The 57,671-nt window shown below is 63.7% G+C and carries 51 protein-coding genes and 1 pseudogene (1 of these 52 running past the window's edge); 33 read left to right on the top strand and 19 right to left on the bottom strand.

What is annotated here, in order from left to right:
- From A5650_RS02150 to A5650_RS02110, 9 genes are all read left to right on the top strand, one after another.
- On the top strand, nucleotides 1-106 hold the 3' end of the coding sequence (locus A5650_RS02150) for a glycosyltransferase family 2 protein (protein WP_067285800.1). Its footprint begins 905 nt before the window's first position; only the last 106 of its 1,011 coding nucleotides appear in the window; the start codon falls outside the window, past its left edge; the stop codon is at nucleotides 104-106.
- An 88-nt stretch (nucleotides 107-194) separates the two neighbouring features.
- On the top strand, nucleotides 195-1,250 hold the full coding sequence (locus A5650_RS02145) for an endonuclease/exonuclease/phosphatase family protein (protein ID WP_082950565.1): 1,056 nt from the start codon (nucleotides 195-197) through the stop codon (nucleotides 1,248-1,250).
- A 124-nt stretch (nucleotides 1,251-1,374) separates the two neighbouring features.
- Nucleotides 1,375-3,567: a hypothetical protein gene (locus tag A5650_RS02140; protein ID WP_156743974.1), complete on the top strand. Its 2,193-nt coding sequence runs from the start codon at nucleotides 1,375-1,377 to the stop codon at nucleotides 3,565-3,567.
- Between the two features lie 32 nt (nucleotides 3,568-3,599).
- Nucleotides 3,600-4,586: a glycosyltransferase family 2 protein gene (locus tag A5650_RS02135; protein ID WP_067285844.1), complete on the top strand. Its 987-nt coding sequence runs from the start codon at nucleotides 3,600-3,602 to the stop codon at nucleotides 4,584-4,586.
- Nucleotides 4,587-4,621: 35 nt separating this feature from the next.
- Complete coding sequence (locus tag A5650_RS02130; protein ID WP_067285842.1) at nucleotides 4,622-5,701, top strand: glycosyltransferase family 4 protein; 1,080 nt, start codon at nucleotides 4,622-4,624, stop codon at nucleotides 5,699-5,701.
- 5 nt (nucleotides 5,702-5,706) lie between these two features.
- Nucleotides 5,707-6,945: a glycosyltransferase family 4 protein gene (locus A5650_RS02125; RefSeq protein ID WP_231992478.1), complete on the top strand. Its 1,239-nt coding sequence runs from the start codon at nucleotides 5,707-5,709 to the stop codon at nucleotides 6,943-6,945.
- Nucleotides 6,942-8,306 (top strand): lipopolysaccharide biosynthesis protein, encoded by a 1,365-nt coding sequence (locus tag A5650_RS02120; RefSeq protein WP_156743973.1) that lies wholly within the window; start codon nucleotides 6,942-6,944, stop codon nucleotides 8,304-8,306. Before A5650_RS02125 ends, A5650_RS02120 begins: the two co-directional genes overlap by 4 nt.
- Nucleotides 8,307-8,422: 116 nt before the next feature.
- Complete coding sequence (locus tag A5650_RS02115; protein WP_231992474.1) at nucleotides 8,423-9,127, top strand: glycoside hydrolase family 16 protein; 705 nt, start codon at nucleotides 8,423-8,425, stop codon at nucleotides 9,125-9,127.
- A gap of 72 nt (nucleotides 9,128-9,199) precedes the next feature.
- Nucleotides 9,200-11,212 carry a hypothetical protein gene (locus A5650_RS02110; protein ID WP_067285788.1) on the top strand — a complete coding sequence of 671 codons (2,013 nt, stop codon included), beginning with the start codon at nucleotides 9,200-9,202 and terminating at the stop codon, nucleotides 11,210-11,212.
- Between the two features lie 62 nt (nucleotides 11,213-11,274).
- Here the strand turns inward: A5650_RS02110 and A5650_RS26265 are convergent, their stop codons facing one another.
- The 5 genes from A5650_RS26265 to A5650_RS02090 all read right to left on the bottom strand — a co-directional run bounded on the left by A5650_RS26265 (nucleotide 11,275) and on the right by A5650_RS02090 (nucleotide 19,781).
- Nucleotides 11,275-11,928 (bottom strand): chemotaxis protein CheB, encoded by a 654-nt coding sequence (locus A5650_RS26265; RefSeq protein ID WP_082950563.1) that lies wholly within the window; start codon nucleotides 11,926-11,928, stop codon nucleotides 11,275-11,277.
- Nucleotides 11,915-12,784 (bottom strand): CheR family methyltransferase, encoded by an 870-nt coding sequence (locus A5650_RS02105; RefSeq protein ID WP_067285786.1) that lies wholly within the window; start codon nucleotides 12,782-12,784, stop codon nucleotides 11,915-11,917. The genes A5650_RS26265 and A5650_RS02105 overlap by 14 nt, the downstream gene beginning before the upstream one ends.
- Nucleotides 12,781-16,344: a response regulator gene (locus A5650_RS02100; protein ID WP_067285784.1), complete on the bottom strand. Its 3,564-nt coding sequence runs from the start codon at nucleotides 16,342-16,344 to the stop codon at nucleotides 12,781-12,783. Before A5650_RS02100 ends, A5650_RS02105 begins: the two co-directional genes overlap by 4 nt.
- A gap of 6 nt (nucleotides 16,345-16,350) precedes the next feature.
- Nucleotides 16,351-18,915, bottom strand: coding sequence for a two-component system response regulator (locus A5650_RS02095; protein ID WP_231992473.1), 2,565 nt, complete (start codon nucleotides 18,913-18,915; stop codon nucleotides 16,351-16,353).
- 311 nt (nucleotides 18,916-19,226) lie between these two features.
- Nucleotides 19,227-19,781: a TetR/AcrR family transcriptional regulator gene (locus A5650_RS02090; protein WP_067285779.1), complete on the bottom strand. Its 555-nt coding sequence runs from the start codon at nucleotides 19,779-19,781 to the stop codon at nucleotides 19,227-19,229.
- Between the two features lie 192 nt (nucleotides 19,782-19,973).
- Here A5650_RS02090 and A5650_RS02085 point away from each other — a divergent pair, with 192 nt between their 5' ends.
- From A5650_RS02085 to A5650_RS02055, 7 genes are read left to right on the top strand one after another with little or no spacing between them, the layout of a single operon-like run.
- Nucleotides 19,974-21,188 carry a cytochrome P450 gene (locus A5650_RS02085; protein ID WP_067285840.1) on the top strand — a complete coding sequence of 405 codons (1,215 nt, stop codon included), beginning with the start codon at nucleotides 19,974-19,976 and terminating at the stop codon, nucleotides 21,186-21,188.
- A gap of 43 nt (nucleotides 21,189-21,231) precedes the next feature.
- Nucleotides 21,232-22,431, top strand: a complete 1,200-nt coding sequence (locus A5650_RS02080; RefSeq protein ID WP_502687037.1) for an MCE family protein — start codon at nucleotides 21,232-21,234, stop codon at nucleotides 22,429-22,431.
- Entirely contained in the window at nucleotides 22,431-23,462 is a 1,032-nt protein-coding gene (locus A5650_RS02075) for an MCE family protein (RefSeq protein WP_067285777.1), read from the top strand. Before A5650_RS02080 ends, A5650_RS02075 begins: the two co-directional genes overlap by 1 nt.
- The gene (locus tag A5650_RS02070) at nucleotides 23,452-24,522 is read left to right on the top strand and encodes an MCE family protein (RefSeq protein WP_067285775.1); all 1,071 of its coding nucleotides are present in this window, start codon (nucleotides 23,452-23,454) and stop codon (nucleotides 24,520-24,522) included. The genes A5650_RS02075 and A5650_RS02070 overlap by 11 nt, the downstream gene beginning before the upstream one ends.
- Nucleotides 24,519-25,850 (top strand): MCE family protein, encoded by a 1,332-nt coding sequence (locus A5650_RS02065; RefSeq protein ID WP_067285773.1) that lies wholly within the window; start codon nucleotides 24,519-24,521, stop codon nucleotides 25,848-25,850. The genes A5650_RS02070 and A5650_RS02065 overlap by 4 nt, the downstream gene beginning before the upstream one ends.
- A complete protein-coding gene (locus A5650_RS02060) occupies nucleotides 25,847-27,037 on the top strand; it encodes an MCE family protein (protein ID WP_067285771.1) in 1,191 nt (396 codons plus the stop codon). The genes A5650_RS02065 and A5650_RS02060 overlap by 4 nt, the downstream gene beginning before the upstream one ends.
- Nucleotides 27,037-28,758: an MCE family protein gene (locus A5650_RS02055; protein WP_067285768.1), complete on the top strand. Its 1,722-nt coding sequence runs from the start codon at nucleotides 27,037-27,039 to the stop codon at nucleotides 28,756-28,758. The genes A5650_RS02060 and A5650_RS02055 overlap by 1 nt, the downstream gene beginning before the upstream one ends.
- A gap of 16 nt (nucleotides 28,759-28,774) precedes the next feature.
- On the opposite strand, the gene A5650_RS02050 is transcribed toward A5650_RS02055, so the two are convergent.
- The 6 genes from A5650_RS02050 to A5650_RS02025 all read right to left on the bottom strand — a co-directional run bounded on the left by A5650_RS02050 (nucleotide 28,775) and on the right by A5650_RS02025 (nucleotide 34,080).
- Complete coding sequence (locus tag A5650_RS02050; protein WP_067285767.1) at nucleotides 28,775-29,185, bottom strand: nuclear transport factor 2 family protein; 411 nt, start codon at nucleotides 29,183-29,185, stop codon at nucleotides 28,775-28,777.
- A 31-nt stretch (nucleotides 29,186-29,216) separates the two neighbouring features.
- Nucleotides 29,217-30,392, bottom strand: a complete 1,176-nt coding sequence (locus tag A5650_RS02045) for a thiolase family protein (protein ID WP_067285766.1) — start codon at nucleotides 30,390-30,392, stop codon at nucleotides 29,217-29,219.
- Complete coding sequence (locus A5650_RS02040) at nucleotides 30,392-30,814, bottom strand: Zn-ribbon domain-containing OB-fold protein (protein ID WP_067082202.1); 423 nt, start codon at nucleotides 30,812-30,814, stop codon at nucleotides 30,392-30,394. The genes A5650_RS02045 and A5650_RS02040 overlap by 1 nt, the downstream gene beginning before the upstream one ends.
- Nucleotides 30,811-32,193, bottom strand: coding sequence for an aromatic ring-hydroxylating oxygenase subunit alpha (locus A5650_RS02035; RefSeq protein ID WP_067285837.1), 1,383 nt, complete (start codon nucleotides 32,191-32,193; stop codon nucleotides 30,811-30,813). The genes A5650_RS02040 and A5650_RS02035 overlap by 4 nt, the downstream gene beginning before the upstream one ends.
- 16 nt (nucleotides 32,194-32,209) lie before the next feature.
- Nucleotides 32,210-33,115 carry an SDR family NAD(P)-dependent oxidoreductase gene (locus A5650_RS02030; RefSeq protein WP_067285764.1) on the bottom strand — a complete coding sequence of 302 codons (906 nt, stop codon included), beginning with the start codon at nucleotides 33,113-33,115 and terminating at the stop codon, nucleotides 32,210-32,212.
- A 68-nt stretch (nucleotides 33,116-33,183) separates the two neighbouring features.
- Nucleotides 33,184-34,080 carry an enoyl-CoA hydratase/isomerase family protein gene (locus A5650_RS02025; RefSeq protein ID WP_067285833.1) on the bottom strand — a complete coding sequence of 299 codons (897 nt, stop codon included), beginning with the start codon at nucleotides 34,078-34,080 and terminating at the stop codon, nucleotides 33,184-33,186.
- A gap of 87 nt (nucleotides 34,081-34,167) precedes the next feature.
- Between A5650_RS02025 and A5650_RS02020 the strand changes: the two genes are divergently transcribed.
- The 4 genes from A5650_RS02020 to A5650_RS02005 are packed head-to-tail and all read left to right on the top strand — an operon-like array spanning nucleotide 34,168 to nucleotide 38,172.
- On the top strand, nucleotides 34,168-34,584 hold the full coding sequence (locus A5650_RS02020; RefSeq protein ID WP_067285762.1) for an SRPBCC family protein: 417 nt from the start codon (nucleotides 34,168-34,170) through the stop codon (nucleotides 34,582-34,584).
- A gap of 39 nt (nucleotides 34,585-34,623) precedes the next feature.
- Nucleotides 34,624-35,943, top strand: coding sequence for an amidohydrolase family protein (locus A5650_RS02015; protein ID WP_067285760.1), 1,320 nt, complete (start codon nucleotides 34,624-34,626; stop codon nucleotides 35,941-35,943).
- On the top strand, nucleotides 35,940-37,133 hold the full coding sequence (locus A5650_RS02010) for an acyl-CoA dehydrogenase family protein (RefSeq protein WP_067285756.1): 1,194 nt from the start codon (nucleotides 35,940-35,942) through the stop codon (nucleotides 37,131-37,133). The genes A5650_RS02015 and A5650_RS02010 overlap by 4 nt, the downstream gene beginning before the upstream one ends.
- Nucleotides 37,123-38,172 (top strand): acyl-CoA dehydrogenase family protein, encoded by a 1,050-nt coding sequence (locus A5650_RS02005; protein WP_067285755.1) that lies wholly within the window; start codon nucleotides 37,123-37,125, stop codon nucleotides 38,170-38,172. Before A5650_RS02010 ends, A5650_RS02005 begins: the two co-directional genes overlap by 11 nt.
- 3 nt (nucleotides 38,173-38,175) lie before the next feature.
- On the opposite strand, the gene A5650_RS02000 is transcribed toward A5650_RS02005, so the two are convergent.
- Nucleotides 38,176-39,390: a cytochrome P450 gene (locus tag A5650_RS02000; RefSeq protein WP_067285753.1), complete on the bottom strand. Its 1,215-nt coding sequence runs from the start codon at nucleotides 39,388-39,390 to the stop codon at nucleotides 38,176-38,178.
- A gap of 131 nt (nucleotides 39,391-39,521) precedes the next feature.
- On the opposite strand from A5650_RS02000, the gene A5650_RS01995 reads away from it, so the two are divergent.
- The 3 genes from A5650_RS01995 to A5650_RS01985 are packed head-to-tail and all read left to right on the top strand — an operon-like array spanning nucleotide 39,522 to nucleotide 42,942.
- Nucleotides 39,522-41,591 carry a CoA transferase gene (locus A5650_RS01995; RefSeq protein ID WP_231992471.1) on the top strand — a complete coding sequence of 690 codons (2,070 nt, stop codon included), beginning with the start codon at nucleotides 39,522-39,524 and terminating at the stop codon, nucleotides 41,589-41,591.
- A 29-nt stretch (nucleotides 41,592-41,620) separates the two neighbouring features.
- The gene (locus A5650_RS01990; protein WP_231992470.1) at nucleotides 41,621-41,827 is read left to right on the top strand and encodes a hypothetical protein; all 207 of its coding nucleotides are present in this window, start codon (nucleotides 41,621-41,623) and stop codon (nucleotides 41,825-41,827) included.
- Nucleotides 41,824-42,942, top strand: coding sequence for a thiolase family protein (locus A5650_RS01985; RefSeq protein ID WP_067285747.1), 1,119 nt, complete (start codon nucleotides 41,824-41,826; stop codon nucleotides 42,940-42,942). Before A5650_RS01990 ends, A5650_RS01985 begins: the two co-directional genes overlap by 4 nt.
- A gap of 3 nt (nucleotides 42,943-42,945) precedes the next feature.
- On the opposite strand, the gene A5650_RS01980 is transcribed toward A5650_RS01985, so the two are convergent.
- Complete coding sequence (locus A5650_RS01980; RefSeq protein WP_231992468.1) at nucleotides 42,946-44,178, bottom strand: CaiB/BaiF CoA transferase family protein; 1,233 nt, start codon at nucleotides 44,176-44,178, stop codon at nucleotides 42,946-42,948.
- A gap of 79 nt (nucleotides 44,179-44,257) precedes the next feature.
- On the opposite strand from A5650_RS01980, the gene A5650_RS01975 reads away from it, so the two are divergent.
- From A5650_RS01975 to A5650_RS01960, 4 genes are read left to right on the top strand one after another with little or no spacing between them, the layout of a single operon-like run.
- A complete protein-coding gene (locus A5650_RS01975) occupies nucleotides 44,258-45,481 on the top strand; it encodes a CaiB/BaiF CoA transferase family protein (RefSeq protein WP_067285745.1) in 1,224 nt (407 codons plus the stop codon).
- The gene (locus A5650_RS01970; protein ID WP_353615180.1) at nucleotides 45,457-46,701 is read left to right on the top strand and encodes a CoA transferase; all 1,245 of its coding nucleotides are present in this window, start codon (nucleotides 45,457-45,459) and stop codon (nucleotides 46,699-46,701) included. Before A5650_RS01975 ends, A5650_RS01970 begins: the two co-directional genes overlap by 25 nt.
- Entirely contained in the window at nucleotides 46,698-47,153 is a 456-nt protein-coding gene (locus A5650_RS01965) for a VOC family protein (protein WP_067082168.1), read from the top strand. The genes A5650_RS01970 and A5650_RS01965 overlap by 4 nt, the downstream gene beginning before the upstream one ends.
- A 3-nt stretch (nucleotides 47,154-47,156) precedes the next feature.
- A complete protein-coding gene (locus A5650_RS01960; RefSeq protein WP_067285737.1) occupies nucleotides 47,157-48,353 on the top strand; it encodes a cytochrome P450 in 1,197 nt (398 codons plus the stop codon).
- Here the strand turns inward: A5650_RS01960 and A5650_RS01955 are convergent.
- The gene (locus tag A5650_RS01955) at nucleotides 48,346-49,146 is read right to left on the bottom strand and encodes an SDR family NAD(P)-dependent oxidoreductase (protein ID WP_067285736.1); all 801 of its coding nucleotides are present in this window, start codon (nucleotides 49,144-49,146) and stop codon (nucleotides 48,346-48,348) included. The genes A5650_RS01960 and A5650_RS01955 overlap by 8 nt on opposite strands.
- A 78-nt stretch (nucleotides 49,147-49,224) precedes the next feature.
- Between A5650_RS01955 and A5650_RS01950 the strand changes: the two are divergent.
- The 3 genes and pseudogenes from A5650_RS01950 to A5650_RS01940 form a co-directional block, all read left to right on the top strand.
- Nucleotides 49,225-49,305: pseudogene (locus A5650_RS01950) on the top strand (ferredoxin); the annotation flags it as partial.
- A 15-nt stretch (nucleotides 49,306-49,320) separates the two neighbouring features.
- A complete protein-coding gene (locus A5650_RS01945; RefSeq protein WP_067285735.1) occupies nucleotides 49,321-50,355 on the top strand; it encodes an acyl-CoA dehydrogenase family protein in 1,035 nt (344 codons plus the stop codon).
- A 3-nt stretch (nucleotides 50,356-50,358) separates the two neighbouring features.
- Nucleotides 50,359-51,501 carry an acyl-CoA dehydrogenase family protein gene (locus A5650_RS01940; protein ID WP_067082156.1) on the top strand — a complete coding sequence of 381 codons (1,143 nt, stop codon included), beginning with the start codon at nucleotides 50,359-50,361 and terminating at the stop codon, nucleotides 51,499-51,501.
- Here the strand turns inward: A5650_RS01940 and A5650_RS01935 are convergent.
- The gene (locus A5650_RS01935) at nucleotides 51,484-51,678 is read right to left on the bottom strand and encodes a hypothetical protein (protein ID WP_067082288.1); all 195 of its coding nucleotides are present in this window, start codon (nucleotides 51,676-51,678) and stop codon (nucleotides 51,484-51,486) included. The two genes, A5650_RS01940 and A5650_RS01935, sit on opposite strands and share 18 nt — an antisense overlap.
- 114 nt (nucleotides 51,679-51,792) lie before the next feature.
- Between A5650_RS01935 and A5650_RS01930 the strand changes: the two genes are divergently transcribed.
- Nucleotides 51,793-53,088 carry an amidohydrolase family protein gene (locus A5650_RS01930; protein ID WP_067285734.1) on the top strand — a complete coding sequence of 432 codons (1,296 nt, stop codon included), beginning with the start codon at nucleotides 51,793-51,795 and terminating at the stop codon, nucleotides 53,086-53,088.
- Nucleotides 53,089-53,097: 9 nt separating this feature from the next.
- Here the strand turns inward: A5650_RS01930 and A5650_RS01925 are convergent, their stop codons facing one another.
- The 3 genes from A5650_RS01925 to A5650_RS01915 are packed head-to-tail and all read right to left on the bottom strand — an operon-like array spanning nucleotide 53,098 to nucleotide 55,324.
- Nucleotides 53,098-54,036 (bottom strand): SMP-30/gluconolactonase/LRE family protein, encoded by a 939-nt coding sequence (locus A5650_RS01925; protein WP_231967323.1) that lies wholly within the window; start codon nucleotides 54,034-54,036, stop codon nucleotides 53,098-53,100.
- Nucleotides 54,018-54,539 (bottom strand): nuclear transport factor 2 family protein, encoded by a 522-nt coding sequence (locus A5650_RS01920; RefSeq protein ID WP_067285733.1) that lies wholly within the window; start codon nucleotides 54,537-54,539, stop codon nucleotides 54,018-54,020. The genes A5650_RS01925 and A5650_RS01920 overlap by 19 nt, the downstream gene beginning before the upstream one ends.
- On the bottom strand, nucleotides 54,536-55,324 hold the full coding sequence (locus tag A5650_RS01915) for an SDR family NAD(P)-dependent oxidoreductase (protein WP_067285729.1): 789 nt from the start codon (nucleotides 55,322-55,324) through the stop codon (nucleotides 54,536-54,538). The genes A5650_RS01920 and A5650_RS01915 overlap by 4 nt, the downstream gene beginning before the upstream one ends.
- 80 nt (nucleotides 55,325-55,404) lie before the next feature.
- On the opposite strand from A5650_RS01915, the gene A5650_RS01910 reads away from it, so the two are divergent.
- Together A5650_RS01910 and A5650_RS01905 are read left to right on the top strand one after the other, a co-directional pair.
- Nucleotides 55,405-56,757 (top strand): phosphotransferase, encoded by a 1,353-nt coding sequence (locus tag A5650_RS01910; protein WP_067285727.1) that lies wholly within the window; start codon nucleotides 55,405-55,407, stop codon nucleotides 56,755-56,757.
- Between the two features lie 56 nt (nucleotides 56,758-56,813).
- Complete coding sequence (locus tag A5650_RS01905; RefSeq protein ID WP_067285726.1) at nucleotides 56,814-57,107, top strand: hypothetical protein; 294 nt, start codon at nucleotides 56,814-56,816, stop codon at nucleotides 57,105-57,107.
- On the opposite strand, the gene A5650_RS01900 is transcribed toward A5650_RS01905, so the two are convergent.
- Nucleotides 57,094-57,671, bottom strand: a 578-nt coding sequence (locus tag A5650_RS01900) for a cytochrome P450 (protein WP_156743971.1), incomplete at its 5' end; no start/stop codon positions are given. The two genes, A5650_RS01905 and A5650_RS01900, sit on opposite strands and share 14 nt — an antisense overlap.

Genomic DNA, 57,671 nt, shown 5'->3' with positions numbered 1-57,671 from the left:
CAAACGCCGCCATGTGGGCAATGTGCCCGGCCCGGCACGCCCAGGGTGGATGAGAGACGAGATGCCACTGGATATTCGTCGCGTCAAGCGTCTGGACACCGTCTAACGTGCCGCCAATAGGCAACATCATCAGGCGAATTTGCTCTAGAACCGGCGAAGCGTCCGGGCAATCGTAGTGTGGGCGAGGAAACCTCATGTTCGCGCACGTCAACCCCACCCCCGAGATATCCAGTGACCGACAGTCGAGGACTGTCTCTACCGACAACCGCCGAGGGCAAGCAGCTCGGACTCACCGCTATCGCACTGCGCTGTACCTTGTTGCCTGGTTCGCCTTCCTGATCGCGGCTGTTGCGCTCGCTGCGCGGTTCATACCGGTGACCAACCACGCCCTCCTTGCCCTTGCGGCCTCGTCGCCGTATCTGATGGTCGGCGCTGGCGTGTCAGCGATCATCTTGGTGCTCATGCGCCGGTGGTGGTCGGCTTCGGCCGCCTTGATTCTGACAGCGGCCGCGGTGTTCGTGGAGCTGCCGATGTTCGTCGGATCTGAAGGGGCACAGGAAAATACGGTGCCTGTTCGTGTCCTTACAGCGAATCTTCGTGAAGGAACCGCGGACCCCGAAGCTTTGCTGGCCGTCGCTCGCGATCAAGCCGACCTCTTCGTCGTCGTGGAACTCACCCCGGAACTTGCAAGCCGCCTGACGCAGGAAGGTCTCGACTCAAGATTCCCGTATCGGGTGCTCGACGCGCAGCCCTATGCGGCGGGCGTGGCGATCTGGAGTCGCTATCCGATCGTGCGATCAAGTCGGATCCGCGGATATCAGCTGGGCGTCGCCAGTGCAGCGATACGTGCACCCCAAGTGTCCGACGAAGTCGTTGTGTTGGCTGCCCACCTTTCGGGACCCTGGCCACAGCCGATCGACGGTTGGCGCCAAGACATCGCCGAGTTCCCGGATACCTTGAAAGACATAGCTGCCGACGCCGGTAAGGGAGCCGCCATTGTCGCCGGAGATTTCAACGCCTCCATGGACATGCAACCCTTCCGCCGGCTCCTGGAGAACGGCTTCCGCGATGCGGCCGCGCAATCCGGCGCCGGATTCACTCCAACCTATCCAGCCGACAGCGCAGCACCCCCACTCATCGGGATCGACCGCATCCTGACATTCAACAGCTCCGCCAGCGATGTGCAGACTGTCCGGATACCGGGTTCCGACCATCTCGGGCTTTGGGCGATTGTCCACATTCCGCGTTAGTGCCCGCCACGCGCAGTTGGCGCGAAGTCGGCCTGTCCACCTCGTCATCTGGCAGTTGGCGGCGCTAGCCGGCCAGGTCGCTGCCGTAAGCTTCGCGCGACGGGGTCAGGGTGGTCTGGCGGAGTTGCTGTCAGACATCAGCCTTGCCGTGGCGTTCGGCAGCGCACTCTGGTATCTGACCTCTCCGCAATTGAGTCGAGCCATGCGGAACACCGCGGTGGTGTGTCTGGGCTTGACCCCGACGCTGATGTGGCGGGCCACCAACCCTCTGCTGTTCACGGGATTCGACGAGCAACTCCACATGCGCACGCTGGGCGACATCATCTCGTCCCACCGTCTCTTCCAGCCCAATCCGTTGCTGGAAGTGAGTCCGCGATACCCGGGCCTGGAAGCGGTGACTGTGCTGGTGCACCAACTCGGCGTTCCAACGATGGCTGCCGCCGTCGTCGTCATACTCACCGCCCGATTGGTCCTGGTCACTGTGCTCTGCGACGCCGTCGAGCAGATAACCGGGAGTGCCCGCGCCGGAGGTCTGGCCGTTGCGGTGTATGCCGTATCGCCCCAGTTCGTATTCTTCAATTCGCAATTCGCTTATCAGACACTGGCTTTGCCACTGGCGCTGGCGTCGGTCAGCCTCATCGCGCGTGCCCGCAAGGCCGACGATCCGCTCCCCTTCTTCGGCGGTGCCACCGTCTGCCTTCTGGGCATGGCGATAACACACCATGTGACGAGTTTCCTCACCGCCGCTTTTCTTCTGGCGTGGGCCGTGGCAGAGAAGGGACACGCGCGATGGCGGATCGCCTACGGCGCGTTGACCGCCATCGCCGCGACATTGGCGTGGGCGTTAGTGCAGCGGTCGCTGCTGACGGACTATTTCGGCCCCATCATCGATGACGTGGCCGCGCAGTTCCGCGGCGGTGCGCGACGCGGCGCTTTCAAGGACTCGGCGGGCACTGAATCAGCACCGTTGGACAAATTCCTGTTGCTCTACTACGCCGCGGCGCTGTCATTGACCGTGGCCGCGCTGACACTCCTGGCTCTGCGATGGTGGAGGCGCCGTGACGGTCGCCTCGAGCAGTCGGGCCCGCACTTCTTTCTTTTGATGCTGACGGTGTGCATCCCCCTCGCGTTGGCCGCTCGCGTCGTGCCCAAGGGTGGTGAACTCTTCGACCGGTCCAGCAGTTTCCTTTTCCTCCCGTTCTGTATTGTGTTGGCCGACTACGCCGTCCACTTGTGGTGGCGCAGGGATGAGGACCTCGACGAAGACGTCTCACCTCAAGAGTGGCGCGCGACGCCGGCGGTCAGAGTCCTTGCAGTCGTGTTTGGGGCAGGGATATTTCTTGGTGGGTACGTTCTGGGCAGCGGGCCGAACTGGGCTCGACTCCCCGGTCCTTACATGGCCGCGGCCGACACCCGATCCATGGACGCCGAAACCCTCGCAGCCGTCAAGTGGGCGCGCGGGGCGCTGCCGGCGGGCAGCCGAATCGGGGCCGACCGGGTCAGCTCCACTCTGCTTGCCTCACAAGCCGGACTCTGGCCGGTGATGAAAGGAGCGTCCTACGTCGACGTACCCGCGTTGTACGTCGCCACCGGTTGGAATCAGGCGGAGACAGACATGGCCAGCAGCATGGCAGTCAGATATTTGTACGTCGACCAACGACTCGCCGCCGAGTTGCCCCCTTACGGCGAGTACTTCTTCAAAGGTGAAACCGGGATGGGAGAACAGCTCACCGACGCACAGCTCACAAAATTCGACGGAGTACCCGGAATCGAACTGGTTTACCAGCACGGCCCGGTGTCGATCTATGACCTGAAAGGGCTCGGTATCCCCGAACAGAGGAACGGGTGGTATGAATCAACGCCATTCATCAGCGTCGCGGACCAACTGGCAGTCGGCCTGATATGCGGCCTCTTCATTGCCTTGATAATGCGCAGCAGGATCTGGCCTCGGGTAAGAGACAGCGCGACGATGTTGCGGCGCGTGTGGGGACCTGCGCTCACAGCCGCGACCGTGCTCGCGGCGGCAGGCCTGGTATCGGTCACCATGCTGCTTTTGCAAGTCTGGCTGACTCCGTTGACTGTCGTATCAGCTTCGCTGGCTGTCTTACTTCCCCACTTCGCCTTCGCAGCCTTCAGCCGACGCAGCGTCAGCAAAGTGCCTTCACGACAGGTCCGCACCGCCGCTCTCCTCGCGGTCCCACTGGCCTTGATCGTTTCACTGGCGGTGCTCAATGCTGCCAACGAGACGGTGACCAAGGTCGGGCAGATATTGGAAGATCCGACCGCCACCCATGTCCCATCTAGTTCAAGTCGCTGACATTCGGCTCAATTGACGTGGAGTATTCGACCATGCAGACCAAGCCCACGCCGCACGAAGACCGCGACGGCGCCGGTCTGCCTACATGCGCGGTGATCATCTGCGCATACACCTGGGATCGTTGGGACGACACTTTGCGAGCCGTCGCCTCGGTGCAAGCTCAGCAACCACCTCCGCACGAACTGATCCTCGTTGTGGATCACAATCCAGATTTACAAGCCCGGTTTACCGAGCAACTCCCCACCGTCCGCGTCGTGGCCAACCACAATGAACGAGGTGTCTCCGGCGCCCGCAATACCGGTGTCGAACTCACCGACTCAGACGTCGTTGTCTTTCTCGACGACGATGCCGCCGCGAAACCCGGCTGGCTCGCCGGGCTGGCAAAAAACTACACCGACCCCCGCGTGATTGGCGTCGGTGGCCGCATCGATCCTGGATGGACCTCCGGCCGGCCACGCTGGTGGCCGGCGGAATTCGACTGGGTGGTCGGATGCACCTACATTGGCCACCCTGAAGGACGCCTCCGCAATCTCATCGGTGCCAACTCCTCGTTTCGACGCGAACTGTTCGCCAATGGCGGATTCGTCTCCGGAATCGGTCGAAGCGCCGGCATATCACTTCCGGTGGGATGCGAGGAGACCGAGTTCTGCATTCGTGCCGCGAACGCGAGGCCCACCGGCTTCTATCTGTACGACGACACCGCCGCGGTGATTCACCGCGTTCCGCCCCAACGACAGACGTTCGCTTACTTCCGCAGCCGATGCTGGGCTGAAGGATTGTCCAAGGCATTGGTGACCAAGAGCGTCGGGGTGGAAAGGGGCTTGTCCGCCGAGTGGAGTTACTCGACGGTGACGCTGCCCCTTGGTGCGCTTCGCGGCATATCGCGGGCTATCCGCGGCGACCTTGCCGGACTGCTAACAGCATTGGTGATCGTGGTCGGACTCGGCTACACCACGGTCGCTTTCGCGGTCGCTTCGGTCACCGCACGAGTGCGCCGGTTGCGAGAAGGCACGCGGTGAACGGTCTCGGACACGGAGGTGCGCTACGGGTCGCCATGGTTTCTGCCCAGGCCGTGCCGATCATGGGTGGTATCGAAACGCACGTACACGAAGTTTCGCGACGGTTGGCCGCCTCCGGTGTGGACGTGACAGTTCTGACCACCGACAGATCGGGTGAGCTCGCTCGCACCGAAGCCTTGTCCGGATACCGAGTTCGACGGTGGCCGGCCTATCCACGCGGACGCGACTACTACATTTCACCGGGACTGGCTCGCTATCTAGCTGGCGCACAACGCAATTACGATGTTGTGCACGTGCAAGGCGTCCACACTTTCGTACCGCCGGCTGCTCTGGCAGCGGCGCGACGAGCACGGATACCTTCCGTATTGACCTTCCACACCGGCGGCCATTCCTCTGGCGTCCGACATAGGTTGCGCTCGTTGCAGTGGAAGCTGCTCGGTCCGCCGCTGCGGACGGCGACGGCGTTGGTCGCCGTTTGTGAGTTCGAGCGACGGTTGTTCGCCCAGACTCTCGGTGTGCCCGAGTCGAGCATTCGGCTGATCAGGAACGGCTGCGAACCGCTGCCCGTCGACTACAGCGCGCCCAGCCTTGGGGGTAACCCGTTGGTGATATCGGTCGGACGGCTCGAGGAGTACAAGGGCCACCACCGCATCCTGCAGGCCATGCCGGAAATCTTGAATCAGGCGCCTGGTGCGAAGCTCGCGCTGATCGGCAGCGGTCCGTTCGAGCTGGCTTTGCGTGATATGGCCCGCGACCTGGGCGTCGCCGATCGGGTGCTGATCCGGGGTTATCCGCCAGGTGAGCGCGCCGGCCTGGGCAAGGTTGTGTCCGACGCCGACGTCGTTTGTCTGCTCAGCGAGTATGAAGCTCATCCCGTGGCAGTGATGGAGGCGATCGGTACTGGAGGCAAGGCTCTGGTCGCCGACACCTCGGGCCTGACCGAACTGGGCCGAGCGGGGCTGGTGACCACGATCCCCCTCGACGCCTCGCCGCAAGAAGTCGCGGCCATGGTTCTCAAATTGGCGGCAGAACCTCGGAACGCGCCCGCGCAACTGCCGACGTGGGACGACTGCGCCGAGGAACTGCACTCGCTATATCGCGAGGTGGTGCGGTGAAAGTCATGCACTTGGCACAGTTCTTGCCGCCGTATGTGGGCGGCGAGGAGCGCCACGTCTGGAATCTGGCTCGTGAGATGGCGGCGCGCTCACATGACGTCACGCTCCTAGGCTTCGCGACGAACGAGAATCCACCTGGCGCGAGCGTGGCCGAAGGCGTTCGCGTGGTGCGCGTGCGCTCTGCGGCGTCTCGACTCCCGTTTCTCTACAGCGATCCGTCGCGGCCGCACGCACTGCCGCTGCCGGACCCCGCTGTCAGTAGGGCAATTCGGCACGAACTTGCCGGAGGCGGGTTCGACGTAGTTCATGCCCACAATTGGATCGTCAACTCTGCGGTGGGGCCCGCGGCTGCTACTGGCGTGCCGTTGGTTATGACGCTTCACGACTACAGCCACATCTGTGCCACCAAGCGCTTGATGGAGCAGGAGGTGACGAGGTGCCCCGGTCCGTCCCCGAGGCGCTGCCTGTCGTGTTCGATGACGCATTACGGGTCGGCGAACGGAGTTGTTACGCTGGCCGCCAATGTGTGGGCGGGGCGGCGCCGAGCCAAACGCATCACCGACGCCGCAGCGGTCAGCAGTGCTGTCGCTCATGCTGTTCAAGTTCCTGAGAACGAATGGCTGCACAGCGCACGCATCCGACCGCGGGTGATACCGAACTTCATTCCCGATGACATTGTCCTCGACGAGATCCCTGGGACTCGGCCCGATGCACCGTTGTTGTTCGTCGGCGATCTGAGCCGCGACAAAGGCGTGCAGGTACTGCTGGACGCATATCGGCGTCTGGATGCTCCCCCGCAGTTGGTGCTCGCCGGACGAAACCCGACACCAGACGCCTGGGACTTCCCTCCGGGGTCGGGCTGGGCGGGCGAGCTGTTGCATCACCAAGTGGTGGAGTTGTTCAGATCGGCCCGTGCAGTGGTCGTCCCTTCGGTGTGGGCAGACCCGTGCCCGACCGTCGTCCTCGAGGCGATGGCGGCTGGCCGGCCCGTGATCGCGACCGCATCGGGCGGCATTACGGACATGGTTGTCGATGGCCGCACCGGTCTTCTCGTTTCGCCGGGCGACGTTTCTGCACTGGTCAAGGCAATCACGTTCGTGTTGAACAACCCCGAGGCCGCGCGCACGTTCGGAGTTGCGGGCCGGGACCGCGCGCGCGAGTTCACGGTCGGCGCCGTGGTGGCGCGCATCGAGCAGATGTACGCCGACGCGATCCGAGACCGCGAAGTGACGGCCTGCGGATGACCACCGCAAGCGCCTCCGGAGGCGGTCACCAGCGTGATAACCTCCCCACTTCGGGCCGAGACAAACTTCGCTTTCTACTCCGCAATGCCGGCGCACTGGTCTCGACGTCTTTAGTCACTTCGGGCCTCGGATTCGTGTATTGGGCGGTCGCCGCCCGGGTCTTCCCCGCATCTGATGTCGGTGAGTCCTCAACCGCGATCTCCGCGATGAACCTCATCGCACCGTTCACCGTGCTCGGTTTCGGCACCCTGCTGATGATCCAGCTCCCCGCTATGCGCGAGGGCCGCGCGGCGTTGGTGTCGACCGCATCAATCGCCAGCGCTCTGGTGGGCAGTGTCGTGGCCTTGGCGTGCGCTTTTTTGCTGCCCAATAGTTTTATCGGGCTGCCCGGCATCGGTCACGACGTCGCCATCACCATATTGTTCACGGCTGCCGTGGCGACCCAAGGTGTCGGATTGTTACTCGACCAGGCGCTGCTGAGTCTCATCGGTGGTGGGATGCAGCTGGGCCGCAACGCGATTCAAGCCACTGTCAAGCTGGCGCTCCTGGTTGCACTGGCCCTGGCACTATCCCGTTACGGCTCGCTCACAATTTTCGCCAGCTGGTTCATGGCCAACGTCATTTCCATCGCCGTGGTGACCGGTCTTCTTATGCGCCGATACAAGGTGTCGGTCCGCCGGATGTTTCCGAGCATTTCGGTATTGCAGGGACTGCATCTCGAAGCCGCCAAACACCACATGCTCAACATTGCGCTCTTTGTGCCCTATTTCGCGATGCCGATCGTCGCCAATGTGATTTTGGGCTCCGAACAAGCCGGGTACCTCTATGCCACGTGGTCGGTGGCGGGGTTCGTCTTCTTTCTTCCCTTCTCGCTGGCGACAGCGCTGTTCGCATCAGGCGCGCGTGATTCGAGCACGTTTGTCACGGAGTTCCGGTCCACCCTGCGTTATTCGCTGATCCTCTGCGCGGCCGCAAATGTCGTCGTCGTAGCTCTCGGCGGTGTGGTGCTACACATCTTCGGTTCGGCGTATGCCGCAAACGGTCGCGTCGCGCTCATCGTGATGTGCTTAGCCGGGCTCGGTCTCATCGTCAAGGACCACCATGTGGCCGTGGCGCGAGTCACCGACCGAGTCGGCCGCGAAGCGATCGTGATCGGTGTGCTCAGTATCGGCGAGGTGATCGGCGCGGCGATCGGCGCCGCACGAGGCGGGCTCACGGGGCTCAGCATCGGTTGGCTCGTGGCGGTCGCAATCGAGGTTCTAGTCTGCGGGCCGTTGGTGTGGCGGACCTACCGTGGCCGCTTGAAGGTGATGGCTCGCACAAAGGTCGACGACCATGATGCGACCGCGGAGACCGGCTAGTGAGGCGTATTCTGACCAGATTGTCACGGCTACTACTGGCGCTTGTCGCAGCGATACCCCTTTCGATGTGCTGCAGTGTCGCCGACTCCACGCCTCGATCACCCTTAGCGTCCGAGTTGATAGTCGACGAGTTCTCCGGACCCGCCGGCTCCGCCCCTGACCCCAATCTGTGGGCGTACGACGTCGGCCCCTCACCCGAAAAGGGATGGGAGCGCGGCAGTCTTCAGACGTACACCGATTCGGTCGACAACGTCCGACTCGATGGGCAAGGGCATCTGGTCATCGAAGCCCGCAAGTCCGGCAGCAAGTACACGTCGGGACGGATCGTCACCAGGGGGAAACTGGATTTCCAATACGGAACCATCAACGCACGCATCAAATTTCCTTCCGGGCAGGGGATTTGGCCAGCGTTTTGGATGCTCGGATCGGACATCGATAAGGTCGGCTGGCCCCAGTGCGGTGAGATTGACATCATGGAGATCGTCAATACCGGCAAGACATACAACGTACGGTTGCATGGGCCGCCAGCTCCGGATACCGAGGTCGGCCCCAGCGGTTCGATCGCCGATCTCACAGAAGATTTCCACATCTACTGGGTTACTCGGGAGAAAGATCGCGTGACGATCGGCGTTGACGAAGGCACGCTGTGGTCCTTCACTCCTTCGTCCTTGCCGCCCGGGGCGCCGTGGGTGTTCAACAATCCGATGCATGTTTTGCTGAATATCGCCGTGGGCGGAGACTGGCCCGGTCCGCCGGACGATTCGACGCGCTTTCCGGCGACGATGCTTGTTGACTGGATTCGCTTCGATCCGGCGACCTGATAGGGCAGCCACGGAAGTATGTCGCTCGGGATTTCGTCGATGCTAAACGACTCGTTTGCTTACCATCCAGAGATGAAATCGCACCTGCCCCGCGTCGCGGGAGCACTTGCTGTGGTCATCGCAATGCTCATGTTGACGGCTCCGTGCGTGGCGGCTCAGCCGGACGATCCAGAAGAGAGAGGCGGTGCGCTCGTTGATTCTCCGACTCTGCAATTGTCCGATCTCGGTTCGTCGAACACGATTACGTTCAATGTGAACCGAGACGTCAGCAGCAGCGGAGTGGGATTCCCGGTTCCGCAGGGTTTGGCTCCGGTGGCGTTGAACGCGACCATCGAACTCCCGACCAACCTTCGTGTTGGCAACCTTTCGGTCACGCAAGGTGACCGGACCATCAGCCGCTTGGCGTTGCCCACGAATGATCAGGCGCAAATGGTCATCCCCCTTGCCGGCGCGCAGGTCTTCAACAACTGGGTCGAATTCACGCTGACCATGACTGCGCTTCCGCTCGAGGGTTACTGCTGGGATCCCTTGGCACCGATACGACTGGTGAACAGTTCGGTCACGTTCGCCGGAATGGAGTCGATCCCGCCAACCGTTGCGGCGTTTCTCCCGCCTGTGCTCAGCAGGCTGACCATTGCGGTGCCGACGCCGCCGTCGCAACCGGAGTCGAACGCCGCCGTTCAACTGGCCGCCGCCACGGCAGTGCGGTACAGCGGGCAGAACCCCGACGTTGTTATCGTCCCCCTCCCGGAAGGCGCCATCACGCTGCCGAATCCCTCCGTTCCGCTGGAGCGTCAAGTAATCATCAAAGAGGGTCCAGATAAAGGCGTTTCGCTACAGCGCGGCGCAGGCGTGGGCGCTCTGCTCATCTCAGGACAGGGCGACGAACTCACCAACCAGACACGCCTGCTTTCGGATGATTCGCTGCAATATGCTCTCAGCTCCAAAGCGGTAGCCGGACCCTTGGCCACCGAGCAAGAGTTGTTCCGCGACGCAACCACACTCGAAGAGTTGGAGCCTTCCGGCCTCAGTTCGGAGGCGATGTGGCCGCAGGTGGAAATCGAGTTGGATCAGAGCCGCTTTGGTCACTCTCTGAAGGGGATCCGGTTGCACCTGATTGGATCGCACACCCCCCTTCCCAGCGATTTCGGCGGTGAAGTGCTCGCGACGGTCGGTGGGGAGACCGTAGGCCGATGGCCGGTCGAAGCCAACGGCACAATCGACCATTCGGTCAGCATTCCCGACAAGCTGCTGAAGCGTTCCACCAGCCTTCAAATCACGGTGCACACCACCGGTGATCCCGGACGTTGCGGCGACTATCTTCCGATGACACTCAAGATGGACGGCAACACCGAGATCCAGGCTGTTACCGCTGACCCGCCCGTGCCACCGGGGTTTCAATCGCTACCCCAGGCGCTGATGCCACGCATCCAATTCGGCATCGGCGACGACCTGTTTGGTGACACCACGCGGGCTGCAGCGGTCGCCGTGGGTCTGCAGAAGATGAGCGGGGTACCGCTCATCACAACGGTAACTACCCTGAAGCAAGCGATCGACAGCAACGAAGCCGCGGTTTTGATCTCCTCCGAGGGCTGGACCGACGAAACGGTCGCGCTGCCCTTCGATGCGGATCAAGGAAACATCACCGTCCAGGGTGTCGATGCCAAGAACAGCTCGGTCACGGTAACGCTCGACCCGGAGGTACGCTTCGGCTCGCTGCAGACCGTTTTCGACGGCAAGCGCTCGCTCTTGATCGCAACTTCCAATGCGGCGCCCGCCCAACTCGACGAAGTGCTCCGATGGCTGTCTAGCGAGCGTGGACGGTGGTCGGGATTGAACGGCCGAGCGGTCATCTCCGTTCCTGGCAGTGAACCGGTTACCGTTCCTAATCCGCCGACCGACATCTGGGCGCCGGAGTCGTCGAACACCGATCCCGAGGCCGGGTGGCTGTGGTGGGTCGTTGGAGGCGTGGCGGTCCTTGCCGCTGCCGGTGCGTTAATGATCCTGTTGAAAACACGCCGATCCGTGATCCGAAGTTCGCCGGACCTCCAAGGCGGTTCCCGTGATGCGCAATACCCCGACTGACCCTCGTATAGGGCGAGCTGCAAACCCCAGTGACCAGTAGATCAACCAGCCGCGGTCGCAAATTATGTCTGTGTGCGAGCAGACGCGAGGTGCCCGGACCCTCGGACTTCCGAGAGCCACCTTCCGATGCCGGCCGGATCTGCGACATGGTCTGGCTCAACCCTGCGCATCGCCGCCTTGACTGCCGTGGGCGCCTCGCAGCTGACGGGATCTTGCAGCACGACTTGCCCTCCGGCCGCTTGGACCACCTCACAACCACGGGCGCCGTCGTCGTTCGCACATGAAAGCAGTACCGCTGTTATCGAATTGACGAGTAGTGCTGCACTCGAGAAAGCTACATCAATCGACGGGCGCGAGTAGGCGACCGGGCTATCCAATGTCAGGTGTGCGCGCACCCCCGGCGTGATCTCGTATTGTTCAACGGGAGTCTGCGGGTGGCTCGACGGGCTTCGGTCGTTGCCCAGCAGAAGGTGGTAACCGGGCGGTGCCACGGTAACTGCAGCCAATGGGCAGAGCCATGGACTGGTGCTCGGCTCATGAATCGGGATGGCGGTGTATCCCCTGAGGACTCGGGTCAGCCCCGAGTATTGAGGCGCGCGATGCAACACCACGCAGAACACGCTGTCAGGGCGAATTTCGAATGTCGCGAAGATGCCCTTCAAAGCTTTGATGCCGCCTGCACTGCCGCCGATAACTATGACGTCAGGGCCGGGCATGCTGATTTTGGTTCCTTACGTAGACCCCGAGACGACGGTCCGTCGGGGTGAACAGTCGCTTGCCCTCAACCGTGAGGCTTTCGCGCGGGCCGATGACCAGACCGCCGAAGGGCGCCAGGCTCTCCCAGAAGACGCCTTCGACCCGGCGCTGGAGAGTGTCCTCGAAGTAGATGAAGACGTTTCTGCACATGATTAGGTGAAATTCACCAAATGTGCTGTCCGTGGCGAGATTGTGCGAGAAAAATTCAAGTCGCGATCTCAGATGTGGGCTGAAAATGCACCGGTTGTACTTGGCGATGTACCAGTCGGAAAACGGTCTCTCTCCTCCGCTGGCCTGGTAGTTGCGGGTAGCGCCAGCCATGGCATCCGCCGGATAGATCGCCGTGGAGGCGACGCGCAGCGACTCGCTGTCAATATCGGTGGCGTAAATGGTCGTCCGATCTAACAAACCAGCCTCATCCAAGAGGATCGCAATAGAGTACGCCTCTTCTCCCGTCGCACAACCTGCCACCCAGATCCGGATACGCGGATAGGTTGCCAGTCTGGGTAACAAGTCCGTCCGAATCTTTCTGAAGACCAACGGATCTCGGAACATCTCGGTGACATTCACCGTCATCGCGGACAGAAAGGCAGCTAACAATTCCGGATCGCGCAGGACCCGGCCCTGGGCCTCGGAGATGGTGCCTAGCGAGCGTCGTTCGACGAACGCTACCAGCCTCCTGTTTCTCGAAGCGTCACTGTAGTGGCGAAAGTCGTAGCCGAGGTGCTCGAACACCGTGTAGAAGAACGCCTCCGCCTCGATCGCAGTCAGCTCACGGGATCGAGCCGACTGGGGCTTTCCGGCGGGGTTACTCATTGCGTCTCTGGCGATTTCTGCCGGCCTCGCGGCCGACTGGCCAGCCAGACTCTCAGAACCGAGGTGAGCTGATCCATGTCGACGGGTTTGGCCACGTAGTCCGAAGCGCCGGCCTCGATGCACTTCTGACGATCGCCCTTCATGGCTTTCGCGGTCAGCGCGACGATGGGAAGGTCGCGCCAGCGAGCTTCGGCCCGAATTCGACGCATCGCCTCGTAGCCATCCATCACGGGCATCATGATGTCCATCAGTACCAACCCGACTTCTGGGTTGGCAGCAAGGCGATCGAGCCCGTCTTGCCCGTTGCGCGCCGGAATCACATTGATGCCGAACCGCTTGAGCGCACTGCCGAGCGAGAAGACATTTCGGACGTCGTCGTCGACGAGTAGAACAGTGTTGCCCTCGAGAGATTCGTCGACATGTCTAGGGTTGGCCAAAATCTCACGCGCCGAATCCGGCATGTCGTTCGCCACCCGGTGCAGGAACAGCGCTGTCTCGTCCAGCAGCCGTTCGGGTGATCGCGCGTTCTTCAGCACAATGGCGGCGGCCAGGGCCTCGAGCCGCTCGGTTTCCGCCGATGTCAGCTCTCTTCCGGTGTGCACGATCACCGGCAGGCTCTGCTCTTTGAGCTGGTCCGTGATGTGCTCGAGGAGGTCGATGCCGTCGATGTCCGGCAACCCGAGGTCGAGGACGAGGCAATCATAGGATGTTTCGCCCGCCAGCTCCGCCAGAACTTGGCGACCGGTGCCCACACAGGTGATCGCAATATCGTCGCTTTCGATCATCTGCTTGACGACTTGCCGCTGATTGGCGTCGTCCTCAGCGACCAGAACATGTCGCGGTCCCGGCTTGAGGAAATCGGCGGTGCCGGTGAGCATCGAGCGGAGATCCTCCACGTCGGCCGGTTTTTGCAGGGTCTGTATGGCACCCATTCGGCGACCACGACCATCGTCGTCGGACCCGGAAACGACATTCACCGGGATGTGGCGAGTGGCGAGGTCATGTTTGAGGACATCCAGAACAACCCAGCCGGCCATGTCCGGCAAACCGATGTCCAGTGTGATAGCTGCCGGCTGCCGTTCCTTCGCCAGAGCCAACGCTTCTCGGCCGCTGGAAGTGATAAATGAGTCGAATCCAGCTTCCTTCGCCAGATCGGCCAACAAACCCGCAAACGTTAGGTCGTCCTCCACGATCAGCAGGACGGGTTTCGTCCCCTGAGGCCACCGGACGTCTGATACATCGACATCCTCGAACCGCGCGCCAGCATCTTTACCGCCAGGTTCTGACGGCCTCGGCTGAGCAGCCGCCTCTGTCGTTGACACTTCGCCGTTTGAGAGACCGAACCCGCCTCGAGCTTCTGAGTTCACGGCACGGCTCGAAAGCGCCGAGTTGCTCGGAACATTCGAATGTGTATCGCGTCCCGGTGTGTCCCCGACCGGCAGATAACAGGTGAACGTCGATCCTTGCCCCAGGGCGCTGCGCAGCGTTATCTCACCCCCGAGATTGCGGGCCAATTCTCGGCTGATCGCCAAGCCGAGGCCGGTACCGCCATACTCCCTGGCAGTGCCTCGGCCCGCCTGCTGAAATGACTCGAAGATCAGATTATGATCCTTCTCGTCGATTCCGATTCCGGTGTCGATCACGGCTAACGTCAAATAGTCGCCCGGTTCGCCTTGCAAGTCGCTAGCCCGAGAGAGCTCGACGGTCACAGACCCTTCGTGCGTGAACTTGATCGCGTTCGCCACCAGATTCTTTGCGATCTGTTTGACCCGGGTGTAGTCACTCGTGACTTCTCGTGGTGCGGCTTCATCCACTACGACGCGAAAGGCCACGCCTTTGTCAGCCGCAATCGGCCGGAAGTTGCGCTCCAAAAATGTGACCAGCTCTGCGACATCGATACGTTCTCTCTCGAGAGACATCGCGCCGGATTCGACTTTGGCGAGGTCTAGAACCTCATCGATCAGGTTGAGCAGGTCCTTGCCGGATTGTTGAATCGTTTCCGCGAATTCCTGTTGCTTCTCAGTGAGCGGTTCATCAGACTCAGCGAGAAGGCCTGCCAGTATCAAGATGCTGTTCAGCGGGGTACGCAGCTCGTGCGACATGTTCGCCAGGAACTCCGACTTATACCGCGACGAGACCGCCAATTCTTCGGCCTTGGCTTCGAGAGTTTGGCTGAGCCGATGCAGTTCCTCGTTCTTGCGCTCCAGTGAATACGCCTGCGTCTCGAGTCGCTCCGAACTGGCCCTCAGTTCTTCCTGCTGCGAGCGTAGTTCCTCGGTCGTTTCTTCTAGTTCGGCATTCTGTGCCGACAACTGATCTTCACGTTCGGTCAGTTGCTCGTTTGCAGTTCGTAGCTCTTCCTCCTGGGCTTGGAGTTCCTCTGTCTGAGCCTGCGATACCCGTAGCAACTCTCTTGTCTTCTCCGCGGACTCGATCGCGCTGATGGCGACGCCGACTCCCAACGCGATGCTCTCCAAGAGTTCGATGTCATCGTCTGAAAACGTTCGAAGTCCGGCCAACTCCATGACGCCGAGCACCTCGGACTCGAACTTGATCGGGATCAGAATCAGCGACACGGGCTCGGTCTTGCCCAATCCAGAGACGATCTCGACGTAGTCTCCGGGAGCTCCGGTCACCTCGATCCTGTTGCCTTCGAGCGCGCACTGGCCAACCAGCCCGTCCCCCAGCCCATAGGCATTGGGCAAATCCTTGCGGCGGTGAAAAGCATACGATGCGCTAAGGACGAATCGGCCAGGCTCCTCGGCCTGTCGCAGATACAGTGCTCCATGTTTCGCATCGAGAGCCTCTGCGGCGCGAGATATAACGATCCTGCCTGCCGCCGCCGGGTCGAGTGCTCCCTGCACCTCGGTCATGAGGTTAGCCTGAATCTCCTTAGAACGGCGCTCCTTTTCGTTTTTTTGCGCTGCGCTCGTGACAGTACGGTGGATGTTGCGGCTGGTGAGGAATAGTAGAGCACCCAGCGTCACGACAATGACGCTTGCGAAGGTCCACAGAATCGTTCGGGTGGTTTGCATCGCCTGTGCTGCGCGTCGATTGACGTCGTCGACAGACGTAACCGTCGCTTGTTCGATCTCGCGGAGTTGATTCTCGAGCTGTGCCACTTGGCTCCTGACTTCCCTCGCGGAAGCCGCTGCGTCGCCGTAGTTTTCGACTCCTTGCATGTCAGCCCGATAATCCGACTGGAAAGCGGCCCATGTCGTGAGTGCCTGTTGGTACTGCACTCGTCTGGTACTCTCCTTGTCCGTTTCGGCGGCTTTCCGGAGTTCGGCATCGATGGATCTGTCGAGTTCGTCCAACTTGCCGGACAGTTCGGCTCGCCGAGTCGGATCGTTGGACAACATCAGCCCGTTAAATGTGGCGAGCAACGCCTGCACGTCTCGCTGAATATCGATTGCGGCAATTTGGGCATTTCGCGCTTGGGCCCGCAGATCGTACAGGTCGACGAGCCGATTGGTCTGAACGGTGTACAGCGTGTTGGCCAAAACGACTGCGAGAAGCGCCGATCCGCACAGGAAAGCTAATCGGGTTGCAAGTTTCATCTCACCCTATCCTTCGCCGGCATGGTGATTCTCCCGAATGGGCTGCCAATTCTTCAGCTCTGCGGCAAGGTCTCTCGCCTCGATCGGATGGGCATACAAGAAGCCTTGCTGCAGAACGCATCCTGCCTCTCGAAGCCAGTCGGCTTGCTCCTGCTTTTCGACTCCCTCGGCAATCACCTCGACCTGCATACACGCTGCCAAGGCTATTTGACCGCGAACCAATTGTTGGGTGCGTTCGCTCTCCTCAACGCCATCGACGAAGGAACGATCGATCTTCAACCAGTCGACGTCAACATGTTTCAAAGTGGCCATGCTCGCGTGCTCGACGCCGAAATCATCGATGGCGATGCTGAATCCGAGCTCACTAGCGCGGCGCAGGTCTGCGTATACTGACGAGGGGTCTCCGGTGAACGCACGTTCGGTGAGTTCCAGGCATATTCCATCCGGCGCTATCCCGTTTTCGCGGCGAGCACTGATCAGATGGTTGAGGAACTCCCTGTCGAGAACTTGAGCGGGCGACAGATTAACGTGCAGCTTGAGGTCATTGCGGCCAAGGGCCACATAGTCATTGAAGCTGTGAGTCAACGTCCATTGAGCAAGCGCTCCTGCTTGTCCCGCATCCTCGACCAGGTCAATTATTTCGCTGGCAGGTAACTCTTCACCCCGTACCCGCCAGCGGACCAACGCTTCGAGCCCGAAGAGAGCTCCCGTCCTTGAGTTTACGATTGGCTGATAAACCAGGCGAAATTCCGACCGCGTGATGGCGCTCGCCACTTCTGCTCGCAGGTATGCGTCTCCGAGGTGCCGCGACCCGATGAGGTCGGTGTACAGCACACATTCGTTCCGTTGATTCTTCTTTGCTTCGAACATGGCTATGTCGGCCTGAGACAACAACTCCTCAGGTGTGTGCGCGCTCGCGCCCAAGACGGAAATGCCCATACTGAGCGAGGGATAGAGGGTCACATTCTTACATCGCACCGGTTGTGCTTGCGCATTGCTCAGGATCCGGTTTCCGGCCGCCACCGCCGAACTCGTCGAGGGCACGTGTTCAAACAGGATGATGAATTCGTCGCCACCGACCCGGCAGACCAAAGTGTCACCGCGTACCGCCGATCGGAGCCGATCGGCCACTTCGACGAGCAGCAGGTCCCCAACATCATGGCCGTAGGTGTCATTGACTGCCTTGAATTTGTTGACATCCAGGTACAGCAGGGCAGCCAGTTTGCCATCGTCCCGCTGGCGGGAAATCTCTTCAAGTCGCTCGGTCAATTGTCTTCGATTAGCGAGATCGGTCAATGGATCGTGACTCGCGAGATGACTGATCACCGTCTGCGCTTGTTTGATCTCAGTCAAGTCATGGACCACAACGGCGACGTTCAGGTCGACGGCGTCGCCGATCGGTGACAACGTGATCAGGACCTCGATCGGTCGACCGTCATTGGCGGCACACACCGTCTCCAGCGTGCTCTCCTGGTGCGTCGCCAGGGTAGCGTCCAAACACTCCTGCAAACGGTCCCGGTGAGCGTCGACGGCCAACTCCACAATCGACCGGCCGATCAAGGTTCCGTCCGTGCAGAACAGGGCTGTAGCAGCTCTGTTGCAGCTCCGGATCTCACCCGAGCGATCGACAGCCAGGATCGCATCGCCGGTGGCCTGCATGACGGCGGCGTATTCGGCCTGTACTCGATAGAGGGTCGCATTCGAAAGCGCCAAAGCAGCTGCCACCGTTACCCCACGGAACAGTGCGGATTCGACTTCCGAGAACGCACGCCCGTCGGTTCTGCCGATGCAGATGATGCCGACGCGCTGGCCTCTGGCCGTCAGTTCGTCGACCATGACCGCACGGTTCAGCGTTGGACCTCTGTCCCAATCGGCCAGTTGCTCGGACAACCATGCCCGCGGCGATTCCGGCGCCCCGCTCGTTTCTGTATGCGCGAACGAATCGTGCCAATCGCCGTCGGGAAGGGGCAGGCGGAGCAGACACTCAGCAGCGAACAGCTGGCTCAGCTCGGTGACGATGGTCTTCTTCAAGGAATCGAGATCGAGGCTGGCTTCGGCGAAGATGTTGGCCAGCCTCGCCCGACGCCGCGTGAAGGCTAATTCCTCACGCTGCCGAATCTCAGCGGAGCGCGCCGCCTGCAGCTGTTGTTCGTGAAGCTTCGTCGTCTCGTTGTGGAGTCGGGTAAAGGACCGATCCAGCTCCAGCAAGGCCTTCACCTTCGCGAAGAAAACACCCCGGGACACTGGTTTGACCAGGAAGTCAACCGCGCCAAGGTCATAGCCTCGGTCCAGGTCGCCGGCGTCTGCCTGACCAGTGAGGAAGATGATCGGCGTGGAGGCCAACTCTTCAGCGTCTCTGATGAGTTGGGCGGTCTCGAACCCGTCCATCCCCGGCATGTTGATGTCAAGGACGATCACTGCGACCTTGCGCTGGAGCAGTGCGGTGAGCGCCTCTTCCCCGGAAGCCGCCTGAACGATGTCACAGTCCAACGGGGTCAGCACCTTGCACAGAAGTTCGCGCAGTCGCCGATCATCATCGGCCACCAAGACCGTCTGCTTGCTGCCGGACACGACGTCCTTCTTCGCGGACCTATTCATCAGCGTGGAGATGATCGATACCTCGCCTCCACTCAAGCTCAGCTCGCCGACATTCTTCCGCGGTGGCCGCGGGAACTCATTCGCCCCGTTCGACCGGCAGAGAACCGAGTTTCAACCACCATAGTTGTGTTGGTCCGGGAAGGTGCTGAAGCCCACGGAACCAGCGCGGGTCTGCTGGGCCTCCGGTTAGCGAGAGCCTGCGGTAGATGGCCGGGTGCCGATGAGAATTCGTAGCGAAGGACCCCGACGCCTACCCGGCCGACCTGCTGACGGTTCACTGCGAGCTACGCCTCGTCGCCGTAAGGCGGACCGAGGAATCGCCGCAGCATCTGGTACTCAGCGTCGGGATCCTTCATGGGCCAACTCCAGAGCGCCAGAAAGACCCGAATCAGCCACTGCTGCGCAAGGGGGTCGGGATCCTCGAGTCCAAGCATCTCGGCGGCAAACTGCGCGATGACCTCAGACGTCGTCAGCCAGTCTGTTTCGGCGGGCGGATGGGCGGAGCGGAGCGCGTTGGTCAGCGGGTCGGACCGGGCCCGCTCCAACGCTAACGCCGTCGCCTCCACCACCCGCTCCGCACCGGACAGGCCGCGGATGGCCTCGCGCACCGTTTCGACCGTGCGCGCCGCGTGGATGGCGACAACGGCGTCGCGGATCGCGGTCTTGCCGCCGGCATGCCGGTAGATCGTGGCGGGCGAGCAGTGCACTTTCGCGGCCAGCGCGTCGATGGTGAAAGCCTCCCATCCACGACGGGCGATCAGATCGGCAGCGGCGGCATGTATGCGTCTGGCCGCCTCGGAGGCTCGATCTCGACCGACCAGCCAGTCAGTACCAGCCACCGCACGCGTCTCCTGTCGCCGACACCCTTAGGGCTCTATCTCTCACGATGAGAAGGACACCGCCGATTCTCTCATGCAATGCGCAGCTCAGGGGTCGTCCGTGAGAAGGTCTTGCCCGACCGCGCCGCGAGGAGCATGTCAACTTCCTTCGGCGCCGTTGACGGCCTCGGCGAGAAGACCAACGCTAGGACCGTGGCGATCTTGGACGACCCTGCTCAGTTCTTCGGAAGTGCCGCCATACAGGATCCGTACCCGCTCTACGAGCAGATGCGGTCGGAAGCACCGGTGCACCGCATCGGCGAGTCCGATTTCTACGCTGTCTGCGGCTGGGACGCGCTCGTCGAGGCAACCAACAGGGTGGAGGATTTCTCCTCGAATCTCACCGCAACCGTGGTCTACGACCACAGTGGCGCGGTGAACCCGTTCCCGATGATGCCACTCGGCGACCCGGCGCACGCGCTCGCCACCGCGGACGATCCCGCACACGCCGTGCATCGCAAGGTTCTGTTGCCGCACCTGTCGGCTCGGCGAGTCCAGGTGATCGAGGAGTTCGCGGAGGAGACCGCGCACCGGCTGTGGACGGAGTCGGTGAACGAGGGGCGAATCGAATGGATGAGCGCCATAGCCAACCGGCTTCCGATGAAGGTGGTCGCTCAGCTGCTCGGCTTGCCCCACGACGATGTGGACAAACTCATCAGGCTGGGATACGCCACCACTACGCTGCTCGACGGGATCGTCACTCCGGAGCAACTCGAAACCGCCGGTCTGGCGGCAATGGAACTGGGCGGCTACGTCCTGGAACATTTCGAAGCGGCGGCCAGCGATCCACAACCGGGACTGATCAGCGATCTCGCTGCGCGCTGCGCCTCCGGCGAGGTGGAACAGCCGGTCGCCTTGAGCATCATGCTCACGCTCTTCAGCGCCGCCGGCGAATCCACGGCCTCGCTGCTCGGCAGCGCCGCATGGATTCTCGTGAGCCAACCGGACATACAGAAACAGGTCCGCGAAGATCGCGACCTCCTGGTGCCCTTCATCGAGGAGACGCTGCGCTACGAGCCTCCATTCCGCGGCCACTATCGCCACGTCCTGCACGACACCACGCTGGGCGGCGTCGACCTACCCGCCAACTCACATCTGCTGCTGTTGTGGGGCGCAGCCAATCGCGATGCCGCGCAGTTCGATTCACCGCACGAGTTCCGGCTCGACCGCGGCAGCGGCAAAGGGCACGTCACGTTCGGCAAGGGTGCTCATTTCTGCGTGGGCGCAGCCCTTGCCAGGCTGGAGGCCCGGATCGTCCTGCGCATGCTGCTCGAACGGACCGAATGGATCGAGGCTGTCGACGTCGGAGATTGGCTGACCAGCATACTGGTCCGCAGATTGGAACGTCTGGAACTGGCAGTCCAATGACGACGGTTCAACCCCCGCCGAATCCTGCGCAGGATGCAGGGCGTTGATCAAGATCTACCGCAAGAGAGCGCTGCGGATAGCGGCGCTCATCATGGCCGCCATCTTCGCGGCGATCTCGTCGCTGACTTACCTCGCATACTCGGGGAGGTTCATTCCCGTCGACACCGTCACAGTGACCTCGGCACGGGCCGGGCTCGTGATGGACCGCGACGCCAAGGTCAAGTACCTGGGAATTGAAGTCGGAAAAGTGTCCTCAATCGAATACGACGGTGCACAGGCGCTACTGACACTCAAGATCCGCCGCGATCAGATGGAATACATCCCGTCCAACGTCACCGTCCGTATTGCGAGCAACACGGTATTCGGTGCGAAGTCCGTCGAGTTCCTGAGCCCGCAGACTCCCGACAAAATCCCCCTTGCAGCCAATTCGCATCTGCGTGCCGCCGAGGTCGCCGTAGAAGCCAACACCCTCTTCGAAACGCTCGTCGACACTCTGAAGAAGATCGATCCAACCGAACTCAACGCGACGATGACGGCAATCGGCGAAGGGTTACGCGGAAACGGACGGGACATCGGGACCACTATCTCGACGTTCACCGACTACATGGGAACGTTCAACTCGCACCTGCCCACCCTGCAGGCGGATATCCAAAAGGTCGGCGACGTCGCCGATATCTATGCAGAAGCTGCGCCGGACATCCTGACCTTGTTCGATAACGCCGGTCCCCTCAGCGAGACCATCGTCGACCAACACGAGAACCTGGCCACGACGTTGATGGCCTCGGCCGGACTGGGAAACAGCGCAGCGGATGTGCTCGGGCCCGCACAGAGCGACTTGACCGCCGCGGTCCAGCGATTGCGGGCCCCGTTGAAGGTCCTGGGCGACTATTCACCTCAATTGGGCTGCCTCCTAACCGGTTTGGCGACCACACTCAAAGAATTCACTCCCGCTTGGGGAGGCACCGTACCCGGGGTCTTCATGAATGCCTTCTTCATCCCCGGGGTGGCGCCGTACACGTACCCCGAGAGCCTTCCCATCGTCAACGCATCCGGCGGTCCCAATTGCCGAGGACTGCCGAATCTGCCCGGGAAGATGAAGAACGGATCGTGGTTCCGGCCGCCGTTTCTGGTGACGGACAACGCATACATTCCGTATCAGCCCAATACCGAACTCCAATTCGATCCGCTGTCAACCTTCCAGTTTCTGTTCAACGGCGCCTATGCCGAGCGAGATGACTACTGATGCCCAAGGACCGGCTCGGGCTGAAAGTTGCAGCATTCACCGTTGTGATGCTGCTCGTCCTCGGCCTTCTCGTAATGACCTTCGGAAAGTTCCGTTTCGGTTCAGCGGTGTCCTACCGTGCAGAGTTCGACTCCGTCTCACGCCTGAAGCCCGGCCAGGACGTGCGCGTGGCAGGCATTCCCGTCGGGTCCGTTACCGACATCGCCATCAACGGCGACCATGTCGACGTCGAGTTCGAGATCGACAAAGAGTATCGGATATACAGCTCGACCCGCGCGGCGATTCGATATGAGGACCTCGTCGGCAACCGCTACCTCGAAATCAGCACTGGCTCAGGGGAACTACGGCCGCTGGCGCCCGGCGGTACCATACCGCGCTCGCACACCGTACCGGCAGTGGATCTCGACGCTCTACTGGGCGGTTTGCGTCCGGTCCTCAAAGGCCTCGACGCGAGCAAGGTCAACGAGGTCAGCAACGCGATCGTCGAATTACTCCAAGGCAACGGCGGCACCTTGGCCAAGGTCCTGTCGGATACCGACTCGTTCACCCGGACGCTGGCGGGACGCGACCAGTTGATCGGTGATGTCATCGACAACCTCAACACCGTACTCACTTCGATCGATGACAAAGGGGCACAACTAGACACGAGTATCGATCAATTGCAGCAACTGACCACGACATTGTCGGCCGGGCGCGGCCCGATTGCGGGGGCGATCCAGCCGCTTGCCTCCGCGCAGGCCGACCTCACCGACCTGTTGATCTCGTCGCGGCGTCCGTTGCAGGGGGTGATCGAGCACGCGCGTCCGTTGGCGACCGTTCTTGATGATCGGAAAGAGGAGGTGAATGCCGTGATCGAGCCCCTCGCCGAGAACTACCTGCGACTCAGCGCGCTCGGTCAGTACGGCGCGTTTTTCAACATCTTCTTCTGCGCAGTGAAGATCAAGATAAACGGTCCGGCAGGGAGCGACATCTTGATTCCGCTGCTCGGGCCGTCGGATCCGTCAAAGGGACGGTGCTCCGATGACGGTTGAGGAGCGGGGTCGCCGGAACCCGTTACGCACAGGCATTTTCGGAATCATTCTCGTGATACTGCTGGTGCTCGTCTCATTCGGTTACTCCACACTGCCCTTCATGCCACAGGGAAAGGTCTACACCGCGTACTTCACAAACGCCGCCGGAGTCACCAGTGGTAGCGATGTGCAGATCTACGGTTACAACGTCGGCAAGGTGACCTCGGTCGACCTCGACCTGAGCGCCCGCGCCGCAAAGGTGCTTTTCACCGTCGACCGCGATCTACGCCTCGGCGACCAGACGCTGGTGGCGATCAAAACCGATACCATTCTCGGCCAACGGATTCTGGCGGTCACCCCGGGTGGTGCAGGTTCGGTCGACACCGTGCCGCTCGGACGCACGACGACCCCGTACACCTTGCCCGACGCGTTGCAGGACCTGGGCAACTCCGCAGCCGAGCTGGACACCGACGCCTTCGAAAGCGCCCTTGAAACTCTGACCGCGACGATGCGCGATGCCACCCCCCAGCTGCGCAGCGCGCTCGACGGCGTGGCGGCGCTCTCCCGCAGCATCAACGCCCGCGACGAAGACCTTGCCCAGTTGTTGACTCACGCCAAATCGCTGTCCACCATCCTCGCCACTCGCTCACGCCAACTGAATCAGCTGATCACCGACGGTAATGAGCTGTTCGCCGAGCTCAGTGAACAGCGCACCGCGCTCGCCTCGCTCGTCGCAGGCATCGGCGATGTGTCGCGGCAGATATCGGGGTTCGTCGCGGACAACCGTCGTGAATTCGGTCCCGCACTGGTCAAACTCAACCTCGTGCTCGAGAATCTGAACGCCCGCCGCGCCCACCTCGACGAGGCGCTCAAACGGCTCCCTGCCTTCTCCACCACGTTGGGTGAAGTTGTGGGGTCCGGCCCTGGCTTTTCGGTGAACGTTTGGGGTGTGCCGACTCCGGCGGTTGCCGGCGTGCTGTTGGACACCTACTTCCAGCCGGGCAAGCTGCCCGACAGTCTGGCCGACATGCTTCGCGGATTCATTCGAGAGCGACTCGTGATCAGGCCGAGAACGCCATGACGACGCTCGGTCTCAACCGCCCCCGAGGATGGCCTCGGGCTTTGCTCGCCGCGGTACTGACCATGACGCTTGTCGCCGGGGTGTTCACAGTGTGGCCGCGCGCACAGCAACGGAACATCACCGGCTTGTTCTCCTCGGCGGTGGGTTTGTACGTCGGCGACGAGGTGAAGGTCGCCGGAGTCCCCGTCGGGCGGATCACCGGAATCGAACCAGGCCCGCAGCACACCAGGGTGGCGATGAGTGTCGACTCAAGGATTCCCATTCCGGCCGATGCAGCCGCCCTGATAGTTTCGCCGAATCTGGTCTCTGCTCGGTTTGTGGAATTCGCTCCGATCTACGACGGCGGGCCGGCCCTGTCCGACAACGCGGTCGTTGGGCTCGATAGGACAGCGGTACCCATCGAATGGGATCAGGTCAAAGACGAGCTGACCAAGTTGTCCGCACAGCTTGGGCCCAGACCAGGCTCGGCACAGGGACCACTCAGTGAGTTGATCAACCAAGCCGCAGACACTTTCGACGGCTCAGGCGGATCCTTCAGAAACGCCGTGCGTGAATTATCGCAAGTGGCAGGGCGTCTCGGAGACTCCCGCACAGACATCTTCGATACAGTGAAGAACCTACGCATCGTCGTGGACGCCTTGGCGGAGAGCAACGAACAGATCGTGGCGTTCACGTCACACGTCGCCTCGGTCTCTCAGGTGCTTGCGGACAGCTCCCGCGACATCGATCAAGCTCTCGGCTCGCTGAACAGTGCGCTCTCCGACGTCCGGGGGCTGCTCAAGGACAACAACGATGCATTGATCGGCCAGATCGATCGACTCACCGATTTCACCAGCCTGCTCACCGAACGCAGCGATGACATCGAACAAGTTCTGCACCTGGCGCCGACGGCGCTGGCCAATTTTTACAACATCTACAATCCAGCCCAGGCATCGTTGGCCGGAATCGTGACACTACCTAATTTCGGTAACCCAGTTCAGCTCATGTGCGCGGGGATGTTCGAGACCGCCGAGACGCCAGAGAATTACAAGCGGGCAGAAATCTGCCGCCAGCGGATGGCGCCGGTGGTCAAGCGGCTTCAGATGAACTATCCGCCGTTCCTCTTCCGTCCAATCACCAGCATCACGGCGTACAAGGGGCAAATCATCTATGACACACCGCAAACGGAGGCGAAGGCGCAGACCCCGATTGCTGAACTTCAATGGCAACCGCTGCCCGGCGTGACCCCACCGTCCATTCCGCCCGAGGCCGATCTGAGTTCGCTCATGGTCCCGGACGCACCAATTGCGCCACACCAGCCGGATGGACAGACAGGAGCCGGCAGATGATCAACGTGCACCTCCGCAAGTCGGCGCGGCAAGCGACGGCGATCGGATCACTCGCGGTGGTGCTCTCGGCATGCCAATTCAATGGGCTGAACTCACTGAACATGCCCGGCACCGCAGGTCACGGCGATGGCTCGTTCACGGTATCTGTCGAGCTACCCGATATTTCGTCGCTGCCACAGAATTCCCCCGTCAAGGTGGACGACGTGACCGTCGGCAGTGTGTCGGGTGTGAAGCCTATGCAGCGTGACGACGGTACGTTCTATGCGCTGGTCCAGCTCTCCCTCGACGGCTCGGTGCATCTGCCCGCCAACGCCACCGCGACCGTCGCGCAAACATCGCTCCTGGGCTCGCGGCATTTGGAGCTGGCCGAGCCCATCTCCGAACGGCCCGTAGGCTCGCTGGGCCCGAATTCTCGCATCGGCATTGAAAAGGCCGGAAATTATCCGAGCACCGAAGATGTCCTGTCTTCGCTGGCCATCGTCGTCAACAACGGTAATCTTGGTGTACTGCAGGATATTACAGACGAGACGTATGCTGCCGTTGTCGGGCGCGCCGGTCAGTTCACCGCGTTCCTGCCGCGGCTCGCGGAATTGGCCGCGGGGTTGGATGCCCAGGCAGGCGACATCGCAACGGCGATGGAGAAGGTCAACCACTTTGCAGGTCGACTCGCCGGCGGTACCGACAAGATCGAGCGGGCACTGGAGGCACTCCCGTCGGCGACGCGGGTACTCAAGGACAACGGCCAACGAATCGTCGATGCTTTCGCGGCCCTGAAGCGACTCGCGGACATCGCCGCCCCGCTGTTGGCTCAGACGAAAACGGATTTCGCCGCTGACCTCATTCACGCCTTCGCCGTGGTGAAGGCCCTCAGCGATAACGCCGAAACGCTCGTCGACGCATTGCCGATCCTGCCGGCATTTCCGATACCGCTCAACGACGGACTGAAGCGGGCGGTCAGGGGTGACTTCCTCAACGTCTTCGCGACGTTTGACCTCACCCTGCGGCGAATGGGCGAGAACTTCTTCACGACGAGCACGCTCGATCCCAACATGAAGCGCCTCTCCGAGGTCATCTCGGTACCCGATTACCTTGTCGGAGCGACATCGTCGTTGTCCGGGCAGGCTGCCGATCCCTTCAAGATCCCGCCCCTGAGTCCTCCCGATCCACAGCCGGCCGGACAACCCTGATGCTCACTCCTCTCGTCCGAGTGCAACTGACCGTCTTCACCCTGGTCGCGCTCGTCAGTGTGTTCGTGATCGCGGTGTCCTACGTGCAGTTACCGAAGGCGTTCGGCCTCGGGACCTACACGGTGACGGCTAACTTCGCGGCGAGTGGAGGTCTGTACCCGAATGCAAACGTCGCCTACCGCGGGACGACCGTCGGCAAGGTCAAATCCGTATCCTTGACCCGCGACAACGATGTTCGGGTCGAGATGCGAATCGAGGACGCTACGAAAATCCCCGACGACGTCGACGCCTACGTCAAGAGCGTGTCGGCGATCGGCGAGCTATACGTCGATCTTGTGCCGCCACCGAACGCGTCGACGGCTTTTCTGGAAGACGATGGGCACATCGACCGTGCTCGAACGCACATCAGCGGCGACATCGCCAGCCTGCTGCGCGAGGCGCAAAGCCTGGTCGACTCGCTTGATCGAAGCCGGTTGCGGGACGTACTCAGGGAGGCATTCACCGCTTTCGACGGGTCGGGTCCCGAACTCGCCCGGCTCATCGAATCATCACGGTCGGTGATCGAAGGAGCCGACAACACGTCCAGCGAGACAATTCAACTCCTCGAACAATCTCAGCCGCTGCTCGACGCCCAGCGTGCGTCCGGGCAGAACATCAGATCGGTTGCAGATGGCCTGGCACGCCTCACGACTCATCTTCGTGAAGCCGACCCCGAGATACGCGCAGTTCTGCAGTCGGCCCCCGGCGCTGCCGACGAAGCTGCCGCTCTCTTCGAAGGTATCCGTCCCACGTTTCCGGTGCTGGCTGCGAACCTCGCCAACGCCGGCCGTGTTGGCGTCATCTACCACAAGTCGATCGAACAGGTACTGGTGATCATGCCGGCCCTTGCCGCGGCGGTCATCACAATCGCGAATCAGTACCCGGCAGACGAGGGCGCCAAAGCGGACTTCAAGCTGAATTTCGGTGATCCACCGCCCTGCCTCACCGGGTTCGTACCTCCGTCCGACATACGCTCGCCCGCCGACACCACGCTTCGCGATGTCCCAAAAGACCTGTACTGCAAGGTCGCGCAGAACGATCCAACAGTCGTTCGCGGCGCACGCAACTACCCCTGCCAGGAATTCCCCGGCAAAAGGGCGCCGACGGTGCAACTCTGCCGCGATCCGCGGGGTTATGTCCCGTTGGGGAGCAACCCGTGGCGAGGACCGCCGGTGCCGGTGGGAACACCGGTGACCGATCCACGAATGACTCTGCCGCAGAACAAGTATCCGTACATTCCGCCGCAAGCGGACTACGATCCGGGGCCTCCCACCGTGCAGCTTCCGCCAGGTGTGCCGCCCGGACCGGGGCCGGCGCTGACCGCGCCGTATCCGACGCAGGTCCCGCCTGTGACCCCCGGACCGCCTCCACCGCCTCTACCATTTCAGCCGCCGCCTGACCAGGTGATCCCGCCATACGTCCGGCCGTCTGTGCCACCCGCTCCTGCAAGTCCTGGCGGCACAACGCCACCCGCGAGCGAGAACGCACCGTTGCCGGCTGAGGCCGGATTGTCGGGAGCAAGCCACCCACAGGCGGGCCGTGCCGCCGTGACAACCTACGATCCGACAACCGGTCGGTTTCTCGACCCGTATTCCGGAATCAGCTTGTACGCCAGTGGCTCATCGCGAACGTCCACAGCTGAGAACTGGGTGGACCTCATGACCTCCCCCCGCCTCGGTTGACGTCAGCGAGAGCCCATCAGTCGACGTCGATGAGAAGGTGGGTGAGCCGAACTTCCGCGATACGCCACTCCCCGTCACGTCGGATCCATCGGTCGTGGTAATGACCGTAGGCAGTCAACCCCGTCCCGTTGTTCCACTTCACTCGCTCTTGAGCCGCCCAGATCACGCGTGCCTCGTTCCCGTCGAGGTGAAACTCCGGGCTGTGCACCTGGTGGACCGTGACCGCATCTGTCACAGACGTCTGCACTGCTTCGAGCGTGGCGTCGCGTCCAATGATCGGCGGCACGTCGTCGCCGGCGCCCAGATCGAACACGATGTCTTCGGTCATCAGCTCAGCCAATCCGGCCCAGTCCTTGGTGTCCATCAGCCGGCAATATCTCGATTTGGCCTGCTCCAGCTCGAAACAAGTCTGTAGGTCGATGTGCATCGTGGCTCCTCTAGATTGGCGAGTGCATGCCTCAGGCCGGTCGAAGCAGCATGGCTGTCGTTCCGCTGTTGGGGGCCCCGACTCCGACCGCCGCCAGTGCGGCGTCGGCAACCTGTCGCTCGCCCGCTTCGCCGCGGACCTGTAGACACGCCTCGTGCAGGTGGCCGAACCCATGAAGTCGTCCACCGGACAGTTGGCCGCCAGCGGTGTTGATGGGCAGGGCGCCACCAAGCGAGATACGCGCGGAGTCGGCGACGAATTCACCCGACTCGCCCACCTTGCAGAAGCCGAAATCTTCCAACCAACACAGCACGAATACGCTGAACCCGTCGTACAACGAGGCGTAATCGACATCGCCCACAGTGAAATCCGTTCGGTCCCAAATCGTGGACCAACGCGAGCTCATCCGCGTGATGTCCTCCCCACCCTCCCACGTGAACCGGTCGTGATGGGCACAGTCGAGGGCCTCCACCGTGACCGCTGGGTGATCGAGGGCATGTGCGTGCTCGGTGCGCGAGATCACGAACGCTGTTGCGCCGTCACAGGCGATGTCACAGTCGTACATGCACAACGGCTCGGACACCATGCGCGCGTTCAGGTAAGTCTGCACATCCAATGGATCGGTGTAGATCGCCGACGGGTTCCTCCGCGCGTTGGCGCGTTCGACGATCGCAACAGAGGCGAGTTGTTCGCGCGTCAGTCCGTAGCAGATCATCCTGGCTCGGACCTGCATCGCGGCGAGATTGGCGGCGGTGGCGCCAAAAGGCAACTGCCATCCCATCATTCCGGCCGGGCGGCCGCCGCGCGCCCCGTAGCCCTGGCGACGCCCTGAGCCCTGGGCCGTGCCCTCCCAGATGCTGCGCCAGCACAGCACATGGTTGGCGAGGCCACCCGCAACGGCGAGCATCGCCTCGACCACAGCGCCCAACTGTCCGGGCGATTCCACTCCTCCTGCCACCCAATTCGGTTTGATGCCGAGAGCGTCGTGGATATCGCGCAGAGAAGCTCCGGAGAACCCCGGGCCGGCCTGCGACGCCCCCGGGTACGTGGTCAGCCCGTCGATGTCGGCGAGCGTGAGTCCTGCGTCTTCGACGGCGGCCAGGCAGGCGTCGGCGGTGAGCCGCAGTGCATCCCGACCCAGTCGCCTGCCGATAGCGGACTGACCGATGCCACTGATGATGACGTCGTCGGTGAGCGGCGAGACCATCAGAGATCCGGTTCGAACAGCGGTACGAACACGTCGTCGTCACCGTCACTGCGTGGGTCGAACGTGACGCGCACCGGTAAGCCCGCGGTGACATCGTCGGGCTCGACGTTCACGAGGTTCGTCAGGACTCGGACGCGCTCGTCCTCGACGGGTGTGACGAACGCGATGATGTACGGCGGCGGAAAACTCGGGAAGAACGGGTGTTGATTCACGGTCCACGTCTCGACGCGTCCCCGGCCGCTGAGCGCGACGTATCCGAGCTCGCCGTGGTCATGCGGGCAGCGCACGGCCGGTGGGTGAACCAGACGCTCGCAACTCGAACAGCGCTGCAGACGAAACCGCCCGTCGGCGCCCGAAGTCCAGTACGGCCGATTCACCTCCGACAGCAGCGGAATCGGCTGATCCGGTGTGGTCTCGCTCACCGCTCGTCGACGCCGAAGATGAACCGGTCGGCGATCGCGTGCTCGTTGCGGATCGACATCTCCTGAGCGGTGTTCAGCCAGAGGCCGTCGAAGCCCTTTGAGTGCATGCCCGCATGGATGGCGCCGATGTTCTTCAGGTCCTGAGTCGGCAACTCTCCCCAGCCGTCATGGTCCTGCCAGCGCTCGAATTCCTGCCAACCGGCTTCGGGCACTTCGCCGGGTGCGAAGTGCTCGAGCGAGAACATCTCGAACGTGCACCTGTTCGGATCGTCGGCGTCGGGCAGCATCCGGTACCCGAGCAGACACGATTTCTCGACGAGGATCACGAGCGTGGGAAAGATGTGCCAGTCGCCGTTACCGGCGAAATACTCCTCCATCGACATCCGCGGGAAATCGACACCGTCGGCCAACGCCAGTTCCTCACACATCTTGTGGTAGAGGACAAATGGCGGAGTTTCACTGGGCTCCATCGTGGCCAGCTGCTGCGCGGCGCGATAGTCGCGCTCGGTGACCAGCGCGTTCACCCCGAGGAAGTTGTACTGCATAGCGTTGGCGAACACCTCCGGCCGCGAGGACTGCTTCCGGCGAGCACTGTCACGCTCGGCCGTCTCCGGCCGCTGTGTGTAGATGAACCGCGAGTGGTTGCGGTAGGCGATCGTCGGCGTGTACGGCGCGTAGACGTACTCCTGAGGCTGTGCCGGTTCGGTGCTCGGCCGGGGACCCTGAGCGGCCCGCAACGTCTGCGGGTGTGTGCCCGGCGTGTGGTAGCCCTCGATGAAGGCATCGATGACGGTCTTGTAGTTGGCCGGCAGAAACGTCCGCTTACGCCAGCGGTAACGCATGTCCTGCAGGCGAAACGGCGCCAGTGCAGTAGGCAGCGGGTCCAGCCACGACAGGAGGTCAGGCGGGTCGTCGGCCATGCTGATGAACACCCAGCCACCCCATGTACCCACGTTGACGGGTTTCAGCCCCCACTGATCCCGCGGCCGGGAGGCGAACTCCTCTCTGCACGGAACGAACGACGAACGGCCGTCGAGCGCGTAGCGCCACCCATGGAACTCACACCGCAGATCCCCCTCGACAGCCGTGCCGGTCCCCCGCACGATCTTCATCCCCCGATGCGCGCACGCGTTGTAGAACGCCTTGATGCTGCGACCCTTCTGGCGCACAACGACGATCGACTGCCGACCGATGGTGTACTCGTAATAGGAGCCCGGGTCGGGGATCTCTTCCTCGCGGCACGCGGCCTGCCAAACCCGGGTGAACAGCCTGTCGAGTTCGAGCTGCAGGAACTCCGGGTCGAGGTAACGGCTCTTCGGGACGAACGTTTCCCCACACGCATACTTCTCCGGCACTCGCCGGGTCGCCACGTCGGTCATCGTCACCTCTGTCTCGTCAGCCGGCAGGCGGCTTGTCGAAGATGTTGGGCCACAGGATCGCCTCTTTGAATGACGTTTCGATCTCGGCGAACGCGCTGGGGATGTCCCACGTTCCCGTGGCCGAGACGATTTCGCGCTCGATCACCGGATTCGACATCAAGCTGATCCGGCCGTTCCCGGCGAAGATCACGCGGCGATTCAGCCAATCCGACTGCACGCTCGCCAGATACGCCACCGGCGGCACGCAGTTCTTCGGCGACAACCGCACATTCGAATCGGAGTAGTCCATGCTGCCACCGCCCTTGATGCCCTGCGTCATTCGCGTTCCGGCGATCGGAGCGATCGCGTTCGACGTGACACCGTAGTTGCGCAGGGCGTTGGCGCAGGAGAACGTGAGACCGACGATGCCCATCTTCGCCGCCGCATAGTTCGGCTGGCTCGGGGCGCCCTGCAAACCGGACATCGACGTGAAGTTGATCAACCGGTACTGGCCGCCGCGGTTCTCCCGCCACCATCCGGCCGCGTGTCGGCTGATGTTGAACGTCCCCTTCAGGTGGACGGCGACGACGGCATCCCAGTCCTCCTCGCTCATCTTGAAGACCATGCCGTCGCGCAGAATGCCCGCGGCGTTCACCACTACGTCGAGCCTGCCGAGGGTGTCGGCGGCGCGGCCGATCAAGTCGGCGCAGGCGCAGAAGTCCGTGATGTCGGTGGTGTCGGAGAAGGCCTTGCCACCCTGTGCGTTGATGGCCGCGGCCACCGCCTCTGCCGGCCCAGGGTCACGACCGGTGCCATCGACTCCCACACCTGCGTCGGAGACCAGGACGGTCGCTCCTTGTGCCGCCAGTCCCTCGGCCACGGCAGCTCCGATACCGCGACCCGCGCCGGTGACCAGCGCCGTCCGTCCGTCCAGTGCACCCATACCCGCTCCTTAACAAGCGCTCTCCGGCATCATACAAGACAGCAGAACACCATGTGTATATCTGTATACTAGTCGAAACCCCATTCCGAGTATCGGCGCTCTAGCTCCGCAAGTGCCTCCCGGCCGCCTCTGGACGCCCGCTCCTTCATGAAGTTGAACTCGTCCTCACGCCAGGACAGGTTGCTGAACACGCTGTGCGCCATGGGAACCCAGTCGCCGAACTGCGCCATGCCGACCGCGTGCCAGAACGTGATGAGTGCGTGCTTGCCGACCATCAGCCCGTCCGCCGAATGGTGGGCGATGGCGCGGGCATACCGCAGCGCCTCGTCGTGCAGCCGTTCGGCGGGAACCTCCGATGCGGCGACTCCCCACTCGCGCAGCTCGGCGGCGGGGACCCTGCGCCCCGTGATCATGGCCTCATAACCGCGGTTCGGCCCGAGCTTGAGCAGGGCCAGCGGCATCGCGGTCGAGAATCCGGCGAAGCCGATACGGGACTGCGGGCGCGCCAGGTACATGTCGTCGGCGACGACCAGGATGTCGGCGGCAAGGGCGAGGTTCATCCCCGCCCCCAAGGTCGCACCCTGACATGCGGCGATCACCGTCTTCGGAAACTCCAGCCAGTTCGTGAGGTGGCGGTGCAGCCTGCGCGCGTTGCCCATCCGGGCCGTCTGGGGCAGCTTCTTGCCCTTTATCAGGCCGGCCTTTTCGACGGGGAGCCTGCGAACGTCGTCACCGCTACAGAAGTCCTTGCCGTCAGCGGCCAAAATGACGACCTTTACATCGTCGTCGTTCTCGGCTTCGTCGAGATGTTTCTTGAAAAGCGTATGCATATCGGGCGACAGGATCGCATTGCGCCTGTCAGGCCTGCTGATCGTGATCTGCGCAATGTGCCGTTCGATGACGTCGTAGCGCACCCAGTTCTCGTCGACCTCGATATCGCCCGCGGCCCCATCGTCAGCGCTCACCACACCCCGATTCCACGCAGCAGATTGTACATCTGAACATATTCCGCTCTATTGTTACATAGATGATAGGGTCGCCACGTGCCGACGATGACTATCAGCAAGGACGTCGCGGCAAGCGCCGAGGCGGTGTGGGCGATACTCGCCGACTTCGCCGATGTCCGGTGGATACCGGTGATCAACGACGTCGAGATCGAGGGTGACGGTCCGGGCATGAGCCGCAAGATCCGCGGCTCCACCGAGGGTGAGCCGACGGTCGAGACGCTGCTGTGGATTCGGCCTGCGCAGAGACAGATCGCCTACCGGATCACCAACAACCCGCTGCCGGTCAGCCACTTCGAAGCCGTCGTGTCGGTGACCGAATCCGAAGGCCGCGACTGCCGGGTCGGCTGGCAGGTGGAGTACGAACCATCCGCCGACGACGCGAGTGCGCGGGAGAGCATCGAACTGGTTTACGGGATGATGGCCGACTGGCTGGCGACCGCGGCGACCAACACCGCCACGTAGTCTTGGAACAGATATACAGCATCTGTTCATTAGTCTAGAATGTTGCCGGTGATCGACCCCCTGGACCTCGTGCTCATCAGCGTCGACGACCACACCGTCGAACCTCCCGACATGTTCAAGGGCCGGGTCCCAGCTCGATTCGCCGACGATGCCCCAAAGATCGTGCAGGACAACGACGGTGTGTGCTACTGGGAGTACGCCGGGCTGCAGATGCCCAACATCGGACTCAACGCCGTGGCGGGCCGGCCCAATGACGAATGGGGCTTCGAACCGTCACGCTTCGAGGACATGCGCAAAGGCTGCTACGACGTCGGCGCCCGGGTCGACGACATGAACGCGGCGGGTGTATTGGCGTCGCTCTGCTTTCCCTCGTTCCCCACCATCTCCGGAGCGCTGTTCACCTACCGCGGGGAGCGAGCCATCTCCGAGGTGATGGTCCGCGCGTACAACGACTGGCACATCGAGGATTGGTGCGGTCGGCATCCGGACAGATTCATCCCGATGGGAATCCTCCCGCTGTGGGACCCTGTGCTCGCGGCAGGCGAAGTCACGCGCCTCGCCGCGAACGGATGTCGTGCCGTAACCGTGCCTCAGCACATCGGGAGCTACGGCCAGCCACCATGGCAGGACCCACAATGGGACCCGCTGTGGGAAGCGGTGTGCGAACACGAAACGGTCGTCAACATTCACATCGGCACCGGCGGCGGCGTCCCTGTCCCGTCGGACCAGACCACCTACCTCGCGTACAACTCCATGCTGGCGATCGACACCATGAGGTTCACCGCGGACCTGCTGTTCTCCCCCGTCGTCGTCAATTTTCCGACCATCAAGTTCGCCCTCTCCGAAGGCGGCATCGGATGGATTCCGTTCCTGCTCGAGCGGTTCGAGGACATCTACTCCCGGCAGCGTGCGTGGACCGGTGACGATCTCGGTGAAGGTCTGACCCCGACGGACGTCTTTCGACGCAACTTCATGTCGTGCTTCATCCGCGATCGCGTCGGGATCGAGATGCGCGAGCAGATCGGGACCGAGACCATCTGCTGGGAGATGGACTACCCACACTCAGACAGCAGCTGGCCGGATGCGCCCGAGCAACTTGCGACGCAACTCGAAGGATGTTCGCCAGACGAGGTCGAGGCGATCACCTGGCGAAATGCCGCGCGCGCCTACGGGTATGACGGTGTCGAGCGTCTCGGACGGCAAAACTGCACGGTGGGCGCACTGCGGGAGAAGATCGCCGGTCTCGACCTGTCGGCGCCGAAGGTCGATGCGGGCCGTGCACCCAAGGCCGGCACCACCGCGATCACCTACGGCGAGATGAAGGAGCGGATGGCGTCGATCATCCGCGGCGGCACGTGACCGAACGCGACTACGGTGTAGCCCTCACAGACGCGGATCGTGCGTTCCGCGACGAGGTTCGCGCCTTCCTGTCCTCGTCGCTGACTCCCGACCTGCTCGACAGGGACGGCGGCGAGACCACTCGCCTCGATCGGATGCGGATGTGGCAGAGTCGACTGCACGCTGCGGGACTGGCGGCGATCTCCTGGCCGACGGAGCACGGCGGACGCGCCGCGACGCCGACACAGCAGCTCATCTTCAACGCGGAGATGGCCGCTGCCCGCGCCCCGGAGCCGATCAACCGCAGCGCCATCAATCAACTCGGCCCGACGATCATTCAATGGGGTAGCGACGAGCAACGGGCACGCTATCTGCCCCGAATCTTGTCGGCGGAAGATGTTTGGTGTCAGGGCTTTTCCGAACCCGATGCCGGCAGCGACCTCGCAGCCCTGAGAACCAGGGCTGTCATCGACGGCAACGAACTGGTTATCACCGGGCAGAAGATCTGGACATCGAAGGCCTCCTACGCGAACTGCATCTACCTGCTGGCTCGGACCGATCCGAGCGCCGAGAAGCGAGACGGGATCAGCTACATCCTGGCCGACCTGTCCTCACCCGGCATCGAGGTCCGCCCGATACGTCAGATCACCGGCGCCGCGGAGTTCAACGAGGTGTTCTTCGACGCGGTGCGGGTACCGCTCGCCAACGTCGTCGGACCGCTGCACGGCGGATGGAAGGTCGCGAAGTCGACGCTGGGCTATGAGCGGGTCGGCCAAAGCCGCACGCATCGGATCGAGCGCCGACTCGACATCTTGGTCAAGATGGCCCAGAAACCAAACGCCCTGACCGACAGGGGCTTTGCCGACACCTATGTCGCCGACCGAATCGCCCGGTACGTGGCTCAGGTCGAGGCGCTGCGCCAGATCGCCGCCCAGGCCACCGCCGCCGGCGTGCGCGGGGTCAGCCCGGGGCCGGAAGCGTCTGTCGCCAAGCTGCTGACGTCGGAGGTGGACCAGTCGATGGCCACGTTCGGGCTCGAACTGGCCGGGCCGTCCGGCGTGCTGGAACGCGGATCGGCGGGGGCCGCCAAGAAGGGCAACGTCGCCACGAGCTATCTGCTGATGCGGGCGGCCACCTCCGGTGCCGGAACGTCGGAGATCCAACGCAACGTCATCGCCGAACGACTCCTGGGGCTGCCCCGTGACCCCTGACATGACCGTCTCGCTCGCCGAGATCGCCGATACAGCAGCCGAAATCGCCGCGCTTCACCAATCGGCGCACGACATCATGGGCAAGGCCTGGTCGGTGGAACGCACTCGCTCGCTCCTGGACGGGTCGGCGTTCGACGAGATCTTGTGGAACACTGTCCGCGACCTGGGCTGGCCCGACGTGCTGGTGGCGGAAGACCGCGGCGGCGCGGGCGGAACCCTGCGCGAACTGGCCGTGTTGAGCGAGTCGGCCGGATTCGTCGCGGCTCCCCTGCCGCTGGCCGCCACGGCCGCCGCGGCGTGGTGCGAGAGCAACTGCGTCGACGGAGTCGCCGTCGTGCTGCCCGAACCCGCAGCACTTACGGGTGAGACAGTCTCGGGCACATTCGGTTTCGTTCCCTACGGCGGTGTCGCCGCCCGCTTCACCGTCCTTGCCGAAGCCGACAAGTCGTCGGTGCTTGGCATTGTCGACGCCTCCGGGCCCGGGGTCACCCGGACACCGCTGACGCCGCTCGATCACACTCCCGCCGCGCTCGTCACGCTCGACGATGCGCCGATCCGCGCTATCGCCGACGGTCCTGGAACTGCGCGCCGCTATCGCGAAACGGTGATGCGCTGGCGCGTCGGGCTGGTCGCCGAACTGGTCGGTGTTGCCGCGGCCGCCAACGCCGCCGCGACCGAATACGCGAAGGTCCGCGTGGCTTTCGACCGGCCGATCGGTGCGTTCCAGGCCATCAAACACCGCCTTGTCGACCAGCGATCGGCGATCGAGGTGGGCCGTGCACTCGTCAACCGGGCCGCCGACGCATGCGATCAAGGCCATCCGGATGCAAGCGCATTGGTCTCGTTGGCGGCGTTCTGGGCCCTCGACGCGTTACGCGCCGTTCCAGAAGGAGCCACGCAGGTGTTCGGCGGCATCGCCTATACCTGGGAGCACGAGGCTCACGTGTACCTGCGCCGCGCGGCGACCCTGGCCGCATCCATGGGGTCACGCGCAGCCCATCGCGAGGCGATCACCGATTGGCTGGCCACGCGCGGCTGACACTCAGCGATAGTCGAGGGTGACGTCCAACCGGTCGAAGGTGTTGACCAATGACGATTCCCGCTTAATCCGCTGACCCGTCACGCGCACTGCCTTCGCGCGTTTCAATACCTCGGCGAGTACGAACCTCGCCTCGCGCCTCGCAAGGGCAGCCCCCATGCAGAAGTGCTCTCCGACACCAAACCCGAGATGTCCCGCCGCGTCGGTGCGCATGATGTCGAAGTCCTCGGCGGTGGGTCCCCAATGGTCGACGTCTCGATTGGCCGACGCGTACGCCATCAGCAGACCTTGACCCTCGCCGATGGTCTTTCCCCTGACCTCCACATCCTTTGCGGCCTGGCGCGCCATGCTCATCACCGGCGTCCACCACCGCAACGTCTCCTCGACCGTGTTCTCGGAGCGCGACGGGTCGGCGAACAGCTTCTCGGCCTGGTCGGGATGCAGATCCAGGCATTGCACCAGCCCGGCCAGCAGGCTCTGAGTCGTCTCACTTCCCGCGGCAAGCAGCGTCATGGCGTACACCATGATCTGCACTTCGTTGAACGGTTCGCCGTCGATGCGCACCTGCGTCAGCATCGTCAACAGATCGTCGCGTGGATTCTTAGCCCGTTCGGCGGTCAGACCCAACAGGTACGGGGCGATCTGATCGAAGATCACCTGGAAGTCTTCATCAGTGGCCAGACCACTGCCGGCCTTGGCGATGGTCGTGGCCCATGACGCGACTTGGGACCAGTCCGGCTCCGGCACACCGAGGAAGTACGAAAAGATGTACACGGGAATGGGTTCGGCGATGTGCTCGATCCAGTCGAACTCACCGTCGGGAAGCTTGTCGAATGCCTCGGCGACGACCTGCTGTACGCGGTCTTCCATCTTGGCCACCGCCGACGGCGTGAATCGGACACCGATCGCTTTTCGATGCGCGCGGTGCTCGGGCGGATCCATGAACATGATGCCGCGGCTTCCGAAACCCTGCGGATCGACGCCTTGCCGGTGCGCGATCAGATCCATCATGATCGCGATGCGTTCCGACTTGAACTTCTCCGGCCGCGCCGAGATTGCCTTCACGTCGTCGTACTTCGTGACGACCCAGAACTGACCCTCGTCGTACCAGTGCAGCGGATCGGTCTCCCGCAGCTCGCGGAACGCGGCATTGGGGTCGCCGAGGTAGAACGCCGGATCATCGAATCGGGCTTCGGACAGTCCAGTGGGCGTCGCCATGCTATGAACAATAGAACACAGACTGTGAATCTGTGAACAAGGAGTCCGTCCTGGCCACGCCGTCGGAAAGTGGACGCAATAAGACGAATATTGTTCAATTGTGCAGCAAGCCGCAGAACAGGAGCGCACTCGTGAGCCAGAAACCCGCCACAACGGATTTCCTGGCCGATGTGCGCGTGCTGCAGCTCGGCGACGGTATCGCGGGTTCGGCGGCCGCCGCACTGCTCGCGAGCCTCGGCGCTGACGTCAGCAGGATCCCGGGTCGGCGAGTGCGCCGGGCGGGGCCGGTCCTGGCGGGGCCCCACGGGCCCGTCGCGGCTGTCGACGCGGTACTCGATCACCGCAAGCGGATCCTCGACTCGGGCGCCGATCCGGTGCAACACGCCCGCGCGGCCGACATCGTCATCGTCGACGGCGCTGCCGTCCCGACTATCGACGGCCCAGCCGTCGTCGTGCAGCTTTCACCCGTCGGGTCTGCAACTGAGCACCCCGGCGGTGAACTGGTCGCTCAGGCGAGCGGCGGGCTGCTGGCCACGATCGAGGACGGCGACGGCCGACCCGTGCCCGCCCCCGGTTACGTCGCCCTCAAATCCGCCGGTGCCGTCGCCGCTCTGGCGGCGTTACACGGGCTGGACCGTCGCAACGACACGCTGACGGCGGTTCATGTCGACGTCTCCATCCAGGAGGCGGTGATCTACACCGCCGCGCTGCCCGAGTGCGCGCACGTCATGTACCGCTGCCCGGGCCGCGCGGGCAGCGGGCGCTACCTCGCACCGTCTGGCGTGTTCACCTGCCAGGACGGGCTGGTGCGCATCACCGCGGTGGAGAACCATCAGTGGAAGGGCCTGCTGGCGGCGTTCGGCAATCCGGGCTGGGCTCTCGGCCTCGACGAACGGCCGGCACGCATCGAACATGCCAACCTGATCAACGCCAAGGTCACCGAGTGGACTCGCGAGCGCCGCAAGGCCGACTGCGCCGCCGCGCTACAGGCCAACGGTGTCCCGTCGACGCCTGTGAACCGACCGGACGAGCTGCTTGACTCACCACAACTGGCACACCGAAACTCCTTGATCCGGACGCGTATCGGTGATCGCGACGTCACTGTCCTCGGACCTCCGTGGCGAACGACATGCGGTGCGATGGGCGAACGCCGGCCCGGCGGCCTGCGCGGGTTACGCATCGCTGAGCTCACACACGTGTTGGCCGGTCCGATCATCGGCTCTCTGCTGGGCGCGATGGGAGCGACCGTCGTGCGCCTCGAGGACCTCGACCGACTCGACATCTACCGGCGCAGCGGCCCGTTCGCCGACGGCATCGCCGGTGTCGAGCGCGGCGCCTACTACGCGGTGGCCAACCACTCCAAGCGCAGCGTGCTGATCGACCGCGACGACGCGGTCGGCAATGTCGCCGCTGCGCTGTCGGAAGCCGACGTGGTGATCGAGAATGTCGGGTCGTCTCGGCTGGACCGGCTACGCGTCGCACCGGCCGAACTCGCCGCCTCGGGCCGGCTCGTGATGCGCGTGTCGGGATTCGGATCGGATGGCCCACTTGCCGGATATCGCGTGTACGCCAACAATGTCCAGGCCTACGGCGGTCTGGCGGGCCTGACGATGGGAACGAACGGAGAACCCGCCCGGTTGGGCACCGTGCTGGCTGATCCGCTCTCATCAGTCGTGGCGGCGGTGGTCGTCGCGGCATGGGCGGTCGGACCGCGCGCCGATACCGGTGCCGTCGTAGATCTCTCGATGTCGGAGGTCGTGGCATCCACGGTTTCCGAATACGTCGCGGCCGCGTCGACCGAGCAGCTGACGGCCGATCCGACGGTGCGTCGCGCGGTGTACCGCAGCGCCGACTCCCATTGGGTGGCAGTCGAATTGAGCGGTGACGAATCCGTGAACTTCCACGACGGCGAGCTAGCCGAGCGGATCGGGTCATCGCAGGCAGAGGACGCCGCTGCCGAGTTGGCCGGAGTCGGTGTCGGCGCCGCCGTGGTACGCAGCGCCGACGAACTGGTCGTCGACCCCCACCTGGCCGCGCGGGAGTTCTTTCCCGAAATCCCTCACCCCGATCCGGAACTCGGCACCGGCCGCCTGGTCGGCCTGCCGTGGCGGTTCGCCGGGGAGGGGCCGGTCCCGCTGGGACCGCCTCCCGCACTCGGTAGTACACCCGGCAGCGCACTCTACGAGAGGACGACCGTGTGACAACGTCACGATCTGCAACCTCAGCGACGGTGTGGTCATCGACGTTCGTGCCGTCGAAGTCGCCCTACCCCGAATTCGGACAGGACGGCTACAGCGTCGCGTGGGTCGACACCGACACCGGACGCTTCCAGGTTCTCGTCGACGGCGCCAGGCCCGCACCCGGCACCGTCGGCCACCTCGTGCAGGCGACATTGGGCGACGACACCGTCGAGATGTTCGTCGCGGATCCGTCATGACGGGGGTCCATATCACCGGGATCGGTGTCACCGAGTTCGGCAAGCACAGCCAGACCCCGCTGGCCGACCTGGGTGTGGCGGCCGCCGAGAAGGCGCTCACGGATGCGGGCATCGAATACGACGCGGTCGGCGAGGTGTTCACCTCCTCCGCTCTCGCGGGCCCACAGATGGGGTTGGCGGTTGCACACCGGCTGGGCCGCACCGGAATTCCGGTGACCGCGCTGGAGAGTGCGTCCGCAGGCGGAATGGTCGCACTGCGGCATGCGGTGTGGGCGGTCGCATCCGGTCGCTGCCGAACCGCGCTGGCGATCGGTTACGAGAAGACGACCGCCCTGGAACCGGGTGGTGTGGTTCCGGCGGCGGTCGGCTTCTGGGACCGATTCCCACCTCAGCTGCACTACGCGATCGAGGCGGCGCGCTTCCTGCACGAGACGGGCTGTGGACCGGAGGTCATCGCCGCCGTTGCCGCCAAGTCGTACAACCAGGCTCGGCTCAACCCCCTTGCAGCGCGGCGCAATCCGGAGCCGGTGACGGTGGACGACGTCCTCGGTGCGAGGATGGTCGCTGAACCCCTGACGAAGATGATGTGCCACGCGTCGGTCGACGGCGGGGCCGCCGTCGTGGTGTCCGCCGACCCGGCCAAGCGGTCGGTGTCAGTGCTGTCGATCGAACAAACCAGCTGGCCTGACGATCCACATTGGCCAGTGACGGGACCCGTCGTGGGCCCCCCATCCCAGATCACGCTGACCGCCAAGCGCGCATACGCCAACGCGGGTGTGGACCAGCGGGACGTCGGGGTGGTGTCGTTGCACGACATGTGCGCCAGCGAGGAGATCACGGCGTTGGTCGCGCTGGGTCTGGCCGACTCCGCCGGCGTGATCAAACTCATTGAGTCCGACGGTCTGGCGTCGGACGGCGTGCTGCCGACCAGCACCGACGGCGGGTGCATTGCGCGTGGCCATCCGATCGGCGCAACCGGTCTGGCACAGACCGCGGAGGTCGTCAGCCAGCTTCGCGGAGAGGCGGGTTCGCGCCAAGTCGCGGACCCGCGGACGGGCCTCGCTCAAGCGGTGGGCGGCGGGGGGTCCTGCGTCGTGGGTCTGCTCCGCGCATGACCGTCAGGCGATGGCGCCGCTCTCCTTGAGCGCCGCGATGCGGTCCCAGTCGCCCCCGAGCTCGAGTATCAGTTCCTCGGTGTCGGCGGCGAATTCAGGCATCGGACTCAGCTGCAGCGGGGTCTTGTCGAACAACACCGGACTCGCGACGAGTTCGAAGCTCCCGCTGTCCGTTTCGACGGCGGCGATGGCGCCGTTGGCACGAACTTGGGGATCGGCGGCGACCTCGACGGTGTTCTGCACCACCGACCATTGACCGTCGAAGCCGTCGAGCACCTTCCGCCAATGCTCGAGTGGTCGCGCCGCGATGGCCTCTCGGATGACCTCGGCGGCCAGGGCGGCATTCCGGGCGAGGGACTCGTGGCTGGCGAACCGTTCGTCCTGGGCGAGTTCGCCGACCCCGATGCGTCGGCAGAACTCACCGAAGAAGCGGATGCCCTGCAGCATCGACAAGCCGAGGAAGCGGCCGTCGCCGGTGCGATAGAAACCAACCAGGGGATTGTTGGGCGCGACGTTCGCACCCGCGGTGTTGGACACCCATGGTTGGCCGCTCACCAGCGCGGCGTTGATCGCGACTCCCGACGCCCATACGCCCACACCGAGCAGCGAGATGTCGACGACCCTGGCATGTCCGGTCCGCTCGCGCTCGAACAACGCGGCGGAGATGCCGCCGGCGATGGTCATGCCTCCGATCGAGTCGCCGTACGCCGGACCGGGCTGCGGTACAACGCCTTCGAGATCGCTGGGTGTCGATCCCATCGCGCCCGCGGCGCGGCTCCAGAACGCGGTCATGTCGTAACCGCCGATGTCGGATTCGGTGCCGAGCGGACCGTAGGCGCTGCCACGCGCATAGATGATGTCCGGATTGACCGCGCGCACGTCCTCGACATCGATCTTCAATTTCTTGCGCGCGTCGGGTAGAAAGTTGGTGAGGAACACGTCGCTGGTGCGCGCGATCTCCATCAGCAGTTCATGGCCATCGGGGGTGGACATGTCGATGGCCACCGACCGCTTACCGCGGTTGGCGTGTTCCATCACCGGATTTCGGTCGCCCTCGATGGTGATGTGGCCGAGGTTGCGCAGCCCGCGTTGGGAATCGCCGGTACGCGGGTGCTCGATCTTGATGACGTCGGCTCCCCAGTCGGCCAGCACGGCGCCGGCTGCGGGAACAAACGTCCACTGCGCGACTTCGAGCACGCGCACGCCCTTCATCGGCGCTGGGGCACCTGATGTCATCTAAACCCTCCGAGATTGTGGCCGAGGCCATGGCACTGAACAATAGAACACTTTCTGTCTAGCTGCTATTGTCCATTGCGTGACGGGAGCGTTGTCCCACCTTCGCGTGTGTGATCTGAGTGGCCAGCTCGCGGGCGCGGGAGCCACCAAGATCCTCGCTGCGTTCGGCGCGGAGGTGATCAGGGTCGAAGATCCCGCGACCCGGGGTCTATGGGATGCGCTGCGCGGTGTCGGCCCCTACGTCGACGAACGCCGCGGCGTCAATCTCGGCGCCGGGTTCAACAACCACAACGTGGGTAAGTCGGGGGTGACGATCAACATCCGCACCGACGAAGGCAAAGGCCTGCTGCGCGAACTGATCGCCATCAGTGACGTCGTCTGCGAGAACTTCGCCGCCGGTGTCATGGCGAAACTCGGCTTCGGCTATGGCGAACTGCGACAGCTCAGGCCGGACATCATCTATGTCTCCAACTGCGGGTTCGGTCACACCGGACCCTATCGCGACTTCAAGACCTGGGGACCGATCGTTCAGGCGGTCAGCGGCTTGACGTTCACCGCGGGGCTGCCGGACACCGAACCGGCCGGTTGGGGATTCTCCTATATGGACCACGTCTCGGCGTTCTACATGACGACAGCGATCCTGGCGGCGCTGCATCACCGCGAGCGGACGGGCGAAGGCCAGCATGTCGATCTGGCGACGGTGCCCGCGGGCATCGCGATGCTGCCCACCGAGGTCCTCGACTGGACCGTCAATCGCCGTTCGACGGCGCCCGGCGGCAACAGGGCCGACTTCGACGAGATGGCGCCACACGGCATCTACCCCTGTCTGGGCGAGGACCGCTGGATCGCGATCGCATGCCGAGACGATCGCGAACTCGGGTTACTCGCGAAGGTTATCGACGAGCCGGAGTTGGCGACGGACCGTTTCGCCACGCTCGATCGGCGTCTGCAAGCCGCTGACGAACTGGACCGATTGATCGGTTCTGCGACGGCAAACCGGGATGCGGTGATGCTCGCCGACGACCTCATTGCGGTCGGAGTTCCGGCCAGCGTGGTGAAGAGCCCGCGGGAACGGATCGATGACGATCGCGATCTCGCGCAGATGAAGCTCTTCCCCGTGGTGCCCCACCCGGACATCGGTGACGTTCGCGTCGAAGGAATCCCGATGCGGTTGTCGGCGACGCCCTGGCAGATCACCTCGGCGGCACCGCGACTGGGACAACACAATCGCGAGGTGCTTTCGGGTCTGCTCGGCCACTCCGACGCCGAACTCTCCGACTGGGCACAGCGAGGTGTGATCTGAGCGCGCTGGACGACCTGCGCGTCGTCGAACTCACCGACCAGTTCACCCCCGTGGGTGGGCGGGTCCTGGCCGAGCTCGGCGCCGACGTAATCGTCGTCGAGCCACCCAACGGGTCGACGCACCGTCGCCGTCCCCCCTTTGTCGATGACGAACCGGGTGTCGACCGAAGCCTGCGTTGGTGGTCAGGCAACGTCGGGAAGCGTTCGGTGACAATCGATCTGGTATCCGATTCAGGTCGGCGGTCTCTCGAGTCGCTCATCGCCACCGCCGACATCGTGATCGCAGGCGGTGACCAGTGTGAGGGTGTCAGTTACGACGTGTGCCGTACCCGTGACGCCCGGCTGATATGGATTTCGGTCAGCGCATTCGGTCTGGGCAGTGCGCGCGCCGGACAACAGGTGACCGACCTGACGATGCTCGCAGGCGGAGGTCCGATCTGGAACTGCGGATACGACGACCGCACCGTCCCGCCGATCAGAGGTGCAGGCGATCAGTCCGCCAATATCGCCGGAATGTACTGTGCGATGGGGGCACTCGTCGCGCTCGCGCACCGCGACCACACCGGGCAGGGTCAACTGGTCGACGTCAATGTCACCGCCGCCTGCAATGTCACATGCGAGCAGACGACATACCACTGGCTGGTGAACCAGGACGTCTGCCGGCGGCAGACCGGTCGGCACGCCTATCCGACGCCCAGCTCTCCGGTGCAGGTCCGTTGCGCCGACGGTCATTACGCGACCACCGGCGTGCTTCCTCGCAAGCAGGAGGACTATGCGCGGCTGCTCGCCTGGCTTGACGAACTCAACCTCACCGAGGAATTGCCGGAAGCGGTGTTCCTCGAGATGGCAGCGGCACGGGACAAGCCGGTGGATCTCGCACTGATCGGTGCCGATGACGAGACGACGGCGATACTCAGCGCAGCCCGCGACGCCATTCGGCTCATCGCCACGCGGCTACCCGCCAAGGAGTTCTTCGTGAGCAGTCAGCGTCGCGGCTTTGCCTGCGGCGCTGTCCTACCGCCCGACGAGGCGTTCGAGGACGAGCACACCGTCGCGCGGGGATTCCACCGGCGCTTGGAGCATCCCGAATTGGGCAGGACGGTCACCTACCCGGGCACGCCGTATCTGTTCAGTGAGACGCCGACGGTTGCCGCGGCCCGACCACCGCTGTTGGGTGAACACAACGATCTCCTCGACGACCTGCTCGAACGGCGGCCATGAGCGACGGGCACCGCCTCACCCATATCGGCCTCTGCGTACGAGACATCCGACGCTCAAGGGAGTTTTACTGCGCTGCACTTGGTTTCACCGAGGTCGGAAGCATGAGGGTCGATGACGATGCCAGTGCGCAGCTGCTCGATGTTCCTGGACTGGTAGTGGATCTGGTCTACCTGCAGCGCGACGGATTCCGTGTCGAGCTGCTCGGGTACGCCGAACCCGGAACCGTCGGCGAACCGGAATGCCGGCCGATGAATCGACTCGGCTTCACCCACTTGTCCTTCCGGGTGAACGACGTCGACGGCATCGTCGACGCGATCGTCGCGCACGGGGGTCGCGTAATCCCGGAACGCTCGGTGAACTTCGGCGGCGGCAACCTCGGCGTGATGGCCACCGACCCCGACGGCAATCTGCTCGAGCTCATCGAACGCACTCCACGGCAGACAGGTGATTGAATCATGGTGCCTGCGACAAACGAGTTGGTCTATTCACCGTTCTCCAAGGCGATCTTCGACGATCCGTATCCGGTGTACCGTCGGCTGCGCGACGAGGCTCCGGTCTATCGCGATCCCGAAAACCGGTGGTGGGTGCTGTCCCGCTTCGAGGATGTCGCCGATGCCCTTCGCGACTGGCCGACGTACTCGTCGAAACTCGGGCCCGCGCCCGAGAACCCCGACGACGATGGGCGCAAGTACTCGGTCATCTCGATGGATCCACCGCGCCACGACCGGATCCGCGGTGTCCTGAAGGGGTTCTTCACGCCCAAGGCCGTCGCCGCCATGGAGGACGCTTTACGAGCGGTCGTCGACCACCACCTCGGCCGGTTGCGGCCGGGCACCACGGTCGACGCGATGGAGGCGTTTGCGTTCTCGGTCCCCACCGACGTCATCGGCGACCTGCTCGGGGTCCCGCAGTCCGACCGCGAGCAGCTTCGCGTGTGGTGGGAGGCGTTCTTGACCCGCCACGAGGGCGAGGTCGCCATGCCGGCCAGTGCGATCGAGGCCAACCGCAAGATCAGCGCCTACATCGGCGATCTCATCGAGCAGCGGCGTGAACGCCCCGGCGACGATCTGATCAGCATCGTGCTCAGCGCGACGTTCGACGATCCGGAGAGCGGCGGTGAGCGTTCGCTGACGCCGCATGAGGTCCTGATGTTCGCCAACCTGCTGTCGGCGGCGGGGTCGGAGACCACGCAGAAGCTGATCTCCAACGGTCTGGTGGCCCTGCACGAGCATCCGGAGCCGTGGCGGCGAATCGTTAACGACCACAGCCTTATTCCGACAGCGGTCAACGAGGCACTCCGATACGACACACCGAGCCATTGGGTCGCGCGCACCCTCACCCGGCCTGTGGAGAAGCACGGCGTGACCATGCAAGCCGGCGACTGGGTGCTACTCCTGCTCGGCAGCGCTAATCGCGACGAGCGCCGCTACGACGATCCCGACCGTTTCATCCTCGACCGTCCGCGCGGCACCGACGTCTATTTCGGCTGGGGCATCCACATCTGCCTCGGTCAGTGGCTGGCCCGCCGGGAAGCGCAACTGGTGTTCGAGTACGTCGCCAAGAAGTTCCCGAATTACTCCATCGGCGCCCGTGAGCGAGTCTTGACGGCGACGGTGCGCGGATATACGAGCGTGGAGATGACGCTCAGGTAGCGCCGAACACGCCGGGAGACTGCGAGTAGTCGACCGTGGACAGCTCGGTCATCCCGCCATCGACGTGCAGGACCGTTCCCGTGACGAAAGACGCGTCGTCACTCGCCAGAAACGCCACCGCGGGAGCGATCTCAGAGTCCGGATCGGCTCCGCGCTTCATCGGCGATGCCGCCGCGGTGCGGGTGTAGTTGTCCCACTCGGTGCCTATCATGTCGCGCTGAACATCGGTCAGCGCGAACGGACACAGCGCGTTGACACGAATGCCATGGCGCGCCCACTCGTTCGCGGCCACCTTGGTCAAGGCCTGAATTGCGCCTTTGGCAGCCGAATACGGTGCGGTGTAGGACATCCCGCCGAGCGCGGATCCCGACACGAAGTTGATCACCGACGCCCTACCGGAGGCCTTCAGCGCCTCGAAGGCGGTCTGCATGAACCGGAATGTCGCCTTGGGACCGGTCGCTTCCGACAGTTCCCAATCCTTGTCGGTGACCAGTTCGAGTGCCTTGGGCATGGCGAAGTACTGGGCGGCATTGACGAGGACGTCCAGCTTCCCGTCGACGGCGGCCGCGGCGGTTGCGGCCGCGATGTCCTCGCGCTTGGCCACGTTGGTCCGGACGAAGGCGGCGGTGCCACCCCCGGATTCAATGAGCCCGACGCACTCGTTCGCTTTGTCCTCGTTGAGGTCGACGATCGTCACCCGCGCACCCTCGGCGGCAAGCCTGCGGGCGATGGCCCGCCCCAAGCCCTGGGCACCACCCGTGACAAGCGCATTTCGATTCTCCAGCCGGGACAAGCCGCGCCTCCCTAGGTTGAACAGTTAAACATTATTCGTTCTATCATCCAAGATGGTATCCGAACGAGGAGGGACTGGATGCGCGTCGAAGTGGATCGCGAACTGTGCGAGTCCAACGCCGTCTGTGTGGGTATCGCGCCCGACGTGTTCGAGCTCGACGGTTGACCGCTACCGATGTACATCGGCCTGACCGACGAGCAGAAGCTCCTCAAGGACACCGCATCCGGGCTTGCGGACCAGCTGGCGACCACCGATCCGAGTGACATACCGGCCGGCGACGTCATGGCTGAGCACTGGCGTCACGTCGTCGAACTGGGCGTGCCGACGCTGCGCTCCCCCGGCCTGTGCGGCCTGGATGCCAGTGGTGTCGAGACGGTCGTCGTCATCGAGGAACTGGCACGCACTCTCTGCGCGGTACCGGTCGTCGGTCAGGCGATCCTGGCCACCGAGCTGTTACAGGCCGCCAAGGCGGAGAAACAACTGGAACTCGTCGCCGAGGGAACTCTGCGCATGGCACCGGTCCTCACCGCCGATCTGCAGCGCTTCGGTACGACGGGAACCGACGGCGTGGCCGTCGATGCCGCCGGCGCCACCCACGCCCTGGTGGCCAGCGAGTCCGGCAGCGTCCACCGCCTGCACAGCGCGCCACTGGATGCCGCCGACAAGGAGGGCCTGGACCTCACCCGGGCGCTGCGACGTATACCTGCCGACCCCGGAACGCCGGTCGGCGATCCGATCGACGAGAGCCGATGGCGACGCGTCGAGGCGCTTGCGCTGACCGCCGTGGCCGCGGATCTGCTCGGCGTCATGCAGGGCGCACTCGATGACGCGGTGCGCTACGCCCAGGACCGCGTGCAGTTCGGCGTCAAAATCGGCTCCTTTCAAGCGATTCAGCACATGCTGGCGGATGCGTTGGTCAGCGTCGAGGGGACCCGCAGCTGTGTCTGGCACGCGGCTTGGGCCATCGATCACCTGCCGCTCGAGGAAGCGCTGTTGGCCGCGATGACAGCGAAGGCGTACGCGGCGGCGGCGGGTCGTGACGTCGTCGACACAGCCGTGCAGGTGTTCGGCGGGATCGCCATCACCTGGGAGCACGTCACCCATCTACGGGTACGCCGAACGTTGTTGGATCGTCGGTTGTTCGGCGACGAGACCGCGCAGTACGAAGCCATCGCGGCGATGCGACTGGCGAATGAGGAGTTGGCGTAGCCGATGGACTTCAACGACACCCCCGAGGAAGCGGAATTCCGGGCGCGTCTCCGACAGTGGCTGCGGGAGCACAGCGCCGACGCCGCCATCCCCGACGATCCCGCGGCGCGCGCGGACGCTCAGAACGCCTGGCACCAGACGCTGTACGAAGCCGGCTACATCGGGCTGTCGTTTCCCGAAGAATACGGCGGCCACGGTCTGCCACCCATCTACGAAGCCATCCTCAACGACGAGTTGGGGCGCGCAGGTGCGCCGCCCATCGAAGGCGTCGGCCACCTCAGCAATGCGCTGCGACTGTTCGGGTCCGATGCGCAGCGCGCCGAACTGCTGCCCGCCCTGCTGTCCGGCTCGGTGCGCTGGTGCCAGGGGTTCAGCGAACCGGAAGCGGGATCGGATCTGGCGAGCCTGAAGACCAGGGCGGATCTCGTGGAGGTGGACGGTCGCCAGATGTTTCGGGTCAACGGCCGCAAGATCTGGACCAGCTTCGCCGCCGTCGCGGACTGGTGTTTCCTGTTGTGCCGCACCGAACCTGATGCGCCGAAACATCAAGGCATCTCGGTTCTCCTCGTCCCGATGTCGACGCCGGGGATTGACGTCAGACCCATCGTCAACGCCGCGCGCAACCGTGAGTTCGCCGAGGTCGCGTTCGACGACGTCGATGTTCCAGTGGAGAACCTGCTTGGTGACCGCGGTGCGGGCTGGTCGATCGCCAACCAACTGCTCGCCTATGAACGCGGACCGAGCGACATCAACTGGATCAGCAGATTGTCACGGCAACTGCGCGACCTCGAACAGCAGGTGCGCACCGGCCGGCTTGAGAACTCCCCGATGACGCGAGTGCGACTCGGTCGCGCCTACACAGAGTTGCGCGCCCTCCAGGTCAAGGTGCAGCGCTCACTGAGCGATCGACAGCGCGGAGCCCTTCCGGGCCCGGAGGGATCGATCGACAAACTGCTGATGACCCGCGCCGACCAGACTTTCGGTCACACGATGATGGACCTCACCGACAGCCGGCCCCTGCTCGCCGAGGGACTCGAGTGGGACATCTACGTATGGTCGCGGGCGGCCGGGATCTACGGCGGTACGGCGCAGATCCAGCGCAACATCGTGGCGCAACGAGTGCTGGGTCTACCGCGCCCGAAGTGACGCGTACGCCTCTTCGAGGGCGGCCAGGCGGCGAAGAGTGACCTCGTCGGCCTCGCCAGCCTCTACCTTGCCCTTGACCTCGGCGATCTCGGCAGCGAGCCGCTCGGCGGCCTCGCCGCGCGTCAGCAGGTCCTGATCGGCCCAGTCGTCGTGCGGAATGCGATCCCCGGGATCCATCGGCGCCTCCTTGCCACGGTTGAGTTCCCGCACCACTGCGCGGTATAGTCAATTGAGCAATTCTTGTCTAATTGTTCAATCAAGCCTATCAGCCGGAAGGACTGGGAACGAGCGATGCCGCTGCAACCCTCGATGAAGCTGCTCTCGGTCGATGACCACCTCATCGAACCCCCGCACGTCTGGTCCGACCGGCTGCCCAAGAAGTATCTGCACGACGGGCCGCGAATCGTGGAGTTCCCCCGGGACGGCAAGCCGCCGATGCATCAGTGGGTCTACGAGGGGCGCGCCTATCCCAACATCGGGCTCAACGCGGTCGCGGGCAAGTCCCCCGAGCAATTCGGTGTGGACCCGGTGCGGTACGACGACATGATCCCCGGCTGCTACGACCCGAAGTCCCGACTGATCGACATGGACATCGACGGTGTTCACGCGATGCTGTGCTTCCCGTCCTTCCCCCGGTTCTGCGGTACGGTTTTCCTCGAAGGCACCGACAAGGATCTGGCGCTGCTGTGCGTGCAGGCATGGAACGACTTCTCGATCGACGAATGGTGCGCCACCGATCCGGCTCGGTTCATCCCGATGATGATCACCCCGCTGTGGGATACCGGGTTGATGGTCAGGGAGATCGAACGCATGGCCGCCAAGGGTTGTCGCGCCGTGGGGCTGCCCGACAACCCGATGAATCTGGGCCTGCCGAGCTTCCACACCGCGCATTGGGATCCGGTCTGGTCCGCTCTGGAGGAGACCAACTTGACCGCGGTCATGCACTTCGGTTCCGGCGGTATGCCGCCCGCCACCGCGCCCGAGGCACCGTTCGCCGTCATGGTCACGCTGATGGGCACGACGTCGATGTCGGCGGCGGTCGAACTCGTCTTCTCCCCCGTCTTCCACAAGCACCCGAATCTGAAGGTCGCGTTCTCCGAGGGTGGCATCGGGTGGATGCCGTATCTCATCGAGCGGGCCGACTACGTCTGGCGCAAGCACAAGTACTATCAGAACATCCATCCGACGGTCGCACCGTCAGAGCTGTTCCGCCGCAACATCACCGGCTGCTTCATCGAGGACGAGGTGGGTGTCGGCCTGCGCCACCTGATCGGAATCGACAACATCACCTGGGAGTGCGACTACCCGCATTCCGACTCGTTCTGGCCGAAGAGCCGGGCCCGCGCCGAGGAGATGCTGGCCGGCGTTCCCGATGAGGACGCGCACAAGATCGTCGAACTCAACACCCGCCGTTGGTACGCGTTCCCCGAGGAGGGGTTCACGTTCTGCACGGCCGACTCCGGCTGGCGGCCCCACGGCGGCAATCCGCCGGAGTACGACTATGACGCCGTGATGTCCGACCACGGTGGCGTCGGCTACGGAGCCTTCATCCAGAACCTCGTCGACCAGATGGCCAACAAGGAGTAGCCGCGCGCACTATCGTATGCCCGCGACTCCCAACCAGTTTTCGACCATTACGAGCCGACCCGACGAGGCGAGCGTCAGATAGAGCGTCGACTCGTCGGTGCCCAGCGTCATGTTCGTGGTCATCGGATCGTCGGCCGGTATCGCGCCCAGCGATTCTCCGGCTGCGGAAAAGACCGTCACCCCGCCGGTCCCAAGGGTCGCCACCAGAATCCGTCCCGCTGAATCGACACACAGGCCGTCCGCGCCGCCGACGTTGAGCGGCCCGCCGCTCGGAACGGTCGCCAATCCCCGTGCCCGCCCGATCATTCCGGGTCCGTCGAGCTCGAACTCCCAGATCCTTCGCGTCCGCGTTTCGGCGACGTAGAGCTTCGACTCGTCGGGTGAAAGCGCCACACCGTTGGGCATCTCCAGCGGGAAGACAACCTCCCGCAGATTCCCGTCGACGGTGCCATACAACAGGCCCGTGACGTCTCGTGTGCGTCCCCTTGTCGTCCCGCCGTCGGTGACGTAGAAGCCCCCCGCCGCGTCGACACACACATCGCTCGGCCGGATAAGTGGCAACCGTTGACCGTCGTGGGTGGTGAAGTCAGTCGTGAGCGTGCCAATTCGACCGTCTGTATCGACGACCTGAAGCTGAGGTGTCAGCGGCGCGGCCGCGGGTCCGATCGGCCGGAACAGCTGTGCGGCCCCGGGAAAGCCGTAGGGCCACGGCCCCATACCGAACGTCGAGCCGCCGTTCTGGCAGACAACGAGACGGCCGTCGGGCAGCCGGGCGATCCCGTTCGGCCCACCGCCGGTGTCGGCGACCTTCTCCCTGGTGCCGTCCGGTCGCACCCGCGTGATGCACCCGCCGGCGATCTCCGACACCAGAACCGACCCATCCGCCTCCGCGATCGGGCTCTCCGGGAACGCCAGCCCGCTGGCGAGAATCACGGCTGTCCTGCCCACCACGCGTGGAACACATTGTCGGACAGTGGAATATCTCCGACACCGATCTGGCCGGCGGGCCAGTTCGCCGCCGGTTGGCGCAGCGGCGACTCGGGATGGCCAACGCCGTACCACAGACGGTGTTTGCGGTGCAGGAAGAGCCACCGGTTGTCGCGGCGCTCGTAGCGGTCGTCGTACCTGATGAGCTGCTCGACGAAGCCGTCGGCTTCGGTCTGGGCGAAACAGAGCACCCATACCTGGCCGTGGGCGCGGACGTCGTCGTCGAAATCGATCAGATGGTTTGCCACCAGGGTGACCGCGAACGGGCATCCGTCGAGGCTGTGGGTCATCAGTCGGCGCAATGCGTCGGGGCCGTCGCCGAATTCGCCGAAGCGGGCATCGGGCGAGTACAAGTCGACCATCGCGTCGACGTCTCGTGCTTCGAGCGCGGCCGCATACCGGTAAGCAAGCTGACGAATCTCGTCGCGCGCCACCCATTGCGCGACCGGATCGCGGTGAGTCATCCGCCTCCCGTCACGTTGATGTCCTGGCCGGTGATCGCCGACGCGGCATCCGAGGCCAGCCAGATGGAGACGTCCGCTACCTCGTCCGGGCGGATCAGTCGGCCCATTTTGGTCGACGCGACCAGCCTGCGTCGCACCTCGTCCGGACTCACCCCATCGGCGGCCGCCCGCCGGGCCAGGTAGTTGTCGACCAACTGACCCTCTACCGTGCCGACTACCAGGGTGTTGACCCGGATCCCGGCGGTCCCCACTTCCAGTGCCAGCGTCTGCCCCAGTGCGCTCAATGCCAACTTGGCCGCGGCGTAGTGGGCCTTGTGCGGTTGCACCGTACGCGCCGCGGCCGAGGACAGAAACTGGATATTGCCACTCCTGGCCGGAATCATCGCCTGCCGCAGCGCCTCTCGCGACAGCACCATCGGCGCGACGAGATTGGTTGCGAGGACCTCGTTCCAGTTATCGACGGTGGCTTCGGCGACCGGCTGGTCGGTGCCCGGCACCGCGGCGTTGTTGACCAGCACGTTCAGGCGTCCCCATCGCGCCACCGTCTCGGCCACCGCTTCCGCGCACTGCTTCTCGTCGCGGATGTCGGCGACCAACACGAGCGCCTCGCCGCCCGCCTCGGTGACCGCGGCGGCGGTCGCGTTGAGTTCATCGGAACGTCGCGCGACCAGCGCTACCCGCGCCCCAAGCTCCGCGTAGCGACGCGCCAGGACACGGCCGATGCCGCCGCTGGCACCGGTGACCAGCGCGACGGTATCAGCGAAGTCCACGCGGAGCGGGCTCATGATGCCTCCAGTGTGGTCGCTGCCGTTCGACGGCGGCGTATCCGGATATTACGACAGCACACTGTCTGTACTATTGTCCAGTGACTGAACGCGACATGGACCGTGTCGTAGAGGACTGGATTTCGGCGAATATCGGAACGGTGTGCGCCATCGAACGCCACCAGCGTTGGCGGCCCGCATGGTTCGTCACCGCGGACAGCGGCGATCGGGAGGTCGGCCTCTACGTCCGGGGAGATCGCGAGGGGTTCGGCTTCGCCACCGTCGCCGCGGAGGCAGAGATACTTCGGGTGCTGGAGGCGCATCAGATCCCCGTCCCCCACGTACACGGGGACATCAGCGAGGCTGGTTCTCCGGCAATGGCGATCGTGATGGACTCGTTGCCGGGAGCACCGAATCCATGCCTCGCCGACAATGCTGACGGCGTCGACGCGGTCATGGACTCGTATGTCGACGCGCTCGTGCGCGCCCACTCCATCGACCCGGCGGCGTTCGCCGCTGCGGGCCTGCGCATTCCCGACAGTCCACGTGCGCTCGCCCTCGATTATTTCGAGACATTCGTGACCCGCTATCGGGACTTTAAGCAGCGCCCGGAACCGCTGCTGGAGTTCGCGATCGGATGGCTGCGGCGTAACGCCCCGGACCACCGGTCGACCCCGTCGTTCGTTCTCGGCGACACCGGGCAGTACATGTATGCCGACGGCCGGATCACCGGTCTGATCGATGTCGAACTCGCCCACATCGGCGACGTCTCCCATGATCTCGCGGGTCTGCGATTACGCAATGTAACGGAGCCGATGGGCGACCTCGGCCGGGTACTGCGGCGCTACGAGGCGGTCTCGGGAACACCGCTGGACCGGGCCGCGATTGAGTTCCATACCGCCAAGTTCGCGCTCTGCACGCCGCTCGGTGTCGCGATCGTTCTGCACCTGGACTTACCGCTGGCCGACATCGTCCAATACATCGAGTGGTTCCTCTTGTTATCGCTGCACGCGATCGAATCGATCGCCCGGCAGGCCGACGTCGAGTTGTCGGCTGTCTCGTTACCCGAGCCAGCGCCCACGCCCTACCCCGGCGCGATCGCCGGCCTGGCCACCATGGTGGAGTCACTCGAAGTGCCGCCCGGCATCGCCGAGTACCAGCGGTCCGCTGTGGCGAAGGTTGCGCGATTCTGTCACCGCGTCAGCGAGTACGCGCACGCCGTCGACGCCGCCGACCTCGATGACATTGCCGATCTGCTCGGCAGTCGACCCGCCGACCGCGCGGAGGGCGACAAAGTCCTCGAGGAGTTCGTCCGCACAGCGGAACCGCATCATGACTCCGCATTGATTGCGCTGCTGCACCGTCGGGTGATGCGCCAACTCCTGCTCATGGAACCGCTACTCACCGGCGGTCGGATCGGACACGTGACACCACTGAGCGAGCTGCTCGACTAAATGGTCAGCATGACACAACGCATACCCGCTCAATGCCGCCACAGTTAGGAGATGTTGTGACAACCACCGGACTTTCGCTCCCCCGGATCCTCGCCGGCGTCGCGGCGACCGCGTGCGGTCTCGCACATTTCGTGTGGCCGGCGAAATTCGAACCAGTCAACCGTCAACTCGGCTTCACCCGCAACACCCGCACCCACGTGTATGTCAATGGTGGAATCGAAACGGCCCTGGGTTTGACGCTGATGAGCCGCAGAACCCGCACGATCAACATCGCGCTGTCGGTGACTTACCCGATCTACCTGATGCTGAACGCATTACGCGCCAACAGGGTAGCCATCAGGCAGCGGTGAGCCTGACAGCCAGTCGCGTGGGCCCGCGCAATGAGCTGTGATGCGACCATGTGGTGTCGCCGACAGCGTCGATTCGGGATACCCGCGACACGAGTTCGCGAAGGACGGCCTGTGCCTCCATCCTGGCGAGCGGTGCGCCCAGACACATGTGCGCACCGTAGCCGAACGCGATGTGCATCCGCGGATTTCGGTCCGCGCGGTACCGGCCGGGCTCCTCGAATGCCAGTGGGTCGCGGTTGGCCGCTCCGAACAGCAATAGCACCCGAGATCCTTTGGGTATCGTCACGCCGGCGATTTCGTAGTCGGCACGCGTGTACCGGTAGAGGTTCTGGATCGGCGTCGTCACGCGCAACTGCTCCTCGACCGCCATCGGAATGAGGTCGGGGTCGGCGCGAATCATGTCGTACTGGTCGGGGTTGCGCGCCAGCGTGTCGAACATGCCGCCGAGCAGGTTGGTGGTTGTCTCGTTGCCCGCGATCAGCAGGTGGATGGCGATGAGGAACAGTTGCTCGTCGGTCAGGGTGCCGTCGCTGTTGTGTTCGAGCAGCCGACCCACGACGGTGT

Source organism: Mycobacterium sp. 1164985.4 (assembly GCF_001668575.1).
Taxonomy (GTDB): Bacteria; Actinomycetota; Actinomycetes; order Mycobacteriales; family Mycobacteriaceae; genus Mycobacterium.
Note: the sequence above shows the minus strand (reverse complement) of the source record. Positions and strands in the feature narration are given on the sequence as shown.

What these genes read in the sequence shown, in the direction of transcription:
- A5650_RS02145 (WP_082950565.1), top strand. Translation starts at nt 195, where the DNA reads ATGTTCGCGCACGTCAACCCCACCCCCGAGATATCCAGTGACCGACAG.
- A5650_RS02135 (WP_067285844.1), top strand. Translation starts at nt 3,600, where the DNA reads ATGCAGACCAAGCCCACGCCGCACGAAGACCGCGACGGCGCCGGTCTG.
- A5650_RS02130 (WP_067285842.1), top strand. Translation starts at nt 4,622, where the DNA reads ATGGTTTCTGCCCAGGCCGTGCCGATCATGGGTGGTATCGAAACGCAC.
- A5650_RS02125 (WP_231992478.1), top strand. Translation starts at nt 5,707, where the DNA reads ATGCACTTGGCACAGTTCTTGCCGCCGTATGTGGGCGGCGAGGAGCGC.
- A5650_RS02120 (WP_156743973.1), top strand. Translation starts at nt 6,942, where the DNA reads ATGACCACCGCAAGCGCCTCCGGAGGCGGTCACCAGCGTGATAACCTC.
- A5650_RS02110 (WP_067285788.1), top strand. Translation starts at nt 9,200, where the DNA reads ATGAAATCGCACCTGCCCCGCGTCGCGGGAGCACTTGCTGTGGTCATC.
- A5650_RS26265 (WP_082950563.1), bottom strand. Translation starts at nt 11,928, where the DNA reads ATGCCCGGCCCTGACGTCATAGTTATCGGCGGCAGTGCAGGCGGCATC.
- A5650_RS02105 (WP_067285786.1), bottom strand. Translation starts at nt 12,784, where the DNA reads ATGAGTAACCCCGCCGGAAAGCCCCAGTCGGCTCGATCCCGTGAGCTG.
- A5650_RS02100 (WP_067285784.1), bottom strand. Translation starts at nt 16,344, where the DNA reads ATGAAACTTGCAACCCGATTAGCTTTCCTGTGCGGATCGGCGCTTCTC.
- A5650_RS02075 (WP_067285777.1), top strand. Translation starts at nt 22,431, where the DNA reads ATGCCCAAGGACCGGCTCGGGCTGAAAGTTGCAGCATTCACCGTTGTG.
- A5650_RS02070 (WP_067285775.1), top strand. Translation starts at nt 23,452, where the DNA reads ATGACGGTTGAGGAGCGGGGTCGCCGGAACCCGTTACGCACAGGCATT.
- A5650_RS02065 (WP_067285773.1), top strand. Translation starts at nt 24,519, where the DNA reads ATGACGACGCTCGGTCTCAACCGCCCCCGAGGATGGCCTCGGGCTTTG.
- A5650_RS02060 (WP_067285771.1), top strand. Translation starts at nt 25,847, where the DNA reads ATGATCAACGTGCACCTCCGCAAGTCGGCGCGGCAAGCGACGGCGATC.
- A5650_RS02055 (WP_067285768.1), top strand. Translation starts at nt 27,037, where the DNA reads ATGCTCACTCCTCTCGTCCGAGTGCAACTGACCGTCTTCACCCTGGTC.
- A5650_RS02050 (WP_067285767.1), bottom strand. Translation starts at nt 29,185, where the DNA reads ATGCACATCGACCTACAGACTTGTTTCGAGCTGGAGCAGGCCAAATCG.
- A5650_RS02045 (WP_067285766.1), bottom strand. Translation starts at nt 30,392, where the DNA reads ATGGTCTCGCCGCTCACCGACGACGTCATCATCAGTGGCATCGGTCAG.
- A5650_RS02035 (WP_067285837.1), bottom strand. Translation starts at nt 32,193, where the DNA reads ATGACCGACGTGGCGACCCGGCGAGTGCCGGAGAAGTATGCGTGTGGG.
- A5650_RS02030 (WP_067285764.1), bottom strand. Translation starts at nt 33,115, where the DNA reads ATGGGTGCACTGGACGGACGGACGGCGCTGGTCACCGGCGCGGGTCGC.
- A5650_RS02020 (WP_067285762.1), top strand. Translation starts at nt 34,168, where the DNA reads ATGACTATCAGCAAGGACGTCGCGGCAAGCGCCGAGGCGGTGTGGGCG.
- A5650_RS02015 (WP_067285760.1), top strand. Translation starts at nt 34,624, where the DNA reads ATGTTGCCGGTGATCGACCCCCTGGACCTCGTGCTCATCAGCGTCGAC.
- A5650_RS02000 (WP_067285753.1), bottom strand. Translation starts at nt 39,390, where the DNA reads ATGGCGACGCCCACTGGACTGTCCGAAGCCCGATTCGATGATCCGGCG.
- A5650_RS01985 (WP_067285747.1), top strand. Translation starts at nt 41,824, where the DNA reads ATGACGGGGGTCCATATCACCGGGATCGGTGTCACCGAGTTCGGCAAG.
- A5650_RS01980 (WP_231992468.1), bottom strand. Translation starts at nt 44,178, where the DNA reads ATGACATCAGGTGCCCCAGCGCCGATGAAGGGCGTGCGCGTGCTCGAA.
- A5650_RS01965 (WP_067082168.1), top strand. Translation starts at nt 46,698, where the DNA reads ATGAGCGACGGGCACCGCCTCACCCATATCGGCCTCTGCGTACGAGAC.
- A5650_RS01960 (WP_067285737.1), top strand. Translation starts at nt 47,157, where the DNA reads ATGGTGCCTGCGACAAACGAGTTGGTCTATTCACCGTTCTCCAAGGCG.
- A5650_RS01945 (WP_067285735.1), top strand. Translation starts at nt 49,321, where the DNA reads ATGTACATCGGCCTGACCGACGAGCAGAAGCTCCTCAAGGACACCGCA.
- A5650_RS01940 (WP_067082156.1), top strand. Translation starts at nt 50,359, where the DNA reads ATGGACTTCAACGACACCCCCGAGGAAGCGGAATTCCGGGCGCGTCTC.
- A5650_RS01935 (WP_067082288.1), bottom strand. Translation starts at nt 51,678, where the DNA reads ATGGATCCCGGGGATCGCATTCCGCACGACGACTGGGCCGATCAGGAC.
- A5650_RS01930 (WP_067285734.1), top strand. Translation starts at nt 51,793, where the DNA reads ATGCCGCTGCAACCCTCGATGAAGCTGCTCTCGGTCGATGACCACCTC.
- A5650_RS01920 (WP_067285733.1), bottom strand. Translation starts at nt 54,539, where the DNA reads ATGACTCACCGCGATCCGGTCGCGCAATGGGTGGCGCGCGACGAGATT.
- A5650_RS01915 (WP_067285729.1), bottom strand. Translation starts at nt 55,324, where the DNA reads ATGAGCCCGCTCCGCGTGGACTTCGCTGATACCGTCGCGCTGGTCACC.